Annotated in this window: 56 protein-coding genes and 2 pseudogenes (1 of these 58 running past the window's edge); 30 read left to right on the top strand and 28 right to left on the bottom strand. The window is 36.9% G+C overall.

Translation table 11 applies throughout. The features are described from left to right. From AN486_RS07940 to AN486_RS07930, 3 genes are all read right to left on the bottom strand, one after another. On the bottom strand, window positions 1–1,164 hold the 5' portion of the coding sequence (locus AN486_RS07940; RefSeq protein WP_290600045.1) for an O-acetylhomoserine aminocarboxypropyltransferase/cysteine synthase family protein. 141 nt of this gene lie to the left of the window's left edge; only the first 1,164 of its 1,305 coding nucleotides appear in the window; the start codon lies at window positions 1,162–1,164; its stop codon lies off the left edge, out of view. A gap of 143 nt (window positions 1,165–1,307) precedes the next feature. Continuing rightward, window positions 1,308–2,138 carry a dienelactone hydrolase family protein gene (locus AN486_RS07935; protein WP_290600047.1) on the bottom strand — a complete coding sequence of 277 codons (831 nt, stop codon included), beginning with the start codon at window positions 2,136–2,138 and terminating at the stop codon, window positions 1,308–1,310. A 121-nt stretch (window positions 2,139–2,259) separates the two neighbouring features. After that, a complete protein-coding gene (locus AN486_RS07930; protein WP_053540194.1) occupies window positions 2,260–3,348 on the bottom strand; it encodes a sulfonate ABC transporter substrate-binding protein in 1,089 nt (362 codons plus the stop codon). A 211-nt stretch (window positions 3,349–3,559) separates the two neighbouring features. On the opposite strand from AN486_RS07930, the gene AN486_RS07925 reads away from it, so the two are divergent. The 6 genes from AN486_RS07925 to AN486_RS07900 all read left to right on the top strand — a co-directional run bounded on the left by AN486_RS07925 (window position 3,560) and on the right by AN486_RS07900 (window position 11,022). After that, entirely contained in the window at window positions 3,560–4,309 is a 750-nt protein-coding gene (locus AN486_RS07925) for an SDR family NAD(P)-dependent oxidoreductase (protein WP_053541346.1), read from the top strand. A 28-nt stretch (window positions 4,310–4,337) separates the two neighbouring features. Beyond that, the gene (locus tag AN486_RS07920; protein ID WP_053540195.1) at window positions 4,338–5,645 is read left to right on the top strand and encodes an MFS transporter; all 1,308 of its coding nucleotides are present in this window, start codon (window positions 4,338–4,340) and stop codon (window positions 5,643–5,645) included. Between the two features lie 357 nt (window positions 5,646–6,002). Next, complete coding sequence (locus AN486_RS07915; protein WP_053540196.1) at window positions 6,003–7,046, top strand: aliphatic sulfonate ABC transporter substrate-binding protein; 1,044 nt, start codon at window positions 6,003–6,005, stop codon at window positions 7,044–7,046. A 42-nt stretch (window positions 7,047–7,088) separates the two neighbouring features. Continuing rightward, window positions 7,089–7,226: a hypothetical protein gene (locus AN486_RS07910; protein ID WP_290600044.1), complete on the top strand. Its 138-nt coding sequence runs from the start codon at window positions 7,089–7,091 to the stop codon at window positions 7,224–7,226. A 121-nt stretch (window positions 7,227–7,347) separates the two neighbouring features. Then, a complete protein-coding gene (locus tag AN486_RS07905; RefSeq protein WP_290600043.1) occupies window positions 7,348–9,477 on the top strand; it encodes a PhnD/SsuA/transferrin family substrate-binding protein in 2,130 nt (709 codons plus the stop codon). Window positions 9,478–9,771: 294 nt separating this feature from the next. Next, complete coding sequence (locus AN486_RS07900) at window positions 9,772–11,022, top strand: tetratricopeptide repeat protein (RefSeq protein WP_290600042.1); 1,251 nt, start codon at window positions 9,772–9,774, stop codon at window positions 11,020–11,022. A gap of 58 nt (window positions 11,023–11,080) precedes the next feature. Here AN486_RS07900 and AN486_RS07895 read toward each other — a convergent pair whose 3' ends face one another. From AN486_RS07895 to AN486_RS07850, 10 genes are all read right to left on the bottom strand, one after another. Continuing rightward, the gene (locus AN486_RS07895; RefSeq protein WP_290600041.1) at window positions 11,081–11,857 is read right to left on the bottom strand and encodes a PhnD/SsuA/transferrin family substrate-binding protein; all 777 of its coding nucleotides are present in this window, start codon (window positions 11,855–11,857) and stop codon (window positions 11,081–11,083) included. Further along, a complete protein-coding gene (locus AN486_RS07890) occupies window positions 11,854–12,096 on the bottom strand; it encodes a hypothetical protein (protein WP_290600040.1) in 243 nt (80 codons plus the stop codon). The genes AN486_RS07895 and AN486_RS07890 overlap by 4 nt, the downstream gene beginning before the upstream one ends. A 106-nt stretch (window positions 12,097–12,202) precedes the next feature. Continuing rightward, complete coding sequence (locus AN486_RS07885) at window positions 12,203–13,159, bottom strand: D-2-hydroxyacid dehydrogenase (protein ID WP_290600038.1); 957 nt, start codon at window positions 13,157–13,159, stop codon at window positions 12,203–12,205. A gap of 29 nt (window positions 13,160–13,188) precedes the next feature. Beyond that, window positions 13,189–13,518: a ferredoxin family protein gene (locus AN486_RS07880; protein WP_053540203.1), complete on the bottom strand. Its 330-nt coding sequence runs from the start codon at window positions 13,516–13,518 to the stop codon at window positions 13,189–13,191. Window positions 13,519–13,660: 142 nt separating this feature from the next. Then, window positions 13,661–15,286, bottom strand: a complete 1,626-nt coding sequence (locus AN486_RS07875) for an FAD-binding protein (protein ID WP_290600035.1) — start codon at window positions 15,284–15,286, stop codon at window positions 13,661–13,663. A 124-nt stretch (window positions 15,287–15,410) separates the two neighbouring features. Further along, on the bottom strand, window positions 15,411–15,710 hold the full coding sequence (locus tag AN486_RS07870; RefSeq protein ID WP_290600033.1) for a sulfur transferase domain-containing protein: 300 nt from the start codon (window positions 15,708–15,710) through the stop codon (window positions 15,411–15,413). 27 nt (window positions 15,711–15,737) lie between these two features. Further along, on the bottom strand, window positions 15,738–16,949 hold the full coding sequence (locus AN486_RS07865; RefSeq protein WP_290600031.1) for a glutathione S-transferase family protein: 1,212 nt from the start codon (window positions 16,947–16,949) through the stop codon (window positions 15,738–15,740). Window positions 16,950–16,952: 3 nt separating this feature from the next. Next, window positions 16,953–17,609 carry a class I SAM-dependent methyltransferase family protein gene (locus AN486_RS07860; protein ID WP_290600028.1) on the bottom strand — a complete coding sequence of 219 codons (657 nt, stop codon included), beginning with the start codon at window positions 17,607–17,609 and terminating at the stop codon, window positions 16,953–16,955. 159 nt (window positions 17,610–17,768) lie between these two features. Next, the gene (locus AN486_RS07855) at window positions 17,769–18,755 is read right to left on the bottom strand and encodes a threo-3-hydroxy-L-aspartate ammonia-lyase (RefSeq protein WP_290600026.1); all 987 of its coding nucleotides are present in this window, start codon (window positions 18,753–18,755) and stop codon (window positions 17,769–17,771) included. A gap of 247 nt (window positions 18,756–19,002) precedes the next feature. Further along, on the bottom strand, window positions 19,003–20,043 hold the full coding sequence (locus tag AN486_RS07850) for an NADP(H)-dependent aldo-keto reductase (RefSeq protein WP_290600024.1): 1,041 nt from the start codon (window positions 20,041–20,043) through the stop codon (window positions 19,003–19,005). Between the two features lie 450 nt (window positions 20,044–20,493). Here AN486_RS07850 and AN486_RS07845 point away from each other — a divergent pair, with 450 nt between their 5' ends. The 8 genes from AN486_RS07845 to AN486_RS07810 all read left to right on the top strand — a co-directional run bounded on the left by AN486_RS07845 (window position 20,494) and on the right by AN486_RS07810 (window position 28,805). Then, window positions 20,494–21,912 (top strand): iron uptake porin, encoded by a 1,419-nt coding sequence (locus AN486_RS07845; protein ID WP_290600022.1) that lies wholly within the window; start codon window positions 20,494–20,496, stop codon window positions 21,910–21,912. 594 nt (window positions 21,913–22,506) lie between these two features. Next, a complete protein-coding gene (locus AN486_RS07840) occupies window positions 22,507–23,622 on the top strand; it encodes an aliphatic sulfonate ABC transporter substrate-binding protein (RefSeq protein ID WP_290600019.1) in 1,116 nt (371 codons plus the stop codon). Between the two features lie 110 nt (window positions 23,623–23,732). After that, complete coding sequence (locus tag AN486_RS07835) at window positions 23,733–24,596, top strand: TauD/TfdA family dioxygenase (RefSeq protein WP_290600017.1); 864 nt, start codon at window positions 23,733–23,735, stop codon at window positions 24,594–24,596. A gap of 60 nt (window positions 24,597–24,656) precedes the next feature. Then, entirely contained in the window at window positions 24,657–25,694 is a 1,038-nt protein-coding gene (locus AN486_RS07830; protein WP_290600015.1) for a sulfonate ABC transporter substrate-binding protein, read from the top strand. 76 nt (window positions 25,695–25,770) lie between these two features. Then, window positions 25,771–26,616 carry an aliphatic sulfonate ABC transporter permease SsuC gene (ssuC, locus tag AN486_RS07825; protein WP_290600013.1) on the top strand — a complete coding sequence of 282 codons (846 nt, stop codon included), beginning with the start codon at window positions 25,771–25,773 and terminating at the stop codon, window positions 26,614–26,616. Window positions 26,617–26,780: 164 nt separating this feature from the next. After that, entirely contained in the window at window positions 26,781–27,950 is a 1,170-nt protein-coding gene (ssuD, locus tag AN486_RS07820) for an FMNH2-dependent alkanesulfonate monooxygenase (RefSeq protein ID WP_290600011.1), read from the top strand. A 34-nt stretch (window positions 27,951–27,984) separates the two neighbouring features. Then, complete coding sequence (gene ssuE / locus AN486_RS07815; RefSeq protein WP_290600009.1) at window positions 27,985–28,551, top strand: NADPH-dependent FMN reductase; 567 nt, start codon at window positions 27,985–27,987, stop codon at window positions 28,549–28,551. 8 nt (window positions 28,552–28,559) lie between these two features. Then, window positions 28,560–28,805: a hypothetical protein gene (locus tag AN486_RS07810; protein ID WP_053540221.1), complete on the top strand. Its 246-nt coding sequence runs from the start codon at window positions 28,560–28,562 to the stop codon at window positions 28,803–28,805. 437 nt (window positions 28,806–29,242) lie between these two features. Here the strand turns inward: AN486_RS07810 and AN486_RS07805 are convergent, their stop codons facing one another. Then, entirely contained in the window at window positions 29,243–29,782 is a 540-nt protein-coding gene (locus AN486_RS07805; protein WP_053540222.1) for a DUF1634 domain-containing protein, read from the bottom strand. Between the two features lie 2 nt (window positions 29,783–29,784). After that, complete coding sequence (locus tag AN486_RS07800) at window positions 29,785–30,627, bottom strand: sulfite exporter TauE/SafE family protein (protein ID WP_290600007.1); 843 nt, start codon at window positions 30,625–30,627, stop codon at window positions 29,785–29,787. 45 nt (window positions 30,628–30,672) lie between these two features. Here AN486_RS07800 and AN486_RS07795 point away from each other — a divergent pair. Next, window positions 30,673–30,792: pseudogene (locus AN486_RS07795) on the top strand (IS4 family transposase); the annotation flags it as partial. Window positions 30,793–30,918: 126 nt separating this feature from the next. Here the strand turns inward: AN486_RS07795 and AN486_RS07790 are convergent. After that, window positions 30,919–31,527: pseudogene (locus AN486_RS07790) on the bottom strand (cadmium resistance transporter); the annotation flags it as partial. A 467-nt stretch (window positions 31,528–31,994) separates the two neighbouring features. Here AN486_RS07790 and AN486_RS07785 point away from each other — a divergent pair. Next, window positions 31,995–32,792, top strand: a complete 798-nt coding sequence (locus AN486_RS07785) for a sulfite exporter TauE/SafE family protein (protein ID WP_053540225.1) — start codon at window positions 31,995–31,997, stop codon at window positions 32,790–32,792. 23 nt (window positions 32,793–32,815) lie between these two features. Here the strand turns inward: AN486_RS07785 and AN486_RS07780 are convergent, their stop codons facing one another. Continuing rightward, the gene (locus AN486_RS07780; protein ID WP_053540226.1) at window positions 32,816–33,463 is read right to left on the bottom strand and encodes a cadmium resistance transporter; all 648 of its coding nucleotides are present in this window, start codon (window positions 33,461–33,463) and stop codon (window positions 32,816–32,818) included. A 218-nt stretch (window positions 33,464–33,681) separates the two neighbouring features. Between AN486_RS07780 and AN486_RS07775 the strand changes: the two genes are divergently transcribed. Next, window positions 33,682–34,389: a cadmium resistance transporter gene (locus tag AN486_RS07775; RefSeq protein WP_168634973.1), complete on the top strand. Its 708-nt coding sequence runs from the start codon at window positions 33,682–33,684 to the stop codon at window positions 34,387–34,389. 4 nt (window positions 34,390–34,393) lie between these two features. Here AN486_RS07775 and cysK read toward each other — a convergent pair whose 3' ends face one another. Both cysK and AN486_RS07765 read right to left on the bottom strand, forming a co-directional pair. Continuing rightward, window positions 34,394–35,356 carry a cysteine synthase A gene (gene cysK, locus AN486_RS07770; RefSeq protein WP_053540227.1) on the bottom strand — a complete coding sequence of 321 codons (963 nt, stop codon included), beginning with the start codon at window positions 35,354–35,356 and terminating at the stop codon, window positions 34,394–34,396. Between the two features lie 18 nt (window positions 35,357–35,374). Beyond that, window positions 35,375–35,857: an Rrf2 family transcriptional regulator gene (locus AN486_RS07765; protein WP_168634974.1), complete on the bottom strand. Its 483-nt coding sequence runs from the start codon at window positions 35,855–35,857 to the stop codon at window positions 35,375–35,377. Window positions 35,858–36,089: 232 nt separating this feature from the next. On the opposite strand from AN486_RS07765, the gene AN486_RS07760 reads away from it, so the two are divergent. Beyond that, window positions 36,090–36,677, top strand: a complete 588-nt coding sequence (locus AN486_RS07760) for a Crp/Fnr family transcriptional regulator (protein WP_053540229.1) — start codon at window positions 36,090–36,092, stop codon at window positions 36,675–36,677. Between the two features lie 47 nt (window positions 36,678–36,724). Here AN486_RS07760 and AN486_RS07755 read toward each other — a convergent pair whose 3' ends face one another. The 3 genes from AN486_RS07755 to AN486_RS07745 are packed head-to-tail and all read right to left on the bottom strand — an operon-like array spanning window position 36,725 to window position 37,873. Then, complete coding sequence (locus AN486_RS07755) at window positions 36,725–37,015, bottom strand: DNA cytosine methyltransferase (protein WP_168634976.1); 291 nt, start codon at window positions 37,013–37,015, stop codon at window positions 36,725–36,727. Next, entirely contained in the window at window positions 37,015–37,668 is a 654-nt protein-coding gene (locus AN486_RS07750; protein WP_205748391.1) for an HNH endonuclease signature motif containing protein, read from the bottom strand. Before AN486_RS07750 ends, AN486_RS07755 begins: the two co-directional genes overlap by 1 nt. Next, entirely contained in the window at window positions 37,652–37,873 is a 222-nt protein-coding gene (locus tag AN486_RS07745; RefSeq protein WP_290600000.1) for a hypothetical protein, read from the bottom strand. Before AN486_RS07745 ends, AN486_RS07750 begins: the two co-directional genes overlap by 17 nt. A 55-nt stretch (window positions 37,874–37,928) precedes the next feature. Between AN486_RS07745 and AN486_RS07740 the strand changes: the two genes are divergently transcribed. The 9 genes from AN486_RS07740 to AN486_RS07700 all read left to right on the top strand — a co-directional run bounded on the left by AN486_RS07740 (window position 37,929) and on the right by AN486_RS07700 (window position 44,655). Further along, entirely contained in the window at window positions 37,929–38,126 is a 198-nt protein-coding gene (locus tag AN486_RS07740; protein ID WP_290599998.1) for a hypothetical protein, read from the top strand. 61 nt (window positions 38,127–38,187) lie between these two features. Beyond that, window positions 38,188–38,559 carry a hypothetical protein gene (locus AN486_RS07735; protein WP_290599996.1) on the top strand — a complete coding sequence of 124 codons (372 nt, stop codon included), beginning with the start codon at window positions 38,188–38,190 and terminating at the stop codon, window positions 38,557–38,559. A 173-nt stretch (window positions 38,560–38,732) separates the two neighbouring features. Further along, entirely contained in the window at window positions 38,733–38,954 is a 222-nt protein-coding gene (locus AN486_RS07730) for a hypothetical protein (protein WP_053540233.1), read from the top strand. Between the two features lie 62 nt (window positions 38,955–39,016). Further along, window positions 39,017–39,403: a DUF4326 domain-containing protein gene (locus AN486_RS07725; RefSeq protein WP_053540234.1), complete on the top strand. Its 387-nt coding sequence runs from the start codon at window positions 39,017–39,019 to the stop codon at window positions 39,401–39,403. A gap of 166 nt (window positions 39,404–39,569) precedes the next feature. Further along, window positions 39,570–39,977 carry a hypothetical protein gene (locus AN486_RS07720; protein WP_053540235.1) on the top strand — a complete coding sequence of 136 codons (408 nt, stop codon included), beginning with the start codon at window positions 39,570–39,572 and terminating at the stop codon, window positions 39,975–39,977. 82 nt (window positions 39,978–40,059) lie between these two features. Further along, window positions 40,060–40,353, top strand: coding sequence for a hypothetical protein (locus tag AN486_RS07715; protein ID WP_015080860.1), 294 nt, complete (start codon window positions 40,060–40,062; stop codon window positions 40,351–40,353). Between the two features lie 771 nt (window positions 40,354–41,124). Beyond that, window positions 41,125–42,624 carry a hypothetical protein gene (locus AN486_RS07710; RefSeq protein ID WP_290599992.1) on the top strand — a complete coding sequence of 500 codons (1,500 nt, stop codon included), beginning with the start codon at window positions 41,125–41,127 and terminating at the stop codon, window positions 42,622–42,624. A 182-nt stretch (window positions 42,625–42,806) separates the two neighbouring features. Beyond that, window positions 42,807–43,868 (top strand): hypothetical protein, encoded by a 1,062-nt coding sequence (locus AN486_RS07705; RefSeq protein ID WP_053540236.1) that lies wholly within the window; start codon window positions 42,807–42,809, stop codon window positions 43,866–43,868. 238 nt (window positions 43,869–44,106) lie between these two features. Beyond that, window positions 44,107–44,655, top strand: a complete 549-nt coding sequence (locus AN486_RS07700) for a DUF5131 family protein (protein ID WP_053540237.1) — start codon at window positions 44,107–44,109, stop codon at window positions 44,653–44,655. Window positions 44,656–44,750: 95 nt separating this feature from the next. Here the strand turns inward: AN486_RS07700 and AN486_RS07695 are convergent, their stop codons facing one another. From AN486_RS07695 to nifB, 6 genes are all read right to left on the bottom strand, one after another. After that, window positions 44,751–44,975, bottom strand: a complete 225-nt coding sequence (locus AN486_RS07695; protein WP_053540238.1) for a hypothetical protein — start codon at window positions 44,973–44,975, stop codon at window positions 44,751–44,753. Between the two features lie 70 nt (window positions 44,976–45,045). Then, window positions 45,046–45,228, bottom strand: coding sequence for an AAA family ATPase (locus AN486_RS07690; protein WP_053540239.1), 183 nt, complete (start codon window positions 45,226–45,228; stop codon window positions 45,046–45,048). Window positions 45,229–45,437: 209 nt separating this feature from the next. Continuing rightward, window positions 45,438–46,337: a Fe-S cluster assembly protein NifU gene (gene nifU, locus AN486_RS07685; RefSeq protein ID WP_168694822.1), complete on the bottom strand. Its 900-nt coding sequence runs from the start codon at window positions 46,335–46,337 to the stop codon at window positions 45,438–45,440. A 108-nt stretch (window positions 46,338–46,445) separates the two neighbouring features. Further along, entirely contained in the window at window positions 46,446–47,651 is a 1,206-nt protein-coding gene (gene nifS / locus AN486_RS07680) for a cysteine desulfurase NifS (RefSeq protein ID WP_039201671.1), read from the bottom strand. A 164-nt stretch (window positions 47,652–47,815) separates the two neighbouring features. Beyond that, window positions 47,816–48,160, bottom strand: a complete 345-nt coding sequence (locus AN486_RS07675; protein ID WP_053540241.1) for a DUF362 domain-containing protein — start codon at window positions 48,158–48,160, stop codon at window positions 47,816–47,818. A 101-nt stretch (window positions 48,161–48,261) separates the two neighbouring features. Further along, the gene (gene nifB, locus AN486_RS07670) at window positions 48,262–49,701 is read right to left on the bottom strand and encodes a nitrogenase cofactor biosynthesis protein NifB (RefSeq protein ID WP_290599983.1); all 1,440 of its coding nucleotides are present in this window, start codon (window positions 49,699–49,701) and stop codon (window positions 48,262–48,264) included. A gap of 1,393 nt (window positions 49,702–51,094) precedes the next feature. Between nifB and AN486_RS07665 the strand changes: the two genes are divergently transcribed. From AN486_RS07665 to AN486_RS07655, 3 genes are all read left to right on the top strand, one after another. Then, a complete protein-coding gene (locus AN486_RS07665) occupies window positions 51,095–53,311 on the top strand; it encodes a CHASE2 domain-containing serine/threonine-protein kinase (protein ID WP_290599982.1) in 2,217 nt (738 codons plus the stop codon). A gap of 492 nt (window positions 53,312–53,803) precedes the next feature. Beyond that, entirely contained in the window at window positions 53,804–55,708 is a 1,905-nt protein-coding gene (locus tag AN486_RS07660) for a ShlB/FhaC/HecB family hemolysin secretion/activation protein (RefSeq protein WP_290599981.1), read from the top strand. Further along, window positions 55,705–57,671 (top strand): filamentous hemagglutinin N-terminal domain-containing protein (locus AN486_RS07655; RefSeq protein ID WP_290599980.1); only part of this gene is annotated, 1,967 nt, incomplete at its 3' end. The genes AN486_RS07660 and AN486_RS07655, both read left to right, overlap by 4 nt.

Below are 57,671 nucleotides of genomic sequence, written 5' to 3'. Positions count from 1 at the left end.
AGAAGCAGGATGAATAACAAGGGTTTTTGCATCACCGACATTTGCCAAATGACTAGCTAATTTCACATTACTAATGAAAGCTTTACCTGCTTCTAATCCACCTTTGATACCAAAATTAAGAACTCCTCCAAAGCCATGTCGAAGATATTTCTTTGCTCGTTGATGATATGGATGATTGGGAAGTCCTGGATAATTAACCCATGCTACTTGCTCTTGTTGTTCTAACCATTTGGCTAATTCTAAAGCATTGTTGATATGACGTTCTACACGCAGGGAAAGAGTTTCTAATCCTTGCAGTAATAGAAAAGCGTTAAATGGACTCAATGCTGCTCCTAAATCTCGTAATCCTTCGACTCTGGCACGAATAATAAAAGCAATGTTACCAAATTGACTACCTTTCCCAAATACTTCTTGAAAATTCAATCCATGATAACCAGGGGAAGGTTCAGTAAAGAGGGGAAATTTGCCGTTACCCCAATCAAATTTACCAGAATCAACTATGACACCACCAATAGATGTACCATGCCCACCTATCCACTTAGTAGCAGATTCTACGATAATATCTGCACCATGTTCAATTGGTCGTGCTACATATCCACCTGCACCGAAGGTATTATCTACAATTAAAGGAATACCATTTTCATGGGCAATGTCAGCTAAAACAGCAAAATCGGGGATGTTAAATTGGGGATTACCAATGGTTTCAACGTACAGGGCTTTGGTGTTTTCATCAATCGCTTGACGGAAATTTTCTGGATCATCTCCTTCCACAAATTTGACATTAATTCCCAATCGTGGAAGAGTAACTTTGAACTGGTTATAAGTTCCCCCATAGAGGAAACTGGTAGAAACAATATTATCTCCTGCTTGAGCGATCGTACTTATTGCCAAAAATTGTGCCGCTTGACCGCTTGCAGTGGCTAAAGCTGCTACACCCCCTTCTAATGCTGCAATTCTTTTTTCAAATACATCCGTTGTCGGATTCATAATCCGGGTATAAATGTTACCAAATTCCTGGAGAGCAAATAACCGCGCTCCATGTTCAGCATCATCAAAAACGTAGGAAGTAGTTTGATAAATTGGTACAGCGCGGGCATTAGTACCAGGTGCGGGTTCTTGTCCAGCATGGACTTGTAGGGTTTCAAAACGATAATTTTCTGACATAGTTAGTATTTAAATAGGTTGACTATCAAAACATGAAATTCGGACTTACGCAAAACCTCTCAAACTCTTATTTCTCTGCGTCCTCTGCGCCTCTGCGGTTCGTTTATCCGTAATTTCTGCGTAAGTTCTAGAAATATTGAAACTCACACTCCATACTGTTTAAACCATACCTGGAGTCTTTGCCAACCATCCTGGGCTTCTTTTTCGCGGTAAGAGGGGCGATAATCGGCAAAAAAGGCGTGAGGTGCATCAGGATAAACAATTATCTCTGATTTACTGCTGCTAGATTTGAGTTTTTCTCGTATTTGTTCTACTGTGTCCACAGGAATACCTGTATCTTGACCTCCATAGAGTCCCAGCACGGGGACTTTTAACTCAGAAGCAATATCAACAGGGTGTTTAGGCTGTAGTTCGGTTACATTGCCTACCAATCTTCCATACCAAGCCACACCTGCTTTTACGTTGGGATTATGTGCTGCATATAACCAAGTGATTCGACCACCCCAGCAAAAACCCGTAATTGCTAATTTATCAGCGTTACCCTTGGCTGATTTTACAGCCCAAGTAACAATATCATCTAAATCTGATAAGACTTGAGCATCGGGAATTTTGGACACAATTGCGCGAATTTCGTCAATATTGCTTAATTTTGACACATCACCTTGACGGATAAATAGTTCAGGGGCGATCGCTAAATACCCTAATTTAGCAAAGCGTCTAACAACATCCTGTATATGTTCATGAACACCAAATATTTCTTGAATTACTAAAACAATGGGGAAATTTTCACCTTTTTCTGGTTGCGCTCTATATGCCGGAATTTCCCCACCCTCAACGGGAATTTTCACCCCTCCCGCAATTAATCCTTTTGTATCTGTGGTAATTACTTTAGCAAAAACAGGTTGTACGGCTAAAGCAAAACCAGTTGTTAAGGCAGCAGTGGCAATAAATTCACGCCGTGTTATTTCTTTGATCATTTTTAATTACCTTGATTTATTTTTTTCTCACGCAGAGGCGCTCCAGACACAGAGAGAGTAAAGGCAGATTTTTAGAAATAATTGATAATTAGTAATTTTTCTATTACCAATTACCAAATTATTTATTAGCTTGCCAAACTATTTCCTTAACCTTGACTTCTTTAGGAATCAATTTGATCTTATAGAAAGCATCAGCAATTTCTTGTTGTTTCGTAATTATTTCATCTGTTAGGGGTAATACACCATACTCACGCCGCTTTTCGGCTATTTCTAAAACAGCAGCATCTATACCTAATATAGGTGATAGTAACTTAGCAACTTCAGGTGGATTATTTTTTGTCCAGTCGCTTACTTTCTTAACTTCATCAATAACCGTTTTCAGAGTATCTAAATTGCTATCAGCAAAAGATTTAGCAGCCAGATAATAACCACGATTAGGTGCTAATCCAGTCGCATCTGTTAAAGTGCGGACACTTATTGCTTTCTCGGCTGCTGCTAAGTAGGGGTCCCAAATAGCCCAAGCATCCACCTTTTTACTTTCAAAAGCAGCGCGAGCATCGGCTGGTTTAAGACCCATAGGTTCGATATCTTTATATTGTAATCCTGCTTTTTCCAATGCTTTTACTACTAAATAATTAGTATTAGAGCCTTTAGCAAAAGCAACTTTTTTACCTTTGAGATCAGCCACACTTTTAATAGGTGAATCTTGAGGAACAATAATCGCTTCAGCTTTGGTACTCAATGGATCATAAGCAACATAAACAAACGGTGTACCTCCTGATTGGGCAAATACAGGGGGCGCTTCTCCTGTGTAACCAAAGTCAATACTTCCCGCATTTAAAGCTTCTAACATGGGTGGACCGGCGGGAAATTCAGTCCAAGTGACAGAAGCACCAGAGGCTTTTAAAGCTTTTTCTAATTCCCCTTTGGCTTTTAATGCGTAGAGGACAGTTGCAGCTTTTTGATAGCCAATACGAACCACTGTACTGTTAGAAGTTGGACTTGAAATAGCGGTTTTAGTTGTTTGCGCTGTCTGAGTTGTCCCAGTATTCTCGCTTGTGTTAGGAGAACAAGCCGAAATAACAAAAGTCAAACTTAGTCCAACTGCAAATAGTAAGGAAAGAGTGTGGATGTTCTGCTTTTGATATTTTTTTAGGAAGGTGATTCCAGCTTCCAATAGTCGGAATGGAGAAAATTTAGTCAACATTACTCTGGTGTTAAGGTCAATAGAATATTTGGACTCAAGTTAATTTATCACAAAACTACAGTATATCAATCAGTTTACCGTATTTTTTTCTTAGAGTATCACATAGAGGTTATTTTTGTTGCTTTTTCTAGTGATCTGTGAGATGCTTGATTTTAAATCAACAGTATTTGTATCAAGATACCGTATTTTAACTAATCAAGGGATGTTCGCTATGGCAAGTAAATTAGAAGGAAAAGTCGCCATTGTTACCGGGGCTTCTTCGGGAATTGGGGAAGCTACAGCTATTTCACTCGCAGCAGAAGGAGCAAAAGTAATAATTGCAGCTAGAAGGGGAGAGCGTTTAGAAGCAGTAGCAAAACATATTACTGAAAATGGTGGACAAGTATTACCTGTTGTTGCAGATATTACCGATGAAGTACAAGTTAAAAATTTGATCCAAAAAGCTCATGCAGAATTTGGGCGCGTCGATATTTTGGTAAATAATGCAGGTATATCATTTCCAGGTAGGATTGAAAATGCAGATCCGTCAAACTGGCGGAAAATGATTGATATTAATGTTTTGGCGTTAATGTACGCAACTCACACAGTTTTACCTATTTTTAAAGCGCAAAAATCAGGACATATCGTTAATATTTCATCCGTCGCTGGACGCATTGCCCGTGCAGGAATGGCAGCTTACAATGTAACTAAATGGGGTGTAAATGCCTTTTCGGAAGCATTAAGACAGGAAGTATATCAAGACAATATCCGCGTTACTATCATCGAGCCTGGTTTAGTAGAAACAGAAATTGATCAGCATATTACCGATGTAGTAGCAAAGCAGGAAATTGCAGCCAGACGGAAAGCAATTACACCATTACAAAGTGAAGATATCGCAGCAGCAATAGTTTATGCTGTTACCCAACCACAGCACGTAAATGTAAATGAAATCTTAATTCGTCCAACTCAGCAAGATCGGTAATGACTATACCTGAAAATAGGTAATATTAATGTTAGAAGAAAATAGCACATCATTAAAGAAAAGCAACAAAATATTTGCTTTTTTGAAAATTTCACCTGCAATTAAATCACCCAATTTATCTGGTTTTCTCATTGGAGAAAGCGTGTCTTTTTTCGGCTCTTGGATGACACAAATTGCTTTAGTATGGATGGTTTATCAATTGACAAATTCAGCCATGTTAGTTGGTATAGCTGGCTTTAGCAATCAAGCTATGGGTTTGGTGATTACGCCATTGGTAGGAGTATTACTAGATAGATGGAATTTAAAGTATGTTTTATTAACTACTCAGATAGTATCTATTCTTTTATCTTCATTACTAACTTTTTTAACTATTAGTAATCAGATAAATTTTACAGATATTATTATCATTGGTATTCTTCAAGGCATAGTCAAAGCTTTTGATTTACCAGCACGTCAAGTAACTATTCCTAGATTAGTAGAAAATAGAAGTGATACTTATAGTGCAATGGCTGTGCATTCATTTTTAATTAATACAGCTAAATTTGTCAGTCCGATGATTGGGGGTTTGATAATTGCTAGAAATGGAGCAGGTTTATGTTTTTTAGTAGATGCTATTAGCTATTTGCCTTTTATAGTAGCTATCTTAACTATGCGGATAAAACCAAATATCAATAATTTATCTACATCAAAATCTCCAAAAATTTGGCATAACTTGAAAGAAGGATTTATTTTTGTCTATAATTTCGTGCCTATTAAATCTATTTTAATATTGCAAATTATAATTTGCTTTATGGCAATGACTTATGTAAATCTTCTACCGATATTTGCCAAAGAAGTGCTAAAAGGCAATGCAGAAACAATGGGTTTTCTGATGACTTCTACAGCTTTGGGTTCTATATTTTCGGGGATTTATCTCATGCAGCGTAAGAAAGTAATAGGACTAGAAAAGGTTATGGCAATTTCTACTTTAGTCTTGGGAGTATCATTAATATTATTTTCTCTCTCAACACAGCTAGAAATTTGTTTGGTATTAATCTTTATTGTGGGATTAACTAACACCTTAACTCTAGCTTCAATTAGTAATTTTCTGCAACTAATTCTTGTGGAAGAAGATAAAAGAGGACGAGTAACCAGTATATTTATGACTACTTTTTTGGGAATACTACCTTTTGGTAATTTATTTTTTGGAGGATTAGCAAATTATATTGGCGTTGCTAATGCCTTATTATTTGGTGGTGTTTGTTGTATTTTGGGAGCTTGTTTTTTTACTAGACAAATCTCAGAGATTAGAACAGTGGTAAACCCCATATATCAAGAAATGGGATTAATTTCTTAGTCAGCATAGAACTTACAGATGATGTTATCGAAGCCGTGATTATTATGTGTGTATGGGTAATTTATGAATTATCCCTACTTTGGTGATTTTTTGAGTACAGCCTATTTCATTCAAATTCAGATCCCCGACTTCTCTAAGAAGTCGGGGATCTTGTTGTTCATAAAATTTAGGATTGCTATATTACCTAAATACTTCAAATAAATCTTGAAAAAAATAATAAATGTATTGGAAAATACTTGATTTTCAGATTTTTTGTGTAAAGATAATATTTAAATACGTAATTTCGATAAGAATACGAGAGTTTTTGCTTTAACAGAATAAAAATTATCAATTTTGTAAACTCCAAATATTTCAGCCATGAAAATACCATTTTTGCCACAACAGCGCATAGTTTTAAACCGATTTATTCAATATTCACTACTGGGATTATTTACTCTATCTACACCCTTGACAGGTAGTTTATTACAAACAAGCCAAGCCCAGACAAAATCTGGATTTAGTTCTAAAGTTATCAACTTAGCTTATCAAACCTCTGGGGATATTGTCAAAGTTAAAAAAGTTGTTGAGCCACGTTTTAAAGAATTAGGTGTAACGGTGAATTGGGTTGGACCATTTCCAGCAGGTCCACAACTAATAGAAGCCATGAATGCAGGTAAGATTGATATCGGTACAGTGGGAGAAACACCCCCAATATTTTCCCAAGCTGCTGGTATCACAGAAATCATTTATATTGCTGGGCGTGTACCCAGTAGAGGACTAGGGCAAGGTATTATCGTCAGAGCCAATTCTCCGATTAATAAATTAGCGGATATTAAGGGTAAAAAAGTTGCATTTCAACGGGGATCTAATGCCCACTATTTATTAGCTAAAGCTTTAAAAGAAGTGGGTTTAAAGATTAGTGATGTTCAAGTTGTGGGACTAACTCCATCTGAAGCCCGCGATGCTTTTATTCAAAATAAAGTTGAAGTTTGGGTAGGTGGTGATCCCTTTTTAGCTCTTGTCGAAAAAACCATCCCTATTCGTAATCTCAGAAATGCTTCAGGGATTAATACTCTCGGCGGATTTTATCTGGGTAGACGGGAGTTTATTACCAAAAATCCTGAATTGGCAAGAGTGTTTTTAGAAGAAGCAGATAAGGTGGGAGAATGGGCTGATAAGAACCCTAAAGAAGTTGCCAAAGCTTTTGCACCTGAACTGAAATTAGATGAATCAGTGTTAGAAACTGTGGCCCGTCGACGGACATATCGGTTAAGAAAACTGACACCTGGCATTATTGCTGAACAACAGCGAGTAGCTGATTTTTATTTTGACGAAAAAGTTATTCCCCGCAAGATAAATGTCAAGGAAGCAACTCTTTCACCTCAATTAACTGAAGCTATTACACCTAAACGGCTGAAATAATTTTTCAGTTACTGGATAGCCATTGGTTGTGGTTTGTGGCAAATGGGATTATTGGGAGGATTATTGACTTTAATTACCCTCAGTGGTGTAAAGCGGCTTGATCGATTTCTGAGGTTTTTAATTGGTCAAAATAGTCAAGAACTTGCTTCACAGCTAAATGATATTACTGATGATGATTAATAGTAAATAAGTCACAAAATACTTGTCTAATTAATAATTAATAACTAGTCATTCTATCAGTACGACAGTAAAAATTATGCCCGGAGGCTCAATTCCATCTTTATACAATTAATACTAAGCTATGAAACTCCTGATGAAAATTGGTGTTTTAGCACATCGAGATATCCAGAACACGCTACAAACTTGGCAAAAAACAGCAGATTATCTGACCACAGAACTTTCTGAATATGACTTTACTATTGTTCCTCTAAATTTCACCCAGATTGGTGCTGCTATTGAACAGAATGCAGTGGAATTTGTAATTGCTAGTCCGGGAATATATGTGGAATTTGAAGCCCTTTATGGAGTAAATCGGCTGGCAACTTTAAAGCAGTTGCGGATGGGACGAGCTTATACCATGTTTGGTGGAGTAATTTTCTGTAATGCTCATTGTGACAATATTCAGAGTTTGACGGATTTGCGGGGTAAAAACTTTGTTGCTGTTGCGGAAAATTCTTTTGGAGGTTGGAGATCAGCATGGAGAGAAATTGTAGAAGCAGGGATAAATCCTTACCGGGATTTTCAAAGTTTGCAATTTACCAATAGTCATGATGCAGTGATATATGCTATTGGGGAAGGTAAGGCAGATGCAGGAACTATTTCTACAAATGTATTGGAACAGATGGCTTTAGAGGGAAAAGTTGATTTGAAAAACTTCAAAATCATTAATCAGCAAACGCAGTATGGAGAAAAATTTCCCTTTGCTTTGAGTACCCAGTTATATCCTGAATGGCCTTTTGCTGTTACCCAAGAAACTCCGAGTCAATTAGCAGAACAAGTAGCGATCGCATTACTAAAATTACCAAAAGATCATCCCGCAGCGAAAGCAGCAAAATCGGAAGGTTGGACAATTCCTCTCAATTATCAATCATTTCATGAATGCTTTCAAGTTTTACAAGTTCATCCTTATAAAGATTTTGGCAAGACAACTTCTAGTTTTGAATTAGCAGTTAAAGGATCAAACGATGGATTATGGGATTGGAATTTGGAAACAAATGAAGTCTTCTTTTCTAACCGCTGGAAAGAAATGTTAGGGTACGCTGAAGCTGAGATTCCGAATCTTTTTCAAGAGTGGAAACAGCGGTTACATCCAGATGATAGCGATCGCGTTTTAACAACTTTTCGGCAATACTTTGAAGGGCAACTTTCCACTTATGAACAAGAATATCGCTTACAACATCGCAATGGTAACTATCTTTGGGTACTTTGCCGAGGAATACTGTTACGAGATGTTTGGAATAAACCATACCGCATGGCAGGTTCTCACACAGATATTACCCGACGCAAACAAGCTGAGGAAGAATTACGAGAATCTGAATTACAACTAAAAACCCAAACTCAGAATTTACGACAAGCATTGAAAGAATTGCAACAAACGCAAATGCAATTGATTCACAGTGAAAAAATGTCCAGTTTAGGACAATTGGTAGCGGGAATTGCTCATGAAATCAATAATCCAGCAAATTTTATTTATGGCAACCTCAACTATTTAGAAGAATATGTTCAAGGATTATTAAATATAGTTCAAACTTTCCAGCAATGTTATCCACAACCTCTAAATGCAGTTCAGATAGCAATGGAAAAATTTGAACTTGGATTTGTTAGTAACGATCTACCTCGACTACTCAATTCTATGCGGGTGGGTAGCGAAAGAATTAGAGATATTGTCCATTCTCTACGAAATTTCTCGCGCTTGGATGAAGCAGAAATCAAAGCAGTCAACATTCATGAAGGAATTGAAAATACATTATTAATTTTGCAGCATCGTTTGCAACGTAATTCTCACAAACCTACTATTATTCTTAATAAAGAATATGGAAATTTACCGATTGTGGATTGTTCTCCAGGACAACTTAACCAGGTATTTATGAATATTTTGAGTAATGCCATAGATGCTTTAGAGAAAACTATTACCCATCAGCCAAATAATTTTATTCCTACCATTACTATTCGGACTAATGTGATAGATAATCGTTGGGTTTTGATCTACATTGCAGATAACGGATTAGGTATGAGTGAAGAAACGAAGCTACGAGTATTTGATCCCTTCTTTACAACTAAACCAGTTGGTCAAGGAACAGGACTAGGATTATCAATTAGCTATCAAATAGTAGTAGAACGACACAGTGGCAAACTTGATTTTTTCTCAGAGCCTGGAAAGGGAACAGAGTTTCAGATTAAGCTTCCTCTGTGTCGGGAGTTGGTGAGTTGAATGGACTTAATAATGTAGTGACTGCATTAATAACACTCAATTCAAATGACTTAACTATTATACAGTAATTTTGTATTTATTTAGATTGAACCCAATCAACAGCATTCATTCATCGAGGTAGTTCTCGGAAATAAAGCTTTGCAAAAATGTATATTTATCCAGTAACTCTATCAACTTACCGTAGTTTTTACTTGCGGTTTGGGAGAGGCTGTGGCATAATCTAGTCAATAACCCCGGTATTCCGACCAAGTTGCCGTAGTTTAAGAATTTAAATCTTGCTGTAAGGAATTCATCATGCTTAAAGATGGACAAGGGCTGTTAGTGACAACAGGTTCAGCCGAAGCGATCGCTGCTATTAACCGTTTTATTGATCAATCCCTTGCTTATGGTAAAGATGCAAAAACAGCGATTTTAGAAGCAGTTGAGGCTGATCCAAATTGTGCTTTAGCTAATGCTTATGCAGCCGCTTATCATCTGAGTCAAGAAAGTACAAAAGATTGGCAACAGGCACAACCATATTTGCAAGTCGCACACAGAAATTTAGGCAAAATTACTGCCAGAGAACAGTTATACGTAGAAGCAATTTTAGCTTGGGCAAATCAAGAGATTGATGTAGGAATAGCCCTTCATGAAGAGATTACCAATCAATTTCCCACTGATTTAATTTCCGTGCAGCAGGGGCAATATCACTATTTTTATACAGGTAATAAAGAAAAATTACTAGAAATTGCCCAAAAAGTTTTACCTAACAATCCCCAAAAAGATTATCTATATGGGATGGTGGCCTTTGGCTTAGAACAATGTCACCAATTACCAGCAGCAGAAAAAATGGCACTTGAGGCAATCGCCTTAAATAGATATGATCCTTGGGCGCATCATGCTATTGGTCATGTAATGGAAACTCAGGGAAGAACCCAGGAGGGAATAATTTGGATGGAGAATTTTGCATATACCTGGGACAACTGTAACTCTATGCTTTATACTCACAACTGGTGGCATATAGCACTGTATTATTGGCAATTAGAAAACTACGAAAAGGTTCTGAAAATCTACGATGAGCATATTTGGCAACGTGCTAACAAACAATCTCCCAAAGACCAAGTAGGGGCAATTTCCATGTTATTACGGCTAGAATTACGTGGGGTAGATGTAGGCAACCGTTGGCAAGATATCAGTCCTTATCTTTACAGTCGCATTGATGAACACGCATTACCATTCCAGGATTTGCATTATGTCTATGCCCTTGCCAAAGCTGGACACAATAACTGGGTAAAAGAAATGCTTCAAAGTATGGAACATCACGCCTTGAGTATTAATCCCTTTCTTCGCAGGAGTTGGGTAAAGATAGCAATTCCCGCAGCTAAGGGCATGGTAGCTCATGCTCAAGGTGATTTCCAGACAACTGTTAACGAACTCAAACTTGTATTATCGCGGTTGCATGAGATTGGGGGAAGTCATGCACAGCGAGTATTATTTGCAGAAATTTATCAAGATGCTCTCTTGTGCGAACAAAAGCAGCATCGAATTTATCCTATTAGTGCTTAGAATTTTGTGGGATGGGCATACTACGGCAAGCTCAGTACAAGTCTTGCCCATCCCTATATTATTGGCACTGATTAAGTACCCGATAATTCTCTAACTTCACTGCATCAAAACGCTTAACACTAAATTGTTTCATAATTTCTTGCAACTGAGCATCTGGTTGGAATAGAGCCAATTGCATTTGCTGAATCAAAGAGATACCTAAACGCCGCGCTGTTACCAATGGTGGCATCGGAGAAGGTCCAATTATTTGCACCACACGTAAATGGTGTGATAATTCAGGAAAATCCCGTAATTCTTGTTCTAATACAACACTATCAATGGCTGCACAATCAGCCAGTCCTTCAACTACCCAACGAATAGAACGCTGATGAGAACCTGATTCTAGAGATTTTCCCCAGAAATTGGGTGGATATTTTTCTTGACTCAACCACCGCCAAAGTAAATGATAACCACTATTAGAACCAGAGTCGTTATAGCAAAAAGTTTTCCCTGATAAATCAGCAAACTTCTGAATATTGCTATCAGTCTTAACAATCACATCTGCATAGTATACAGGACAATCACCATATCGAGATGATTGCATCACAGGCGCAACTAATGTCTGTAATTGATTTGGTGCTATTTGACTATAACGAATTAGTGGTAATCCACAAATAAAAGCCAAGTCTATTTGGTCTTTAAATAATAGAGTGTCTTTTAAGGGGTCGTATTTACTTTGATGTAGTGCAATTTCTACTTGTAAAACACGACCTAAATAAGCTGTAATCTCCTGATATAGTCCAAAATAATTAGGAGCTAAATAAGATACAGCCTGTAATTTTGTAATCTTAGTCATTCTTTTTTTGAAACCCTGCTATTTTGGAAAATTTTAATTAGCTTTTGCCTAGAATAATGAATATATAAAAAACTGAGACTAGCAAAAGCAAGCAGCATGATTTTGAAAACTATTATATAAGGATGAATATACCACCATGTCCCCTTAAATAAGGATACTCCTAGTTCTGATACCTTCCCTAAAACATGAGGATATGCTTTTTGATGGATCTGAATATTAATGTCTTGGGCTAATGTCATGATAAATTCTCTTGTCAATAAAAAACTAAAGCACAGCAACTCGATAGGCTTACCGTAGATTATATCAAAAAAAATCTGGTTTTCCTATTTTGACGAATAAAAATCCCTAATAACCAGCAGTTTTATCTACTACATTGCGTAAAGTTTGTCCTTGACGATAGCGGTTGAAATTATCAAGAAATAGGGCAAGTGTTCTCTCCTTAACTCTAGGAGTATTTCCAGAACAATGGGGTGTAATAAACACATTTGGCAATGTCCACAAGGGACTTTCTGCTGGTAATGGTTCAGTAAATACTGTATCTAAAGCCGCACCAGTAATCCAGCCTTCCTGTAAAGCTGTAGTCAGTGCTGATTCATCAACTATTGCCCCTCGTGCAATATTAATTAAATAGGAATCAGGGCGGAATAAACGCAGGATTTCCACATCAATCATTCCCTTTGTTTCTGGAGTTAAAGGTGTAGCTATTACCACAAATTCTGCTTCTGGCAGTAGTTGTTTCCATTCATTTGCACCCACTACTTTATCAAAGTTTGGTAATGATTTTGGATGACGAGAACTGCCAAAAATACGCATTCCAAATGCTTTAGCACGAACAGCAATTTCTTGACCAATTCCACCTGCACCGATAATTAATAAAGTTTTCTCGAATAATTCTTGAATTGGTAAACCTCTTTGCCAGTTATGCTCATTTTGTAGTTTATATAAACTTGGTAATCGCTTAGAATAAGCCAATAAATAAGCAATCACAAATTCAGCAATGGGAATACCATGTACTCCAGAACCTCCAGAACCATTAGTTAAAATTAAATTTCGTTCCAAATATTTTGGTGTCAAAATATGATTTACACCTGCATTTGGGGCATGATGCCAACGCAGCAAAGGCGCAGCATCTAATACTCGATGTAAAGTAGTAGGTTTGAGATAAAAGTAACTAAAGTAAACTTCGGCATCTGTGGCATCACCATCTATATTACCTTCACCATCCACACGCACTACAACAGTACCTTCAGGTAAATGTGGCTCAATTTCATCGGCAGTTTCTACTGGTAAAATCAGTTTCATAATTGATAACTTCGATTATTTTTGATGTTCTATTTCATCTTCTGCAATAATTGATATGTTGAATCTTCTTTAGCTGTAGTTGTGAGAGATTTTCCCCAACCAATATTTTTGCGATAACTTCCTAAAAGTTGAGCTTCTGCTAATGATTGTTCGTTAATTCCTGTTAATGGTTCTACATCGGGTGCAACATAAAGCGCATCTACCGGACAGTATAATTCACACATAAAACAGGTTTGACAATCGCTTTGTCTGGCAATTCTTGGAGGTGCATTTGGTACTTTATCGAATACGTTTGTCGGGCAAACTTTAACACAGATATTACATTCAATGCACCGGGATTCACTAACTAATTCAATCATAATAAAAATCCAAAATTAATATTGATGTAGGTTGGGTAGAACGAAGTGAAACCCAACACAAGTTATGATCATGTTGAGGAGAATGAAACATAGCAAAAGTTTTGATCATGTTGGGTAACATGAGCGTCAACCCAACCTACAATTAAACAGTTACAAGTTCTTTTGCTTTTGTATCCTGTATAGGTGTAGCTTTCACCCAAACTTGATCCAAACCACCACTAATTAAATGATGTTGTTGATTAGTATCCTGTTCTGGATAATCTAAATGTTTGTGCATACCTCTTGTTTCTCTGCGTTCCAAGGCACTGCTATACATCCATCTAGCTGTGGCTACCATTCCCGCAGCTTCTCTTGTGCGGAGAATATTACTATTATCTGCAACTTGGCTATTGCGAATTTCATCCCAGAGAGAATGTAATCTGTGCAATGATTCTGTTAAAGTTTGTTCATTACGGAAATAGTTACGATTGTATGGAAAAACTTCCGCTTGAGTAGCTTTAATGATATCTTCACTCTGAATTTGTTTTTCACTACCAGAGATAAATCCTACGCCACCTACGGATTGAACTGGACGTTGGTTTCCTTCCACACCTAAATTATGGGAATATGTAGCCGCAGATTGTCCTGCCCAATACCCTGAAGATAGCGCCCAAGCGGCATTATGACTACCGCCACCAGTAAAACCACCACAGATTAATTCTCTTGTGGCTGCATCTCCAGCAGCATAAAGTCCACGTACAGAAGTAGCACAAGTATAATCAGTAATTCTAATGCCACCTGTACCTCGAACTGTTCCCTCTAACCGCAGAGTCACAGGGAAACGTTGAGTAAAGGGATTAATACCTGCACGATCAAAGGGTAGGAAGAAATTGGGTTGGGATAAACGCATTGTTACCTGCATTTCTTCTGAGGCTTTGTCTATGATGCAATAAACTGGTTGAGTTATCAAAGTTTCGGCAATGACAGAACGCCCTTTTTGTGAACCAGCACCGGGGATGGGTGTACCATCTTCGTAGGTGAAAGTTGCCCAATTATAGAATAAGGTTTTGGTGACAGAAGAAAAAGCAGGTGCGATGCCATAGGCATTGGAAAACTCCATTCCCGACATATCTGCACCCGCTTCGGCTGCCATGAGATATCCATCACCTGTTAGCACATTGCAACCCAAGGCTTTACTCAAGAAAGCACAGCCTCCGGTAGCAATGATCACTGAATGCGATCGCACAACCCACTTTTCGCCAGTCTGACGGTTAACCCCCGTCGCCCCAGCTACAGCCCCTTCTGCATCTACCAACAACTGCAAAGCCGGACTGTGATCTAAAATTTTCACTCCTGCCCGTTTTATTTGCGATCGCATCAAACGCATATATTCTGGTCCTTGCAGACTGCGCCGATAGGGTTTACCCTCTTCATCTGTAGGGAAAGGATAACCCCAATCAGCCAATTGGTTTACGTTCGCATAAGTTTGATCTAGTACCCGTTGCATCCAATCACGGCTAGATAAAAATCCTCCTAATGCTTCCCTAGAAGCCATTGCAGCTTCTCGACTATCGGGTTCTGGTGCAACATACCATACACCGTTACCGGCAGCCGCAGCACAACCACTTGTACCGCAATAGCCTTTGTCCACCAAAACCACTTTTGCACCACCATTAGCAGCACTCCAAGCTGACCAAGTTCCAGCAGGTCCACCACCAATTACTAATACATCAGCTAATAAGGTTTGATCAATATCGCTATCTTGGGAAAATAATTGTTTCTGAGTCATGGAAATTCCTCTTTTTTGTAATATTAATTGACGGAAGGAAACCCAACAAAATTCTGAAAATTTTCGGTTGCTGTCGCTTAACCCAACCTACGCAATAACTTAAACTCCTGGTGTACTTCCACCATCAACTTGAATTTCTACACCAGTAATAGAAGCAGCTAATTGGTTTGGGTAAATGATCAATTTCTAGAATTGCTTCTGCTGTTAATTCTTGATTTGGTGCTTGAGAATTTAAAGGAATGTTTGTATATTCCAATCCTACAATTTGTGCTTCTTGCTTTTCATCATGGAAAAAACCATTTTCATCAGGATCACGTAAATTCAAAACTGATTTAAAACCCTCAATTGCTAATTTTCTTAATTCCTCAGCAGAAATTTGTCCAGCGATACTCAAATCATCATTAACCTTTTTAAAATCAGTCATTTTGATTCCTCTTTGGATGAAATGAAATCAATAAATAGATGCTAAAACCTTATCTGCTGCGGCTCGCAATGCAGTTGCAGCACCAGCACTCATATCTCGTGGCGCACAAATCCTATTTCTCACATAAGCCAGTGTAATAGCCCCTGTAGCCGCGATAATTGGATCTATACTTTCTTTTCCACCTGTTCTTCCTCCTAGTAATAGTTCGTTATTACCATTAAGGAGATAATCAGCTAATAGTCTGAGGTGAAAATCAACAATTTCTTTGATTATTGAGATATCACCTAAAGATTGAACTCCTGAATTTTTGAGAATATCGCCAATAGCAGTTTCTCGATTATCACTTAATCTTTCTGCTGCTTCAGCCCGATATTCAGTAAATTCAGCATCAAATAAATCTAAAGGTAAGGGATTACCAATAGGTTCTACACCAAATCTACGGCGTAAAAGTAAATTATTAGTAATATTGTCTGATTTAACTCTGTTGTAAGCAGGACGTTTTTTAAGTGCTGCAAACCAAACATTGATGAGAGGAAAACGAGGATTTCCTTTGATGTGATATCCTCTATATACTGGTAAATTAGCCGCCAATCTATCTAAATGGGGACTATACATAATATCTACCAAACTAAATGTTGATAAAAAATAGGGTTTTGGGTATCTCCCTAAAGTTTTCTCAATTTCATCTAATTTAGCTTCAAATTCTGCTTCTAAATTTGATAATTCTTTAGCATCTTCTGGAGGTTGTCTCAAGAATTTATAGGCAATATCCCGAAAACCATTAGTTTCTGCATCTTCAACCCATTGTCTAGCAAGAGCATTTTCTTCGGGATTTTCAGGTAACAATGTTTCTCCAAAGTGTTCTTCCAATTCTAAAAGAATATCTTTTGATTCATAAACGAATTTGCCCTCAATATTTGCTGCGGGAACAAGAGTTGTTGGCACTAAATCTGTGTACCATTTCGGTTTATTACTCAGATCAATAAATTCTGTTTCAAAGGGAATTTGTTTTTCTTCTAACGCAAACCAAACTCGTTCACAGAAAGGACACCAAGAGTTACTATCTCTATATAATAATACTGGTGGTTTTATATTAGTCGGAAGTTTATGATAACTGCTAGGAATAGGAGCAGTAGAAGGTGCTTGTCCTGGTCTTTTGACTCGACGGGCGGGGGTATTTTGTCGAGCGCTTTCTAATAATTGATCCCAATTAGATATGGTAGTGCTTGTAATGGACATTTGTTACCTCGCTTTATTTGGAACGCCAGAGAATACAAATAGTTGTTCTTCTTTGGGTGTAGGTAAATTTTCACCTAAATAACGATGAATCCCTACTCCCATATCTCCTGTGGCTGTGAGTTTAAAGTTAACTTCTTCAAATCCAAAATCACGGAAGTATTTACGCACGGTTTCTGAATAAGCAATACCGTTAGAATGTCCACGAGTCCAGAGAACAAAAGCACCTTTTTTACTCAAAAAGCTCAAGTTTCCTAATAAACGATTGAGTTCATTTTCATCAGCTAAATTCCCAAAAATCCCACAGACAATCACAATATCTGCTGGTACTGCTCCTAAATAATTAGCAGCAGCAGTTGCATCACCGTTGATAAACTCAATTTGTTTTGTTAGACCCAATGATTCTATAGTTGCGCGGCCACGTTCAACTAACTCAGGATTGATTTCTACTAATCTTGCATATACATCTTTAGCGCGAGGATGATTTGCTAATGTTCCTAATAAATCTCGTCCATCACCAGCGCAAGCACTAACTACACGAATAGCCCCTGTTGGGGAGTTATCCAAACTATAGGAAATATATTCCTGCACGATTTCTAGGCGTTGCTGCAATTTTGCTTCGCTATTGTAAAGATCGTGCCATTCTAACCAATCTTTTGGCATAAAAGAAAATTTCCGATTGCTAAAAATTCAGATTCTCAACAGTGTCTTTGATCACTATAACATAAAATACGGTAAGTCTATCAAAAAACCGTAGATTAAATATAAACACAGACTACCATATCAATTTGGGGAAAATCAAGTAGTTAGATAATTATTTATCTAGTAATGCAAAAGATGATTAAGTTGTTTCAATTGACTAACTTGCAATAAGTCTACATTTCCACCACTGATAATTACGCCAATTCTCGCGCCCGGTGCTTTAACTACACCTTCTAATAATGCTGTTGCGGCTATGACTCCGGTGGGTTCAACAACGATTTTTAAGCGTTCCCAAATCAAGAACATGGTGCGAATTATGCCTGCATCCGATACTGTCACCATATCATCTACGTATCGCAAGACTAGGGGAAAGGTGATTTTACCCAAACTGGGAGTTCGGACACCATCAGCAATGGTATGGGGATTGTGGACAGTTTGCAAGGTTTTGGTATAAAAGGAACGAGTAGCATCATCGGCTAATTCCGGTTCTACACCGATTATTTTACAATTAGGTAAAACTGCTTTTGTCGCAACTGCACAACCAGAAATTAATCCACCACCACCACAACATACTAATAAGTAGTCTAGTTGTCCAACTTCCTGAATTAGTTCTAATGCAGTTGTACCTTGTCCAGCAATTATATGAGGATGATCATAGGGGGGAATTAAAGTTAATTCGCGTTCTGCTGCGAGATTTTTGGTTAATTCTTCCCGGTTAGTTGTCTCACGGTTATACAAAATGACTTCAGCACCATAACCGCGAGTTGCAGTTTGTTTGACTATCGGTGCATCATCAGGCATAACTACAATTGTGGGAATGTTAAGTAATTTGCCAGCAAGAGCGATCGCTTGTCCATGATTTCCTGAAGAATAGGTAATCACCCCTTTTATTTTCTGCTTTACTGATAATTGGACTAAGGCATTATAAGCACCACGAAACTTAAATGCTCCTGTCCGTTGAAAGTTTTCGCATTTAAAAAATACTTGGCTTTTAGTCAGTTTATTGAAAGTATTAGAAGTAATTACTGGTGTTTGATGAGCAATACCCAAAAGTCGTTGTTGCGCTGCTTGTATATCAGTAAAATTAACAGAGTTAGATAATAACATTTTTTTTCATAAAGTAACTCTCACTATCATTAATAAGTAAGTGGGCGTTAAAAAATATAATACAAACCTAACCCCCCACCCCCCTTCCCTACCAGGGAAGGGGGAGTCAAAGTCTCTCCAGTATCAAGATTTATTCCTTTTCCCTCTCCTTGTAGGAGAGGGTTAGGGAGAGGTTTTATATTTAATTGTGTCAAGCTACTTATTAAGTGAGGTGAGAATCCCGCTTTGTATTTTTTACAAAATCTGGTTAAGGTGCTGGATTAGGATAACGAGTATGAATTGCATCCAATTCCGCGAAAATCTCTTGATCTAAAACCACATTGACACTATCTATATTTTCCTGCAATTGTGCCAAAGTTGTTGCGCCAATAATTGTGCTTTTCACAAACCAACGACTTTTGACAAATGCGATCGCTAATTGAGCTGGTGACAGATTATACTTTTTAGCAACCTCCACATAAGCCTTCACCGCTTCTTGGACATTGGGTTTTAAATACCGTTGTCCAAAACCTGAAAATAGAGTTATTCTCGTATTTTCTAATTGTTGGTTTTCGATATACTTACCAGTCAAAAACCCAAAACCCAGCGGACTATAGGCCAGCAAACCCACACCTGTATAACGAGAAACTTCAGCTAAACCTGATTCAAAATTACGATTTAATAAATTGTAAGCATTTTGAGTTGTCACAACTTTAGGTAATCCCAAATCATTAGCAATGCGAACAAACTCGCTCACCCCCCAAGGCGTTTCATTACTTAAACCCAAATAGCGAATCTTCCCAGCTTTAATCACATCAGCAAAAGCCTGTAACTGTTCCGCAATAGGCACAGATTCCCTTTCTGATTCTGGATTATAACTTGTTTGTCCAAATGTCGGAACATAACGATCAGGCCAATGAATTTGATACAAATCTACATAATCAGTTTGTAATCTCTGCAAACTATCATTTACTGCCTGTGTAATATTATCACGGTCAACTTTATTATTTCCACCCCTCAACCAAGAAAAAGGACGACCCGGACCAGCAATCTTAGTAGCTACAATTAATTTATCTCGTTGTTGTTTCTTCAACCATTCACCAATATAAGCCTCAGTTTTCCCTTGGGTTTCACCACGAGGAGGGACGGGATACATTTCTGCCGCATCTAAGAAATTTATCCCTTGGGTAACAGCATAGTCAAGTTGCTCATGTGCATCCTCAATAGTATTTTGATGCCCATAGGTCATAGTTCCCAAGCAAATTTCTGAAACATTGAGGTCGCTTGCACCAAGTTGATTGTATTTCATAATGTTTAAATGATTCTCCTGATTCCATTTTGCTACAAAAACTAAAAATATCACTATTTCATCAAACTACACTAAATCTACTGATTTAACGGAGTTAACACCTGAAAAAGCATACTATCATACAAATTTTAGATATACAACCCTTTGTAGCAATTAATTTAAAATTATAAAAAATGTATCCACCAATACTCAAATTCTAGATTTTTTGTGAAATAATGGTATATATTAAAGACTAACTACAGTAACTTGACCAAATTACCGGATTATCTAAATATAGGGTAATTTAGTTACTACTATAGGCTTTTGTGTCATTACGAATACAAAACCAGTCTCGATAGACCTATTACCGAAAATTTCTATCTGAGAAGTTCCTTTATCTTTCTTATGGTAAATCCGAAATTATTGATGATTTCGGACTGCCTTAAATTTTGTGTGTGTGAGGTTATCAAAATGAAAAAAACTGCTTGTAATTTATTGCTAACTTTCCCAATGTCTGTATTCCTATTAGTCTTAGCAGCTAGTACAAAAACTTCTGCTAGTGAAATAAGAGGAGAAAATGAAACAACAAACAAAGAGACTTTATCACCAGTCAACATCAATACTCCTGACTTTAACAAAATTACTCAAATAATTGCCCAAAAAGAACCTTCCTCTTTATCAGATGAATCACAAGTTACATCTGTATCCCAGCTTTCAGATGTCCAACCCTCTGACTGGGCTTATGAGGCCTTAAAATCTCTTATAGAACGTTATAACTGCTTAGTAGGTTCTGATACTAAATATCGTGGTAATCGAGCCTTGACTCGCTATGAATTTGCCGCAGGGTTAAATGCTTGTTTAGATCAAGTCAACAAACTTATTGCTGCATCTACATCTGATTTGGCTCTAAAAACAGATTTGGAAAGCATACAACGACTAACTGAAGAATTTAATACCGAACTTACTGTATTACGCGGAAGATTACAGACAATAGAAGCACGAACCACAGAATTAGAAGGTAATCAATTTTCAACAACAACTAAGCTACAAGGTGAAGTGCAGTTTGTAGCTGGTGGAGTTTTAGCCGGGAATAACGTCGTTACCAAACAACCCGCACCCCGCACCATTACATTTTCAGAGCGGGTTCGCTTAATATTAAGTAGTAGTTTTACTGGTAAAGATCAACTACGATTAACACTTTCCGGTGGAAATATTAACTCATTAGGTGGAGTACCCAATCCTAAAGGAACTGGAACAGGACTTAGCACAAATAATCCCACTGGCGGAATTTTTGGAACTTTTGACAGTAGAACTGCCGATAATGCCAGTCCTAGTTTTGGCGCAAATCAGATTTCTGTTGGTGGTATCCGTTATCGGTTTCCAGTTGGTAAAAAGACCCAATTTAACATTTTTGCCCAATCTGATGGAGCAAACGAGATTGGTTTAAGTGGTCCAACAAACCCATTTGAAGGGTCAGCTTCTAACGGGATTTCTCGATTTTCCCGGCGAAATATGGTCTATAACTATGGAGATACAGGCCCTGGAATTGCCATACTTCACGACCTAAGTAAACAGTGGCAATTAGGTGCATCATACAGTGCGCCTAATGGTGATAATCCCGCACCTAATAATGGCTTATTTACAGGTAGATATGTAGCCTTTGGACAGGTAACATACTTTAGCCCCAAAAAGAATTTCCGGCTAGGTTTAAGTTATGCTAACACCTATAGTCCAGCGGGTGTTTTAGGTCAAGGGGGAACAAACTTTGGTCCTGCGGCTGGAAGTAACCTAGCAAACAGCACTATTTCAACTAACCCAGCCAACGCAGCTAGGGGCATTGTTGATAAAGGCACAGTAGGAAATCTGGCTCTTGCGTCTCTTTTATGGTGATTGAGGATTGATGATAACAAAACCCTTACGGGACAAGGGTTATAAACAATTATTTCCATATTTTCAATGAAATGCCTACACAATAGGGCTTTCAATGATTTTGAACCAGGGTTTCCATAAAAATAACCGAAGAACCTATTGAGTTCTGTATCTGCCTAAATGTCATTACTAGAAACTGTTTGGAGCAAAAATTATGACTATCGCCATAGAAAGTCTGCAAAAAGCCAAATTTGTACAGATAGGCGTTCAAGTAGTCAGCCCGTGCTGTTGTCTAGGTTATCCTTAGATTTAGATCAACACCGGAGTTCATACCCAGAAATTTTACAGATGCTTCTGAGATTATTTAGAGTTAGTAGGTGATATTGGTGAAAATAGAGAAAGCCAACTTTTCTCAACTTCTCTTTTCTAATCTTAGGGTTTAAACAATCTTGGTATTTGACTTATAACTGATATTCTCTACATTGCTTACCAAGCATTACTGTCAGTTATTTTTAGGTTTCCTCATGCCGTGTTGAGGTAGATTATTTTTTCTACCTCACTTTCTTAAATGTTTAACAAAACTAGAAAATGTTCACAAAAAAGGGGAATTCAATCATGCTGAATTGGGAAACTAAATTGAAATCATGGAAAAACAAACGGATCACTCGTCGTTCTGCTTTATCCGCTTTTAGCTCTAGTTTAGTCCTATCTGCTGCGTTATTCACTTGGAATACACCTCAAAATAGCGCTCAACAGCAAGCAATTTCATATACTGGCAGTACAACTAACACAAATAGTAAACTAATTGCCAGTAATGACAAAAAAGTAGTCCGAATTGTTCGTTCTAAACAACTTACAGCCTTAGCAGTTTTAGAGAAAAAAGGCACTTTAGAAAAACGATTAGGAGCTTTAGGCTATAAAGTTGAATGGCCTGAATTTGCTGCTGGACCACAACAGTTAGAAGCTTTAAATGCAAATGGACTCGATATTGCGTCTACAGCCGAATCACCTCCAGTTTTCTCTCAAGCAGCCGGAGTTCCTCTCGTATATTTAGCAGCTAACTCCTCTGATGGTAGAGCAGTTTCACTGCTAGTTCCTCCCAATTCACCTGTTAAAAGGTTCAAGGATTTGAAAGGCAAAAAAGTTGCTTTCCAAAAAGCATCTATTGGACATTACCTTACAGTTAGAGCAGCGGAAAAAGAAGGTTTAAAACTTGCTGACGTAACTTCAGTTTTTTTAGCACCTCCAGATGCTAACGCCGCCTTTAGCCAAGGTAAAGTAGATGCTTGGTTTATTTGGGAGCCATTTGTCACCAGAAATGTACAAAATAAAGTGGGTCGCGTTTTATTAGATGGTGGTAATGGTTTAAGAGATACTAATAACTTTTATTCTACCAATCGTAAATTCTATCAAGAAAATCCTCAAGTAATTAAAATCTTTCTGGAAGAATTACAAAAAGCACAGGTTTGGTCTAAAAAGAATCCTAAAGAAATTGCTCAGTTACTAACTAGTGCAACTCAACTTGATGCAGCAACTTTAGAAAAAATGCACGACAAATATGATTTTGCATTAGTACCAATCAACGAAAAAGTCATCAAAAAACAACAAGATGTTGCAGATAAATGGTATAGCTTGGGGCTTATACCTAAGAAAGTAAATGTTAGAGATGGGTTTTTAACTCCTCAACAATATGCTGCAATTACTCCCAAGGAAGTGCTTGCTAAAAAGTAGCATTTTATGGTTTTATTCCTTTTTAATTTTTGAAAAGAAAGTAAAGAGGAATAAAACTTAAATTGATTCTTGACAAAACTATAGAATTTGAATGAATTTTACTTTTAACTATGCCGACACTTACTTTAACTAATTTCCAAATTACTCCTCTAGATGCACCATTAGGAGCAGTTATAACTGGCTTTGATGCTAGTAAATCTGTTGCACCTGAGGCAATTTTACAATTAAAACAAGCACTTAGAGATTATCATATTCTCATCTTCAAAAATCAACATCTTAATGATGAGCAGTTTTTGAACTTTAGTTTTAATTTTGGTTCATTATTTGTCCCACCAGAGGATGTTCCAGTTCTCGCTTCTCAACCAGGAGTAACACCAGTTATAATTCCCGTTTCTAATGTTGATGGTGGTTACACAGGTACAGGTGAATTAGCATTTCATTCTGATCATAAATGGACACCCTATCCTTCTAGTGGTTCTCTACTTTATGCCTTAGAAGTACCATCAGAAGGTGGAGATACTTCTTGGTTAAATCTCAATTTGGCTTATGAAACTTTGGATGAATCAAGCAAACAACGAATTGCCGATTTGCGGTTGATTACTTATAATCCATTTTTAAATAAGCCAGGAGAACCTCGCCGAAAATATCGTGAGGATAAGAATATTCCTCTGATTAGTCCTGTCTTTTCCCACCCATTGGTGAGAACACATCCAGAGAGTGGTAAGAAGATTTTGTATTTAGATTACACCACAGAAGTTGAAGTTGTTGGTTTACAACCCCAAGAAGGTAAGGAATTAATTGAACTGTTGAGAAATCATCTGCATCAACCTAAATTTTATTATCAACATCAATGGTCTGTAGGCGATATTGTCTACTGGGATAATCAATCTACATTACATTATCGCCAAGCTTTTGATCCTCATCAACGTCGAGTTTTAAAACGGATTAGTTTAGCGGGTAGTCGCCCATTTTAGTTTTTGTAGTCAAACAGTAATAAAACAATTTGAATTGAAATTTAGTGAGGAGATAAAATTATGAACTTTAACTTACCACGACGCACAGTTTTACAGAAATTTATTCAATATTCAGCATTAGCTTTGGTTTTTCTTTCTGTTCCAATTGCTAGTAATATAGTCGAAGCCCAAAATACAACTAATAAAGCAGGAATTAAAACAAAAGTAGTCCGACTTGCTTATCAAACTTCTGGTGATATTGTGAAAATCAAAGGAGTGGTAGATAAGCGTCTTGAGCCTTTAGGTATCAAGGTAGAATGGTCTCCGTTTCCTGCTGGACCACAACTAATGGAAGCCATGAATGCAAACAAAGTTGATATTGGTTCTGTGGGAGAAACTCCACCGATTTTTGTTCAAGCTGCTGGCGCTCAATTAGCTTATATTGCTGGACGTAAACCTAGTAGTGGAGAAGGTAGTGCTATTGTTGTTCAAAAAGATTCTCCTATTAAGACAGTTAAGGATCTTAAAGGTAAGAAAGTTGTTTTTCAAAAAGGATCAGCATCACATTATTTACTCCTGAGAGCATTAGCTGAAGCTGGTTTGAAATATAGCGATATCCAAGCAGTTAGTTTAACTCCAGCAGAAGCCCGTGATGCTTTTATTCAAAAGAAAATTGATGCTTGGGTTGCTTGGGACCCATTTGTTGCATTCGTCCAAAAAAATGCTAATGCTCGTGTTTTAAGAAATGCTTCCAGAATTGCCACTCAAGGCGGATTTTATATGGCTAGACGGAGTTTTGCTGTGGAAAATCCAGAAGTTGTGCGGATAGTTTTAGAGGAGGTAGATAAATTAGGAGAATGGGCAGAATCTAATCCTGATGAAGTTGTAAAAATTCTTGCACCTGAACTAAAACTTGATCCTGCACTTTTAGCTGTGGTAGTTCGTAGACGTACATTCCGTTTACGTCCAATCAACTCATCTCTTGTTGCTGAACAACAACGCATTGCCGATTTGTTTTATAAAGAAGGAGTTATTCCTAAACAAATCGCCATTAAAGATTCAGTTCTCAGTTTTCAACAATATGCAACTATTACACCCCAAAGAATTAGTAAGAAATAACCTGTAGTTATTCTGATTCTTAGCACGGCGGCTCAACGTCGCCATAATTATTTTCCTCATCACTTAATAAATTATTATGAAAGTTTCTTCTCCTGCTACTGATTTTTACTCAAAGTATGGAACTAAAAAAAATAAGTTCCAGTTTAAGTTTATCAAAAATCGTTATTTTCAATCATTTATACCTTGGCTTGTGCCAATTACAATAATTGTAGTGTGGCAGTTTTTGTCTTCTATTGGTGTTATTCCCAGCAGAATATTACCCGCACCTTTAGCAGTTATTACTGCTGCTATTAAATTAACTCAAAGCGGTGAACTTCCCAAAAATATTGGTATTAGCTCTCTAAGAGCAGTATCTGGATTTTTACTTGGAGGAAGTATTGGATTTAGTTTAGGTTTACTTAATGGTATTTCTCCTATTGCAGAAAAGTTACTAGATACATCTATGCAAATGCTGCGGAATATTCCTAACTTAGCATTAATTCCATTGGTGATTTTATGGTTTGGAATTGGTGATGAGGCGAGATTATTCCTAGTATCTTTGGGTGTAATGTTTCCTATTTATTTAAACACTTTTCATGGGATTCGTAGTGTTGATCACGGATTGATTGAAATGGGTAAGATTTACGGTTTAAATACTTGGGGTTTATTCTGGCGAATTATTCTCCCAGGGGCAATGTCTTCAATTTTAGTTGGTGTGCGGTTTTCTTTAGGGATTATGTGGTTAACACTGATTGTCGCAGAAACAATTGCTGCTGACTCCGGCATTGGCTATATGGCAACAAATGCTAGAGAATTCATGCAAACTGATGTTGTAGTTTTAAGTATTGTAATCTATGCCTTGTTCGGTAAACTGGCTGATATAATTGCTAAAGCTTTGGAAAACTACTGGTTGCAATGGAATCCCAGTTATTTGAAGGGTTAATCTACTAATACCCGATAGGATTAAAGTTGATTTTGGTAAAAGTATTGTTTTCTTAGTCCATTTATGTAATACTCTTAGTCATTACCCAAATAGTACGGTTTACCGATAGAGTTAGCGTAGTTATTGATTGAGTTTTTGATTACAAAGTTTTACACTTAAATATCATGCAAGTTCTTTGGTTTATTCCCACACATGGTGATGGACGCTATCTAGGAACTGCTATAGGTGGTCGTTCAGTGAATTTTGATTATTGGCGACAAATTGCCCAAGCGGTTGATCAATTAGGGTTTACAGGGGCTTTATTACCCACTGGTCGTTCTTGTGAAGATGCCTGGATTTTGGCTTCAACTTTGGTAACATACACTAAAAAAATGCGGTTTTTAGTAGCAATCCGTCCGGGGTTGATGTCACCAGGAGTAGCGGCAAGAATGGCAGCAACTTTTGATAGAATTTCTGGTGGACGACTATTAATTAATGTCGTGACTGGTGGTGATCCTGTTGAATTAGCTGGTGATGGTTTGCATCTTAGTCATGATGATCGCTATCAATTAACTGATGAATTTTTAACAGTTTGGCGAGAAATTGCTGGCGGTGAAATTTCTAATTTTGAAGGTGACTATCTCAATATTAAAGAAGGGAAAATCCTATTTCCTAATGTTCAAAAACCTCATCCCCCTTTGTGGTTTGGTGGTTCTTCTCCCATTGCTCAAGTAATTGCTGCCAAGCACGTTGATGTTTATTTAACTTGGGGTGAACCACCTCAACAAGTAGCAGAAAAAATTGCCTCCATGAGACGTTTAGCTCAAGCACAAGGGAGAACATTAAGCTTTGGGATTCGTCTTCATGTCATTGTCAGAGAAACTGAAAGTCAAGCTTGGGATGCTGCTAATGATTTGATTCGTTATGTAGATGAAGATGCGATCGCTAAAACCCAACAAGCTTATTCTCGCATGGATTCTGAAGGACAAAAACGCATGAAGGAATTACATAATGGCAGTCGAGAAGCATTAGAAATTAGCCCTAATTTATGGGCAGGAATTGGTTTAGTTCGGGGTGGTGCGGGAACTGCATTAGTAGGTGATCCTGATACTGTTGCTAGAAGAATGCAGGAATATGCAGACGTAGGAATTGATACTTTTATCTTTTCTGGTTATCCCCATTTAGAGGAAGCTTATCGAGTAGCAGAATTGCTTTTCCCTCGTTTACCTTTGGATAATTTACCAACAGTAGAACCACAATTATTAAGTCCTTTTGGTGAAATTGTTGCTAACCGAGAATTTCCCCAACAGCTTAAAGAACAACTTAGAGAAACAACAGTAGCAACTGTAGATTAGTTAAAAATTAATTAAATCAAGAGGTTTTTGTCAAATGGCTTATATTTTAGCGATCGCGGGTAGTCCTTCTCATCCTTCTAGAACCTACGGAATTTTGGAATATGCAACTCAAATTCTTTCTGAACAAGGCTTAGAAACAAATATTATTTCTGTGCGAGATTTACCTGCTGAGGATTTAGTTTATGGACGTTATAACAGTCCAGCTTTAGAAAAACCAAAAGCATTATTAGAACAAGCAAGTGGTGTAATTATTGCCACCCCAATTTATAAAGCTGCTTATACAGGGTTACTCAAATCTTTTTTAGATTTATTACCTCAAAAAGCTTTGAATGGTAAGGTTTTATTACCGTTAGCTACTGGTGGTACAATCGCTCATTTATTATCAATAGAATATGCTTTGAAACCAGTTTTAGGTGAATTAGGTGCAAGGCATATTTTAAGTACAGTTTACGCAGTAGATAAGCAAATTCAAATTCAAGCTGATGGTAGTTTGCAATTGGATGAAGAAATTGATCAACGTCTCAAAGAAGTTTTAACCGAATTTATCCAAGCTGTTAATAAATCCCAACCTGATATCAAGGAATTAGCATATAGTAACTAAAGGTATTTATGAATCAATACTCTGATTTGCTATCGGAACTCTCTGATTTTCTTTATCCTCGTAGTCCTTATTATGGAGATTTGAAGTCAGAACATTTAGAATTTAATGCCCAACTTCAAGATTTTTCACAACGAGTGAACTATATTTCTGGTCTACAAACTGGTGGTAAACTTTCCTCAGAAGAGGCTTATAAACAAATACGTATTCTCTGGAAACAGTTAAAAATGTCCAAGAAAAAAATATTAATTTGCTAAAAAAAGGAGATCCCCGACTTCTATCATTGGTTAATAATTTAATTGACATCATCAAATAAGAAGTCGGGGATCTTACCCCAACTAATAAACCCAAAAAAATTACCATCGTTTGCATATTTCATCATCAAAATTGTCGTAGAATTGCAAGCGAGCAGTTCCCACAACTAAATTATTTACATTCTCTCCAGGGGAAATAACCTGGACTCAAAATTGATAAATACCTGAGTTCGTGGGATTATAAAATGGTTTTAAACCGATGGTAATTGTTTAATTAGCAGTAACTAGTTGGTTGAAAATAGCAATAATAGTTTGCGGTTGATGTGGATTTTTGGCTAGGGTAATACCTAGCCTTTTTTTGTCCATTTGTTTCTCCAAAACCAATACTGTTTTTTTTGATCAAATTCAATATTTTCTACACCGTCTATTTGTGAAAAATATTAGTAATATGCGCCAACCAGGCTATAAGTTAAACTAGCAAGCACTAATGACGTAATAATTACATAGACAAAATTTCGCTGTAAAAGAAAAGTGCAGAAAGAAATGATCACGCGCAAAATAGGAATAGCAATGAGTATCAACAATCCTAATTGAATAATTCCCCGGCGGCTACCTGCCAAAACAGCATTTACTACACCTGTTGGGGAATGAAATTCAGATGGTGTACCTCGAAATATTTGATATTCAGCAGGCTCATAACCATGATGAATTAAATACAATATACCTCCGAATAATACTATAGAACTAGCGATTAAAACTCCATATTTAAGGAGGTTACTAAGTAAAAATTCTAATTGTTTTTCATTGGCTGATTTTGTGAATTTTTGATGATTAACATTTTCATCATAATGATTGAGATGCTGTTCTTCTAGCTGTTGAATATCACAATCTTGCTCCTCTAATTCAAAAGTGAAAGCTCCAACTTTTCTTTCTATCTGTGTTGTGCAAGTCCAGCGAAAACCAGAATTTAACTTATACATAATTACAGCCCTCCTATTAGACTGTTATAGACCATTTTTAACGCCATTACTACCAATACAAAGCTGAAGATAATTCTGAGAATTTGAGTTTTAGCACCAATTAAAATTCTCGCTCCTAAAAAAGCACCTGGTAACACTCCCAACATCACCGGCATAGATAAACCTGGATCTATGTATCCCTGGGTTAAATAAACACCTGCTGAGGCTGCGGCTGTGACACCAATCATAAAATTGCTGGTGGTCGTAGAAACTTTAAAAGGGAGACGCATGGCTTGGTCCATGGCCAATACCTTGAATGCCCCCGAACCAATTCCTAATAAACCAGAAAGCACTCCTGCTACTAACATAATACTGAACCCAGCAGGTAAGGCATGAACTTGATAAGGAATTACACCATCAGGAGTGGGGTAAGTCCCATTAAGTTGGAGATATTCTGCTAAGGGGTCTGGTGGAGCAATTTCTGTTTGTTCTGGTCTGGGGCGTTGAGACAGATATGCTGAATAAATTAGCACAATTGCCAAAATCAAGGAAAGTATTTTTACGGTTACATGAGTGGTAATTAAAGCCCCAATCAGAGCGCCAATGGTGGTGGCTACCTCCAGAAACATCCCCAAGCGCAGATTAGCGTAGCCTTTTTTAATATATGTAGAAGCTGAACCTAATGATGTCGCAATCACTGATACTAATGATGCCCCAACCGCATAGCGAATATCAACACCAAAGACGGAAGTTAATAACGGAACTATGACGACTCCACCACCTAACCCAGTTAATGCTCCGACTAAGCCGGCACTAAATGATCCAGAAGTGTTGAATGTTAGGAAAAGATTAAAAAAAAGTACCATAATTTGATACAATCTAAAAAAATCTAGATAAAGAATTATCAAATTATGCGCTTAAAGAATTTCCCAGAAGTGGTCAAAACAATATTGAAACCATTGCCCAAAAAAGATTATCCAGTTCTGGACACATTTTCATTTGTATCAGTGTGGTTACAGTATGTCATGGATTAAATGATCCCAACCAAACCAGTAAAGAAAATGCTAATATGCTCAATTTGAATTCCCCTTTTGTTTAATCTATATTTATGATGCCTAGATAATTTTTGTCAGCAGGATGTAAACAGAGAACTTCGTTTATCTATACAGAAGATTGAGGAGACTAAAACTATGACTATCGAGGAAGATAAAAGTACCTAATCCGATTAAGATAAAGGGCATAAAACGATTTCCATATTTAGTAAAGATATCAGCGATGCCTTCGGCGGGCGTAGCCAACGCTTGATTGCGAGTTAACTTATGTGCTACATAACACAACATCCCCACTAATGAAAAGAAAACACCCAAAATTACTAGTAGACTTTGCCAATTACTGCTGGCGAATATCGGCACATAAATACTAATATTATCCGTTCCATTGGCAAATGTAACAGCCGCAACACTATAAGTTTGCAAATTAAAAAATCTCGCTATTGGCGATTCCTGAGAAACTTTTGTTTCTGTCTCTGCATCCTCTAATTCATCTGTTTCTTGATTCATTAAACTCTTGATACCAATGATAATTGGAACTAAGCCAAATAAACCAATCCAGGGACGGGGTAAAATTAATCCGCCAAAAAAACCAGGCAAACTAGTTAAAATTAAGGCTGTAAAACCTAGATATTGACCAATAATAATATGCCAGCGGCGAAACTTAGCATCCACCTGAGAGAAAAACAAAGTCAGGATGACTAAATCATCAATATTTGTGGCACTAAAAGATGACTTTCGCTATTAGCAAGGAACTTGAGTTCCTTGCGGGATGAAGATTTTGCGTAACAGCTTAACACCAATGAGCTTTTGCTTTACCTCTACCTATGGAATCAAATGATTAAGCCCCAGACAAGAGAAATAATTGGCTGCGGAGTGGTAAAAATCAGAAGATCTTCACTAAAAGAACTTTATAGATACTGGTACTAGACATTTTATTATTTATGAGTTTATAATACAGTAAGTTGATAGAGATGCTGTAGTTTTATGAAAAATTGCCAAAACTAGGGTATCTTTCAACACTTAGGCTAAAAAATTACCCTTCAGGAGTAATAAAAGTCTATTTACAAGATTTATAAAAAGTCATTCTGAACAAACTTAGACAGCGATTTTTTGTATTCATAAAATTGAGTCTATTCAAGCTTATCTTCTTCATTTCTCAACAACCTTACACTCATACCAGTATGGACTATTTATTACTACCAGCTTTCAGCTTTTTTATTGGCATCATTGTGGGTTTAACAGGAATAGGTGGTGCATCTTTGATCACTCCTATGTTGATTTTTGTGTTTCAAGTACCACCTTCTGTTGCTATTAGTTCTGATGTGGTTGCAGCCACATTAATGAAAGTAGTCGGTGGAGTAAAACACTGGCAACAAAAAACCCTTGATCTAGAAATAGTTAAATGGCTGTCAATGGGTAGCGTTTCTGGTTCGCTGTTGGGAGTAAGAGTTTTACATCAACTCAGACAAAGTGGAGAACATAATCTAGATAGCCTCTTACTGCGGTTACTAGGAGTCATGATTTTGATAGTTACATTTACAGCATTAATCCAAATGTTGTTGATGACATTTTTTCCCAAAATCAACTTACCCGAATTGCCAAAATTAAATTTAAAAACCAATCAAGGACGTTTTCTAACTTTACTCATTGGCGCAATTTTAGGCTTTTCTGTGGGAATGACAAGTGTTTCATCAGGCTCTATGTTTGCCTTAGCTATCATAGCTTTTTTCCGATTAGATGCCCGAAAATTGGTGGGTACAGATATTACTCAAGCCGCCATTTTACTAATATTTACATCCCTGGGACATCTAACTTTAGGAACTGTTGATTGGAGTTTAGTAATCCCTATTTGGATAGGTTCTGTTCCCGGAGTTCTTATTGGTGCTAAACTTTGTGAGATTACCCCTCAACGTCCACTAAGATTTATTATCTATAGCATTTTAATGATGGTAAGTTGGAAATTAGTTTCACAGGCATGATTATCTATACCTCCATCAGCTTTTTAATTTACCTGTCCAAATAATAGGTTAAATGTCCCTCGTTCATACATAATAAATAGCCCCAAACCAATTAATACAAAAGGGACAATAGCCTGTCCATAGCGACTTAAAATACAACTAATGTTAGCTTGACGGTTTAATAAATAAGCGATAGCACACCAAACCCCTACCATACCAAAAAATACCGCTAAAATTATTCCTAACCCAACAATATCTTGACCTGCAAATAGGGGTATGTAAATACTAATATTATCACCCCCATTAGCAACTGTCACAGCTGCAACTTTATAAGTATTTGGATGTAAAATACTTGATAAAAAAGAAGATTGAGGGCTATTCTGTTCAATATTCACCGTCTGCACTTCTGTACTTTCTGCTTCACGATTTACTAATTGCTTAATCCCAATTGCAATTGGTAATATTCCTAATAATCCAATCCATTCTCGCTGGATGACTAAGCCACCAAAAAAACCTGGTAAGCTGAGGATAATAATAGCTGTAAAGCCAAGATATTGACCGATAAAAATATGTCTACGCCGAAAATTTCGATCTATTTGCGAAAAAAATAAGAGCAGAATCATGATATCGTCAATATTAGTGGCAGCAAAGGCAATTATGCCTTCTGTAAAAGCAGTAGCAAACTTGTTCATGGTAAAATTCAAAAATATACTATTTATTAAGATAGCAATATTTGGATCACTAAATTTAATCTCATAAGTTTCAGGTTCAATTAAAAAAATGTAGGTTGGGTTAAGCGACAGCGCAATCCAACAAAATACCAGGAATATTAGAGATATCGGAAATGTTGGGTTTCCTTCCGTCAACCCAACCTACATGATTTAAGTAATCACTATTGAAATTATCTAAAATGAATAATTTATTGACAGCAATTATTACCGGGGTAGTTGCTTTCATAGCAACTAATATTGATGATATTTTGATTCTGTTGGTATTTTTTTCGCAAGTAAATAAAAATTTTCGCCCTTGGCAAATTGTTGTTGGTCAATATTTAGGTTTTACTATTCTCGTCATCTTCAGTTTACCTGGATTATTTGGTGGACTGATTCTGCCTCAATCATGGATTGGTTTACTAGGCTTAATTCCTATTGCTATTGGTATCAGTAGTTTAGTGAATAAAGAAACTGAACAATTAGCTGATATGACAGAGGAGATAACATCATCTTTTTTAAATCCACAAATTTACACTGTGGCAGCGATAACGGTGGCTAATGGTAGTGATAATATTAGCATTTATATACCGTTATTTTCTAGCATTCAATTAGAGGGGTTTTTAATAATTATCAGTTTATTTTTTCTCCTGTTAGGCATTTGGTGTTATGCAGCATATCAGTTAACCCATCAGCATAAAATAGCTGATTTTTTGACCAAGTATGGTAATTATCTTGTGCCATTTGTGCTGATGGGTTTAGGAGTAGTCATTATATGGAAAAGTAAAGCGTTAAGTCCGTTAAAACTCCTTGGTAGTTGTATTTGTTTATTGTTTTTGGTGAAGAGAAATGATATTAACCAAGATAAAGGAGAAGAGGAAATAATTGTTTCTATCACCAATGATTAAATTTTCAAAGTTTAGTTAACCATTCATTCTCATTGGTATCTTGAAATAATACGGTACTCAAATAGCGTTCACCAAAGCTAGGCTGCACCATAACTATCAATTTATTGGCATTTTCTGGGCGTTTAGCTAGTTGCAATGCCGCATATAAAGCCGCACCAGCAGAAATTCCTGATAACAGTCCTTCTTCTTTCGCTAACCGCCGACTGTAGATAATCGCTTGATCATCTGAGACTTGAATGACTTCATCTATCAGTTCTGAACGATAAACAGCGGGAATAAATCCGGGGCCAATACCTTGAATTTTGTGTGGACCTGGTTTTCCGCCTGCTAATACTGGACTATTAACTGGTTCAACTGCAACTGCTTGAAAGCTGGGTTTGCGTTGTTTAATTACTTCGGAAACACCCGTAATTGTTCCCCCAGTTCCTACTCCTGACACAAGGATGTCAACTTCTCCATCTGTATCATGCCAAATTTCTTCAGCGGTGGTGCGAGCGTGAATTTGGGGGTTAGCAGGATTGCTGAATTGTTGCAACATATAAGCATTGGGGGTGATAGCAACTATTTCTGTCGCTTTAGCGATCGCTCCCCGCATTCCCTCTACCCCCGGTGTTAACTCTAATTGCGCCCCATAAGCTCTTAGCATGAGTCTTCTTTCCTGACTCATAGTATCTGGCATCGTCAAAATCAAACGGTAGCCTTTAGCGGCTGCAACCATAGCTAAAGCAATGCCTGTATTCCCAGAAGTTGGCTCAACTAAAGTTGTTTTACCAGGAATAATTAAGCCTTGTTCCTCTGCTGCTTGAATCATGCTCACGCCAATTCTGTCTTTCACAGAAGCCGCAGGATTCATACTTTCTAGTTTGACAACAATCTGCGCCAATGCTCCTAAACTTTGAGGAATTTTGTTTAACTGTACTAAGGGTGTTTTGCCCACTAACTCGGTGATATTTTTGGCTATTCGCATTGCTATACCTCTTGATAACTAAATGTAATACATGGGATTATTTTGGGCGCGAGTCTCTCTTTCTTGACACAAATCTTGGAGTGTATAGCTACGCAAAACCTCAATTGCAGCCGCATTAGCTTTTTCCCAGATTTCCAGAACCAAAGTTTTTTCTATCGTCGGAGTCTCAGAGCTTTCTTTGTCTTTCCGTTCACCTTCTACCAAGGTGACAATTTCTAGCAAAGTAATTTGCCAAGGCTCACGCATTAACAAGAAACCGCCTTTTGAGCCACGTTGACTGTGGACTAAACCCGCACGCCGCACTTGAGTGAGAATCTGTTCCAGATAGCGTTCTGGTATGGGTTGCTTGGCGGCAATCTCACTCATAGTCAAAGGAACTTTTTTATCGTGATGGCTGGCTAGTTCTAACAGTGCTAGGAGTGCGTATTCCACTTTTGCAGAAAGATCCAGAAGAGCGTAGTTTTGACTATTCAAATCTGTATTCAAAATACTACTGTACATTGATAGATTTATCGGCTATTAACCGCAATTATTTTACTTTTGGGTGTTAGATGTGATAGTACCACACTTACAATAAATAAAATACCATAACTCTATCGGATTTAAGGTGATTGTATGCAAGATTCTCAAAATTGCTGAATATTTTCGGGAAAATATCTTAATACAATATTTTTTAAATCAAGAATAATGTATACTACGGTTACTACATCGGAAATTAGTAATATATACGCTGATGTCATTATACACAGGTTTAATTCAATCATCTACTAACAATACTCCAAAGATTTTCACCAGGCGATCGCTATTGCCCGTTAAAAAAAATGCTGTGTGGCAAATAGAAAGCGGTTTTGTGATGACATACACTTATCTAGAAGACGGTACAACAGTAGCTTTGGGATTATGGGGTCCGGGAGATGTGGTTGGTGAAGTTCTCTCGAAAATAAAACTCTATCGGATGGAATGTTTAACCACAGTAGAAGCCACTGTTTTACCTGTGGATGATTGGCATCAACTCACAGAAACTTTGCTGTATCACATTCAACAAGCGGAAGAATTAATGGTGATTCGCAGCCATAAAAAAGTAGAGACTATGCTGATTCAACTATTAGGATGGTTATCCAAAAAATTTGGCTCAGAAGTAGAACAAGGGCGTTTAATTGATATGCGTCTAACTCATGAAGATTTAGCAGCACTGATCAGTTCTACTCGTGTAACTATCACTCGTCTGCTGGGACAATTGGAACAGGAGGGATTGATTGATAGACTTCCCCTGCATCGAATTATCGTGAGACAAGAGGATATTTGGTATTACGAAATTTAATTTGGAAAATACCAAAAAATAACTCTGCGAAGGAGGTAATCGCCCATTCATAGACTTGCTAAAAATTTTACTCTCATCAAAGCATTTGATGTATTTGTACAAGGAAATCCCCCAACAACAATTAAAGGAAAACCGAGTTTCTTAGGTGTTGGAGGATGATAAGTTAAAATGTCATTCCATATAGGAACATTCAAGAAATGGGATTGCAACACTTTTTGAGCAATAGGATTTATTTCTACAAATTGAAGGGTTTGATATTGTTCACCAAAAACCCATTTAGCAGCAAGTTCAAATGCCCCAATTCCAGAAAATAAACTAATTGCTTTAAAAGTTTGCATTAATCAACGTACTCCCATTTACTATTGTCAGCATTACAGCCTTTATTGATTGATTGGCGAATAGTCGCGCCTGAAATCCCAATTTTCTGAGATGCGATTTTCACGGATTCATAAACTTCTCCGGTATCGAGCCTTCTAACAGGTTTAGGTTGATGATGATGTTTTGTGTGTTCCTCGCAAGTCATTATTTGAAGATTTTCTATCCTATTATCTAATTTATCATGGTTAATATGATGAACGTCAAAACCGCAAGGAATTTTATCGTTGTGGTACTCCCAAATATCTCTATGTAAAAGTGATCTCGGTTGAGTTGTTTTAATATAATAACCATGAGTTTTTAGTGTGTATTTTTCACCATTAAACATAACAGATGGAAGTCTTTTTTGAGTTCTAAGTTTATACCCATGAGATTTTAGAAGATTATGAACAGAAGTTCTTGTTGAATTGCATTTTTCAGCTACTTCTTGTAAACTAAGCCCTTGTTGATACAACTCCCAATAATCTGCTGCAACGTCTGGTTTTGCATTAAAATGTTGAGGATTTTTGCAAGGATCATAAAGTTCTCTGGGCTTTCCTGGTTTTCTTGCCATATTTAAAAAACTAAAATCTTCAAAACCCAAGGGCGGTAGCACCAAATCATATGAAATAGACATCTATATTTTGCGGTGGTGTGTAAGTTTTAATATCAGAGTGAATAGGAATCAGTGGATAGTGTGAACGCAATACTTGTTGAGCAGAAGGAAGAATTTCTACAAATTGGTAAGTTGTAAAAATCTGATAACCATAAATTTGTTGAACAATTTCAGCAGCCAATTCCCACGCACCAATTCCAGCGAAGTAATCAATACAGGTAATCATAACAAAATTATTTCTGTGCTACCGCCTTTAGAGTTTGCTGTTGTTGTTTAAAGCCATGAAATTAGTTAAAGCAGTTGAACCACCAATGGACAGTAATATGTTGAAGATGCTTGAAAATGATGTCGCAGAAATCTTGGAGAAAATCAGAAACTTATCCGCAAAATATCCTAGTGATTCTCTTGAACAGTCTGCAATTTCTATCCAGCTAGAATTAGAAAGTTTTGTATATACCGCTAAAAAGCGAGCCAAATAAATTGCAAGTAAATAGTTGAATTTATACTATTCCCGAAAGTAACAACTAGGAATATTTTATCATGAACAGAATCATTTTTGCAGGAATTGAAGGTGAAATAAAAAGTGTTTCACCTCATGGGAATTATACGAATTATACAGTAGTTAAGTTGAGCGATCGCATTACAATTGTAGGAACTTTCAGTAATCGCTTTCACTGGCAGGAATCGCCTGATTCTAATTCTGGATTCAAGAGCTTTATCACCTATATCGGGTTAAAATCTTATTCAGAATATCAACACTTTGCTGAATGGGTTGCATTGAATAATGGGTATTTTGAAGGTGACGACGGAACTCCCAGAGAAGCCAAGCGTGTTAAACATTCTAGCTTTCCATTGGAGATAAAAGTTAGAGGTTTAATAGCTGAGTCAGTTTTTGAATTAGTGCAGATGTAATAACAAAACAAGTTGGTGTTATTGATTTTTTAGTAACACCAACTAAAAACATGATTTTTCTTTGCTACCGCTTTTAGTTTGTGATTTGTTTAGAAGTGAGAAACAATGAGTTTGTAATTTTTTACCAAACAACGAAATTCTGAATAATTTAGTTTAGACAAGAGGTGAATCAAATGTATATTGAAGCATCAGAAGCTTGGTATTTTGCTGAAGAATTGTCAAATAAAATCATTAATGGTGTTTGGAGTGATGTTGTTAAAAAGCTCAAACAATTAAACCCCATGCAGTTAATTTATGTATTTGATTTGATAGTTAAGAATAAAATGCTTAATCAATCAAATATCGACAGTCTTGTGAGAGTAATTTCTAATCATCTAAATGATAAAGATGAATAGATAATGTAACACTACTGCTAGTTAATTCTGGCAGTGATTGAATTAATAAAATAAAATGAATTATGATTAAAGTAATCAATGGTAAACGCGATGGTTTTATTGGTCAAGATAAAATTTATATTGGTAGAGCTAATAAGTTTTATGGTTTACAAGAAAGTCCTTTACATAATCCATTTAAACTTAGCAGCGAGAAAGAAAGATTTGAAAGTTGTAAAATGTTCGATAAATATTTGTACGACAAAGTTAAACTTTGGATGAATGAGGGAATACTTGATGAAACAACAATCGCTCTCAGAGACATAATTTTTAAAGTTCTTGAGGGTGTAAATATAATCTTTACTTGTTGGTGTAGTCCTTTACAATGTCATGGTGATGGAATTATTAGGTGTGTGAATTGGATAATTCAGCAAGATTGGTTTAAACAGGCGTATAGCGAGTATTATAAGTGATTTTATTTTGGTAGCATTTGCAAATTATTGTGAGTGCTACTAGGAATTTTATTGAATATTTATTTCAGCATTTTATTGAATATGGACGCTACCGCGAAGAGATTTTGGGAGTCAATTGATTCCTTTTCTTTTTTCTTTCATTTTATTTTCTTTTAGGAGTTTCATCATGGCTATTAAATTTGTCACAAAATCTCAACAAGAAGTTCAAGTTATTGAAAAGCAACGTTTAACTTTATTGGATGCTATTCGAGTTATGAGTTGGGAACAGCATAAGCTTGATAATCCTAATTATAAACGTGGCTTAGAAGGTTATAATACAGAATTTGGTGATGAATGGAAAATAGATCCAATTCACGATAAATCTTTAGATGAATTGATTGAATTTATCCAAGAGTTAGGTTTTACCGTTGATGAATTATTAAGTGTCAGATCAGAACATTATTCTGAGAAGAAACTAATTCAAGAACGAGTAGCAGCTAAGAAAGCTAGAGAGTTTGGTTATGAGACTAGTCAAACGAATGGCTTTAAAGAAAGTGAAGATGGAGATGATGAATATGGGTATCCTCCATACTAAATATTTGATTGATTGATTTGATAGCTTCTAATCTCTATATGAGGTTAGAAGCTTTTTTGTTAATTACAACTGGAGAAAAATAATGGTCAAGTTCGTAAGAAAATTTAAACAACAGCCGATTGATAGAAAACCTGGTGAAACACCTGTTCAAGCAGCATTCAGAAAATTAGCAGAAAATACTAAATATTTCAATGAAGTGATCAAACCACATTTAGAACAATTAGTATCATGTTATCCCGATAAATACATATTTTTGTATTATCACGATAAATGTATGATTTTTGATGGTAATTATTACGTTAAAAACAGAGAATTTAGAAGCATTTCTGACAATGAAATCTATGACAAAATTGGTCAGATTTTAGCAACAATATAGATTCTGATTTTTAATAGCTCTGATTCCTATAGGAATTAAGGCTTTTTTTTAATGAATTACTAAATTCTTTACGATATTGCAGCTACCGCTAAGAGAATTTAGTTTATTTTTTTAGGACATCTTTATGCTACATCTACAACAATATCTTTCCGAATCTCAACAACAAGAAATTTTACAACATTGTAGAGAAATTGGTAAGAAATCGCCTCTTTTCAGGTTTTGGGCTGGGAGAAATCCCGGCTCTTTTTTTTAGTTAGAGAAAATCAAGATTTGTTTTTTGATTCTGAAATAGCAAAACAGGAAACAGAGAAAACTACGGATTTAAGTTTTTGAATAGGTCTTTATATTTTTGAGGCATAGGCAAGTGTTATATATTACGTTAAGCATAACATTTATATCGCAATTCCGCAAAAAATCAACCAGCGATCGCCCAAAAATCACGACTCACAGGAATAGAGATTGGCCTCAGTAAACCTTTAGCAGATATGTAATTGAGCCGTCTTCAACCATTAATCGATCCACAAATTGTAACACATCGTTTACATCCATTGAAACTATACAAGATAAGTATTTGAGGCATTATAGCCGACTTTTATCCCATTTTTTCTGATATTTTCCGTTTTTTATTGAGTTCTTGTGACAAAATTCCCGTATAAATCCGTTTTCCTGGGGGTTGTTAAACCTACGAAGGCTGTGTTATGCTCATTTGTAACTCAGCGAAATAACTGTAGCTATATATGAATCGCTGACAATTCTAACAGGGTTATCGTTATGGATAGTGACGCGTTTTCATCAAAGTTTGGTGAATTAGGAAAATCTGTTATATTGCTTTTTCTTCAGGGTTTTAGTCTTGTCACAACAGTAGAGGGTGCTAAGATTATCGCCGAAGATCTTCCTGTTATTCCTATAGTAAATATTCCTACATATTTACTTTTGGGTATGGGTATTCAGTTAATGATATTTTGGCTACTTGTATTTGGTAAAAAAGGAGGCATAAAATCACCAACTATTTTATGGATGCTAATTATAATTCTTACTTTTTGTAGTATTTATACTAGTTTCTTTTCTCTTTATAAAGGACTTAGCGGCAAAGACTTGAATGCAACAACTATTGCCATAGAACAGAGTGATCGGATCACAACAGAAATTTTTAATTCATCTAAATATACTGAAGAATCAAAAGACTATCCATCTAGACAACAGGAATTTGATAAAGAAGATACGACATGGAATAGAACTTGTATTACAGGCATTAATATCCCAGAATGCCAGAATGTTAAAGAAAAATTAAATGCAGCAAATAAAAATTTAAAGCCATTATTAAGAGTAAAACGCTTGGAAGAATATACTAAAAAAATTAAAGAATATCAAGAAAATATCAAAACCTATGATAAAAATAAAAACTATAGTGAGAAGGAAAAACGTGATTTTAAAAGTCTGCAAGCATTAGCAATTCGTAAAGACAATAAGTCAATAATTTCTGATTTTCACGATGTAATTAGTGAAGGTGTAAAACGACAACAGCAAAGCTCAGAAGGTTATATCTTATTTCCCTTGGAAAAGCTATTAAGTGGCGACAAATTTGCAATTACGGCCTTTTTAATTGCTTTTCTTGTCGATGGTATAGCAATTTTGTTTGGAATGGATTCTGATGAAAATAATGGCAATAAGTTTAAAGATCTTCTTGTTATGATTTCTAGAAATATTAGGAATGAGGCGCATAGTTTTTTACCAAGGCAGATTTCTTTTTTCTCACATATTATAACCAATATAATTAGCTCATTATCAGGCGCTATTCAGAAATTAATTTCTGTTATTTTTATTGGAATTAGCAAGATTTTTTATCCATTTTCGCCGACAAGAAACATAAATACATTACAAATTGAAGGGACAAAACAAGACTTTATCTATTTGCTTCTTGATAGTATGGATGAAACAAAGATTGAAGGATATCGCCTTATTGACAGAAAACAAATTGCCTTATATTCTTCGGAAAATGATTCTTTCAAGCGTGGTTATCAAACACTAATAGAAAGAATGATTATTTTAAAATGGATTGAAATGACAAACGAAAATGATTATAAAATAATAGAGTATGTAAAGTTCCATAATTGGCATGTCAATGAAATGAATAAAACGACTGATTATGAAATACACAGTGTTCCTTACCCAGACAAATTTTACACTATAGTAAGTATTCCAAAACAAAAAGGCTTTTTTGCCAAAACTTTTGCCAAAATTGTTGATCACTTTTCTAAGAGGATGTTTTAAACTTCTAATGTTGTATCAAAATTTCCCTAGATCCCCTTAAAAAGGAGATTTAGGAGGGTTTAAAATTTTTGATACTCAACTAACCACTTTTCAAACAACCTCTAACAATGAATAATGTTTATTTCGTGGTTTAATAAACTAAATACATCATCAATGTAAATCTAACAAGCAATTTATTTATTATGCAAGAAAGAGAATTTTTAAACTTAGGAGAAATGTTGGGTATGGGTTTTGATTCTTTGCAAGAAAAACTCTGCCCAAATTCTGCAATAGATACAAGTAAGAATGAAGAACAATCGCAGAAGATGCAAGCGCAAGATATGTTTGATTTTAAATATATAAAAGATCAAAAAATGCTTGCAGAACAGTTTAATATTTCTGGTTCCGTTTCTGGAAAAGGAAGTTTCGGTCCATTGTCAATAGCCGCTAGCATGAGGGGAGAGCATTTTAGTGTAAATCAGGTAGAAGAAGAAAATCTTTATATTTTATTGAAATATCAGTTATTCAATACTGCATACAGATTAATAAACCCCAGATTGTCAGTTGAAGCTAATAATATTTTAAATAGCTCCTCTGATTCTGGAGAGTTTAGAAAAAAATTTGGAGATGAATTTATTATTGGGTTTAAAACAGGTGCAGAATATACGGCATTAATACAAATTTTTGACGTTAAAAAACGAGATCAAGTTAATACTTATGGAGAAATCAATGCGGCAGTCAATAAGATTATGTTTGAAGCTGAATTAAGTGTATCTTCTAAGACAGAAAAACTAGAAGTATTAAAGAAGTTTTCTAGCCAAGTTAGTGTTTTTAGAAAGCCAAGCAATAGTGAAAAATTAGTAATGAGTCTTGATACCTTAATCGAAGATTTTATGGATTTTAAAAAACGTATTAGAAATGAACCCTGCCCTCAATATATTACCATTTTCTCTGATTATGATAAATTAGTTGACATCAACAAAAGTATTCTTACACCAAAATTAAAACAATTAAAATCAAAATTGAACAACCTAAGAGAGCATAAGATGCGCCAAGAAGTACACTTATTAAACCTTGAAAATCTTCAAAAATTCGACAAAAACATAGAGGTGTTAAAAATTCAAGGAGAAGGACAACATTTATTAGACAGAGTTAGTGAATTACGTAGTTATATTAATGCTGTTAATGAATTTATTGATGAGTGTCTTTATTTGCCTAATGCTATTAACAGCGAACAATATGATAAATTTTTAAAATTTAAATAAAAGCACCATTGACGATACTGTAAGGTGTGTTACTTAACGCACCTTTTTACTTTTAATTATGATTAATTTGTAATATTTATGCGTTACGCTAACATATCCTACTGTTGCTGATTTACATATTCTATCCGTCTAAAAATTAACCTTTTAAAGGTACTTTTCAGTCAACATCACCCCTAACAAAATCCGACGGGCTTAAAATTGGTAATATTCCCCGATAAGGATAAAGAATCAACAAATCTTGATCACCTGTAATTGGCGTTGCAGATTCTTAGAGGAAACGGAACTCAAGTTACCATTTGATCATCTGTGGTTGGGGTATTCAGTTTGCACACAGAAAGACGCTGAAGACGTTTATTATCTACTGAAAACCCCTGCGAAGATTCGGTTTCTCAGTTGTGAACCGGTTCTGGAAGACATTGATTTATCAGAATGGTTAAGCGAGTTCATTGGTGCGGGTATCTGTGATGGTTGCGGAAAGGAAAAAAGTCAACTATACGGTGTTGATGCTTATCCTGTATGTGGTGCGGCAATTTGTGATCAATGCGCTCCCAGACTATATTGGGTCATATTAGGGGGAGAGTCAGGGGCAAATGCTAGAACTACTCATCTTGAACATTTACGTTCGCTGCTGAATCAATGCCAAAAAGCCAACATTCCTCCATTTATCAAACAACTTGGTGCTAAACCGATATTGAATAACCAACCCTATAAAATCAGCGATAAAAAAGGTGGAATTTTATCTGAATTTCCAGAAGATTTACAAATTAGGGAGTTTCCAAATGTCTAATCAAGATAATCAAAGGTTGAATAACTGCAAAAGTTGCAACTCAAAGAATACAAATAAAATATGGCGGCTGAGTAGCATAAATAATCAAATTGCTATCAATCAGCATCGTCTCTCCCGAATAAATTGCGATCTTGACGTTGTTCACGCTGCCAAACAACTGGATCAGCAATTTCTGCAAAAGGATTTAACGCCACCGCCTGCGCCAATGCTTGCGCCAAACCTTCGCGCCTTACTTGGTTTGAAGTGATAGGCGTTTTCTCTCGTGCTTTTTGTTCTAGAGCGGCGGCATGGTGTTGAATTTGTTGCAAAATAGGGTTCATAGCTGTCGTTTCTCTAGTACCGACGATATCTATATTACAGGATTACAGGAGTTCGCGGTAAGCGTAAATCTCAGTGGCTGTGAGAGGTGTCCAAATTGTTAAAACGAGTAGAGTCAGCTTTAGGATCGCAACCTACGATCATAATGCGTTGACCCATTTCAGCCATAGCGGCTAAAGTATTTTGAGAAGTGGTAGATTTACCGATACCGCCCTTGCCGTAGAAAGCTATCTGTCTAATTTTTTCTTCAGTCATTGTTCGTGTTTCCTAGAATTAGTTGATTGGTGGTTTTGTTGGTTCTCACGGCCAAGTTCTACGGCGGTGAGCGTTTGTAGAACGTCGCTATCTATGGAGGCGATCGCTCTACAGAAAATTTGGTGGTGTTCATGGTGTTTATTGGGTTGTAGGATTTTTGTTTGTTGTCAGTTATTTTTTGTTAATGACCACTGACTAATGACTAATTTCTAAACTGCTTCGACAATAATTTCTTTACTGATGCGATCGCGTAATCTCGCTTCAATCGCAATCTTTAAAGTGGCTGTGCTGCTAGAACATGAACCGCAAGCACCTTTAAGAATGACTTTAATCTTATCGCCTTCGACATCATAAAGTTCTACATCTCCCCCATCGGCGATTAAAACGGGTCGGACTTCTTCATCTAATACTTTTTGAATCAGAGCAATTTTTTGAACTGTAGTTAGTGGTCTTTGTGGCTCTGAACTGAGAATTTCTGTTTTAGCGTTTGCCCTGTAGTTGTAGAGATTTTTGTTGGCGGCTTCCTGCTTTACTTCTCTTATTATATCATCAATCTTCGTTAAACAAGAACCGCATCCGCCACCAGCTTTTACATAATTTGTTACTTGCTCTGCACTGAAGAGATTGTTTTGTGCAACTGCTTTCTTTATCTTAGCATCAGTTATTCCGAAACAGCTACAGATGAGGACACCTTCTTCATCGTCATGTGCCTCTAGAGGAATACCACGATAATTATAAATGGCAGCTTCTAAAGCTTCCTGACCCATAACAGAACAGTGCATTTTTGCTTCAGGTAAACCACCTAAATAATCAGCGATTTCCTTATTTGTTACTCCTAAAGCTTCATCTAAAGTCAAACCTTTGACCATTTCAGTTAAAGCACTCGAAGATGCGATCGCACTAGTACAACCAAAAGTTTGAAACCGAGCATCGAGAATTTTATCTGTTGCTTCTTCAACTTTCAAATGTAATCTTAAAGCATCACCACAAGCAATACTTCCTACTTCACCGGTTGCCACCTTCACACCAGCTTCGCCAGTTTCTTCAATTGCACCCTGGTTTTTAGGATCGTAAAATAACTCTAATACTTTATCAGTGTAGTCCCACATAGTTAATTTTAGATTTTGGATTTTAGATTTTGGATTGGTGATTTGTCATTAGTTAGTAGTAAATGAAAACTGACCACTGACTAATGACTAACTACTAATGACTAATGACTAATGACTACTGACCATTGACTGTTGTTGTAACCAATCAGCATTATCATTTTTGAAGGGAGATAAAGCTCGAAGACGGTCAACAATTTCTGGCATTACGGCAATTACTTGATCAATTTCAGCTTCAGTTGTGTAGCGAGAAAGACTGAAGCGAATCGAACCATGTAAAGTAGTGTAAGGTAAACCCATAGCTCGTAAAACATGAGAAGGTTCTAGAGAGCCAGAAGTACAAGCAGAGCCAGAGGAAGCGCAAATACCGTACTTATTTAAAGAAAGCAAAATTGCTTCACCTTCAATATATTTGAACCCGATATTCGTAGTATTTGGTAATCTATTTTTGGCATCACCATTTACTTCACAATCAGGAATTTTAGCTAGAAGAGACTGTTCCAAATAATCACGCAACTTTGTTAATCTCTGAGTTACTTCTTCTAAATGTAACAGTTCTAATTCCGCAGCTTTTCCTAAAGCAATAATTCCCGGAACGTTCTCTGTACCGCCTCTGCGTCCTCGTTCTTGGTGTCCACCAACTAATAGAGGACGGAAACGAACCCCACGTCTCACATACAAAGCACCAATACCTTTAGGAGCATGAATTTTGTGACCAGATATAGTTAACATATCTATGGTGCTGGTCTTCATATTCAAGGATATTTTACCTACCGCTTGCACTGCATCAACGTGGAAGAGAGCGCCGTATTCCTTAACCATAGCACCAATTTCTTCAATTGGAAAGATAGTGCCGGTTTCATTATTGGCATACATTACTGTCACCAAAGCAGTATTACCAGTTAGAGAAGCTTCTAACTCACTCAAATCTATTTGTCCCTTAGCATTTACTGACAAATAAGTAACTTGATAACCTTTAGATTCTAATTGTTTGCAGACATTTAAAACTGCCGGATGTTCTACTTGGGAAGTGATGATGTGACGTTTTTCAGGTTGAGCTAATAACGCCGCATGAATAGCAGCATTATCACCCTCAGTTCCGCAACTGGTAAAAACAATTTCTGATTCATCTGCTCCCAGTAAAGCAGCTACTTGTTCTCTAGCTGTTTTTACAGCCTTCCCAAGTTGTCCACCAAAAGTGTGCATACTAGAAGGATTAGCATAATAGTCCGTCAAATAAGGCATCATCGCCTCAACAACTTGAGGATCTATTTTAGTGGTGGCATTATTATCAAGATAGATACAATTATTTTGCATGATTTTCCATATAAAAGTATAAAGTAGGGGCGAAGCATTCGGGCGATAAATTATCGGTTTTGTCCAAGACTATTTTCCCAATGCTTCGCCCTTACAGGAGTCAGAAATTCAGAAGAAAGATCAATATAAATATTCCCTATTTCCTCTTAACTGTTACCTGTCACCTATATAACTATTTGTCCTTGATGCTTTTGCAATTGTTGGGCAATCTTTTGGGAATAAGATTTATACCAATTCTCCCAATAGTCTTGCTTATTGGTTAACTTTGCTCTCACACGGTTGTAAGTAGCAAACCAACTTTCCCAATAATCACTAGGTTGTTTAATGCAACCATCAACAGTAGGACAACTGGCTTTACATTGAGGTACGGTGTGAATACTACCAGCGCAATTTGTGCAAAGTTCCGAGTCAATCCAGTAATTACCGTCAACTTCTTGAATTGCACCGGTAGGACAAACAGATAAACACAACTTGCAGGAAATACACTGGCTAGTAATTTCGTAAGCCATGATTATTTACCTTTGTGGGAATTGGTGAAGAGGTAATAGGTGATTGGTAATTGGTGATTGGTGATTGGAACATATTACCCATTCCTATTACCCATTACCTATTACCCGTTAGCCTTAACATATTGCTCGTAAAATTCTAAAGCAACCTTTTCAATTACGTCATAGGCTTCAACAGTTTTTATTCCTGCTGCTTCTAGTTTTTCCTTGGGACAATTGCCTATTTTCGATACCAAGACTGCTTTACAATCTGCGATCGCCTTCATTATATTATCTGCGGTAGCTTCTTCGCTGTAACCACCTTGACAATATTGATCAATCTTGCGGTGACTAACAAAACGGACTTCATTTCCATCAACTTCATACACTTGAAATTCCTTCGCGTGTCCGAAGTGTTGGTTAACTAATCCACCACCTTTTGTTGCTACTGCAACTAAGATTTTAGGACTATTAGCAGATTTTTTGCCAGTTGATGCTTTATCTTTGGCAGCCTTAATTTCTTCTCTAAATTTCTCAATCCCTTCGTGAACTTCTTGACGGGTTTCAAAGTTATATTCTGGAGCCATTTCCATGAACTTATCTTTAGTAAATTCTTGGCTACGGTCTTCTCCTAATAATCCTACCGCATCGGCTCGACACTGGCGACAGTGGCGCATCATTTTCATGTTACCAGAGCAATTGTCTTGGACTTCCTTCAGTTCTTTTCCTGTTGGTCCACGTTGACCAGTTAAACCAAAATGAGTCCCATGTTCTGGTGCAGAAATTAGCGGCATAATGTTATGTAAGAATGCGCCTCTTTCACGAATAGCCTTATTAACTTCTACCAAATGTTTATCATTAATTCCCGGAATCATCACAGAATTAACTTTGCATAAGATATCAGCTTCTTTGAGAGCTTGCAATCCTTCCAATTGTTTTTCTAGAAGAATTTTTGCGCCTTCAACCCCTCTGTAACGTTTGCGTTTATAGTGAACCCAAGAATAGATTTCTGCACCTATTTCGGGGTCAATAGTGTTAAGAGTGATAGTAACGTGATCTATATTTAATTGTTTAATGCGATCAATATGTTCTGTTAGCATCAAACCGTTAGTAGATAAGCACAATTTAATATCTGGTGCTTTATCGGCAATTAATTCAAAAGTCCGAAAAGTTTTTTCTGGATTAGCTAAAGGATCACCAGGACCAGCAACTCCCAACACAGTCATTTGAGGAATTTTTCCGGCAATTACTAACACTTTATGGGCAGCTTCTTCCGGTGTGAGTAATTCACTCACTACTCCAGGACGACTTTCGTTAGCGCAATCATACTTGCGGTTACAATAGTTACATTGAATATTGCAAGCTGGAGCAACGGCAACGTGCATCCGTGCATAGTGATGATGAGCCTCTTCACTATAGCATGGGTGTTTAGAAATGCGTTCTATGAGTTTTTCATCCATTTCTGGAGTTGTGGTGCTGTCGCAACCGCAAGCAGCAGATGTAGCAGGGGCGATAATGGCATTCTGAAAGTCGGAGGTGAGAATATCTGTAGCAGGTAGTGTCATTGAATTTCGCTGTTGGAGGTGGACTTGAGAGCCACTGTGGGAGATGCTGTCAATACTGCCAATATCTAAATGATTTTAGACATGGTGCTAATCTCATCCCTCCACTCACTTTTGACTGCTAACTTGGTTTTGTTAAGGAGCGTTAAGTGATTGGCGATAAATGATTTATAGCAGCCCTTTTTTTTGCCCTCCTTGGTTTACACCAGGATAGAACTTATTGGATTTATTATGTTTGTACTCAAATCCTTAAATCCTTGCATTGCAACGATACAAAAATTAAAAAAGATTTTTTCGGGTAGGGGTACGAGTATTTATAGTTAGGGGTACGAGTATTTATAGTTAGGGGTTCAGGATTTCTTTGTACTCATCTCAAACTCAATATCTGTAAGGGTTTTGGCTATATTTTTAGCGAATTTTCTTGATATTCGACTGTACTCAACTTTCCTGGAAATTCTCCTAGAAACTCTTGTTATTCAGAGATTTGAGGTTAAAAAACTGGAGTAAAATCAACCCGATTACTCCAAATACGTGCGAAATTCAATTCTGTATACAACCTATCATTTTTTTTTAGAGTAAAAATGCAATTTATATTTTTTTAAGTTTTCGATTATTAATGATATTTTTATAGCTGTATTGCTTGCTATACAATAAATACAGCCTAATTACACCATCTATATTAATGCAGATAATTTGCAAAAGATTTAATTTTTTGATCATTATTAGGACTTATACTCAAAACGGCTAGTACCGCAAGGCGGAAGTCAAAAGTCAAAAGTCAAAAGTCAAAATGAAGACAGTATAGGCTTTTGGAGGATTTAGAATGGTTGGTTTATTTACGCCGTTTTGTACTAGAAGCTGGACTTTTTTATCATACAAAGAACAAGGTTCAAAGCCTCTCCAGTATTAAATATTATTCCTTTTCCCTCTCCTCTTAGGAGAGGGTTAGGGAGAGGTGCAAAGGAGAGGTTTGGAGAGGGGTTTTAGGGAACACCAAAAAATAAATTACCCAATTTTGTGGGATGGGCATCCTGCCCGTCCTTGATGATTAGCGGGCTTTTCGCCCCGCACCACAAGAAATTTTTGGGTATTTTTTTAATTGGAAGTCCCTTAGAAGGTATTTGAAGAGTTTTGAGTTGGTTACACAAAACCATCTTCAATATATTATACTCTATAGTAATGCCAGATCGGTTATACAGTAGACATCTCCAAAAAAGAATGTAGAGACGTTCCATGGAACGTCTCTACAAGAGTTCTAGGATACGCACATTTAATTTCTGGAGATGTCTAATATAAGCGTTGTAGAAATGTAGCCATTATGCAACGCCTTAACTTTTCCAGATTTCCGCTCAAATATATTCAAGCTAGTTAAGTATCGTTTCTAAGTTGAAAAAGTATGGAAAGGACTATTTTAAATGACTCCAATATCATCAATAAACTGATGAGAATGTTGTCAAACTTCCTAAAATTCCGAAACCAACCAGTGATTATTTGTGGTGCGGTTACAGTCTTAGTTATAGGACTTCAGAAACTGCAAGTATTAGAGACCATAGAATTGAAAATCTATGATCAGATGGTACAACTACTTCCTGATCAAGGTCCAGATCAGCGACTATTAATCATCAGTATAACGGAAGAAGACCTGCAAAAATGGAATTGGCCTTTATCCAGTGAAACTTTAGATCGGTTGTTCGATAAACTAGAACAATATCAACCCAGAGCCATTGGTTTAGACATTTTCCGTGACTTACCAGTACAACCCGGTCACGAAAAACTACTACAACGCCTACAGCAAAGTGATATAATCGTCCCAGTCTGTAAACACGCTGACAGTAACAGTGCTGGTATTGCCTCACCTCAAGGTGTAGAACCATCACAGGTAGGATTTAGTGACCTAGTGGAAGATACTGATGGTTTTATTCGCCGTAATTTGATTTCAGTCAATGTGGACAAGTCTGATAAATGCCAAACTCCCTATTCCTTAAGCTGGCAATTAGCCACAAAATATCTAGCAGTTGGCGGTATTCAACCCGAATTAACAACTAAACAAGAACTAAAACTACGGGATGTTGTTTTTAAACCCCTAGAAACTCACTCTGGTGGTTATGAAAATGCAGATGCCCAAGGATACCAAATTCTTCTCAATTATCGTTCTCACCGTCAGATTGCCCCACAAGTTACTCTTACGGACATACTTACGGGTAAAATTCAACCCAACTTAGTTAAAGACAGGATTGTTTTGGTAGGTTCTAAAGCACCGAGTTTAAAAGATGTTTTTAATACCCCATTTAATTCTGGAAAAGCGGACGATTCTGGGAGAATGACAGGGGTAGAAATTCATGCACAAATTACTAGTGAGATTCTCAGCGCCGTTTTAAACAACCAGCCTTTATTTTGGTTTTTACCTCTTTGGGGTGAATTCCTCTGGATAGGAACATGGTCTGTCATTGGTGGATTTTTAGCCTGCCGCATTCGTCATCCATTAGGCTTAGGTATAGGGCAAACTATATCCTTGCTGGTTCTATTTGCTGGTAATTTTATTATTTTTACTCAAGCGGGATGGTTGCCAGTGATTGCTCCAGCACTGAGTTTAATTTTGACAACTAATGCCGTAATTGCCTACAGTAATTATGCAAGTAAGCAAGAAGAACAAAAAATCAGGGGAATATTAGAGGAACAAGCAAAGGCGATTGAAGAGTTGCGATCGCATCAGACCAATGGCGATGATAATAATATCAATTATGTTACGGGACAACCATTAAACAACAATGCCCTCCTCAAAGGACGTTATCAAATTACTGAGAGATTGGGTGGTGGTGGATTTGGTAAAACTTATTTAGCGGCAGATACTCAACGGCCCAGAAATCCTCTCTGTGTTGTCAAACAAATGAGTCCGGCCAAACGAGATCCAGAATACTTGAAAATAGCTACTCGTCTATTCAATAATGAAGCATCTATTCTGGAAACCTTGGGAAAACACCAACAAATACCCCAATTATTAGCATTCTTTGAACAAAATCAGGAATTTTATTTAATTCAGGAATATATTGAGGGTCATACTTTGACTAAGGAGTTAACTCCTGGGATATGTTGCTCCTATGATCAGGTAATCAATATCCTCAAAGAGGTTTTACAGGTACTCGTTTTTGTCCATAGTTATGGTGTCATTCACCGAGACATTAAACCCGATAACTTAATCAGGCGAAAAGAAGATCATAAGATTGTTTTGATTGATTTTGGTGGTGTTAAACAAATCCAACCTCAACAGCAGACTCCAGATAATTTAACTATCGGGTTTGGTACTTCCGGTTATGCACCCGGTGAACAATTGAATGGAATGCCAAGATTAAACAGTGATATTTATGCTTTGGGAATTATCGCTATCCAAGCCTTAACAGGGATAACTCCCAAAGATTTTCGGAGACATGGGAATACGGGTTTAATTGTCATTGCTAACACATCTCCCACAGGTGAGGTGACTTTGCAAAATTGGCAACGAATAGCAACTATCAATGACAATGACGAATTGGTTAGAGTCTTAAATAAGATGGTAAGTATTGATTTTACCAAAAGATATGAGTCAGTTAAGGAGATCCTGGAAGATCTTAATTAAGTCAGAGGAGAGAGCGGTATATTAAATTACCCCACCCTAACCCTCCCCTTGTAAAGGGGAGGGGACTTGATTTTCCGGTTTCCCCCCAATACATCGGGGGGACTAAGGGGGGTAATTTAACTTGTGTGTACACCGTAGGTAAAGGGGAGGGGACTCAATACTGTTCGGTTAAGACTAAAAAACAAAAATACGTAGGTTGGGTTAAGGAACGAAACCCAACATTTTCAATGATTTGTTGGTTTTATACAATAGGTTGTTTACGTGGAAATTTTCGTTAACCGAACAGTATAGGAACTGGATTTTTGTTTTCACTCTTCACAAGGGACTAAGGGGGGTAAATCCTTTCACAAAAGCGAACTAAAGAAAAGTAGCCACATAAGGCTAATTCTCAAAGATATTTAATAAATTTTAACCATATTTTAAATTAATACTTGTGAAATTAATTACGATTCATCGTATACTGAGGGTGTTGAAAAACTTGGGAGTTATTCCATGTTGCCGCCAGCATCCAGTGTGAGAGTTAGTTATCAGCAACAGCATTATTGCCAAGATGATATTACCAGCATCTCGGCCAGGTTTTCCTTACTATCAGGGATTTTCGCCCATGGAAACCCTCAAAACCTAAAAATTTACCCACCTAATCATAGTTTCCCGATTGTATTATCTGCCACTCAAACAGCTTGGGTAGGTATGGCTTGTTTTGGGATCTTTTCCTTGGGGTTGATGAATGCAGGGGTTGTTCAAGCACAATCAATCATTAGTCAAATCCCCACCAGACCCACATTAACGACACCTGAACCCCCTCTACCCACTCCCCAACCCACAGAAGAACCGAAACTGGAAACCCCACCCTCTCCAGTCACTCCCTCTCCTTTGGAAAATATTCCGGGGACTGTGAATATCAAGGGATTTGAATTTGTTGGTAATACAGCCTTTACCCAGGAAAAATTAAGATCAGCAGTCAATGATTTAATTGATCAAGAAATTACATTTCCTGATTTAATATCAGTAGAATCTCGCATAAATAGCCTGTACCGGAATCAGGGTTATATCAACTCTGCGGCGGTGATTGAGCCTCAAAATATTTCCGCTCAAGGGGGAATAGTTAAGGTGACAATTATTGAAGGAGGCATCGAAAATATTGTTATTAAAGGGACTCGACGCTTAAAACCTGATTATATTCGTTCCCGGTTGGGTTTAAGCACAAAAGCTCCCCTCAATCAAGAGCGCATTCTTCAGGCTTTACAACTGCTGAAAACTGACCCACAAATTCAGGATATTTCTGCACAAATATCACAGGGAGTGCGACCGAATTTAAGTGTGTTAGAAGTTACGGTCAAAGAAGCAGATACCTTTCATATTGATATTTTCACCAATAACGGCCGCGCTCCCAGTGTCGGTAGTTGGCGACGGGGAACGACAATTACCGACAATAATCTGTCTGGTTGGGGTGATAGTTTTAGTCTTAGTTACTCTAACACCGATGGTAGCAACGCCTTAGATGTCAGCTATGGTTTACCACTAAATCCCCGCAATGGGACAATTAAAGTCTCTGGAGGAGTCACCAGAACTAGTGTCACAGAACCACCCTTTGATCAACTAGATATTACTGGTAACTCCAGTTACTACGAAGTAGGTTTTAATCAACCATTATGGCAAACTCCTAGTCAAGAATTGGGTTTAGGTCTAGCCTTTTCCCGACAAATCAGTAAAACTAAACTTGGTCCAGACGGTTTTCCTTTGTCTATTGGTGCAAATGACAACGGTGAAACTCGCATTTCTAAAATTGCCTTTTCTCAAAATTGGGTGACACGCAACTCAAAATCTGTACTAGGTCTTTATTCTCAATTTAATTTTGGACTAGGGATATTGGATGCTACTACCAATAATAACGGTATTCCCGATAGTCGTTTTTTCGCATGGCGTGGACAGGGACAATACGTACGTTCTTTAAATCGCCAAAATGATATGTTACTGACAGTGCGTTCTAACTTACAGTTGAGCAAAGAGAGTCTTGTACCTCTAGAACAGTTTGGTATAGGGGGATTATCCAGCGTCCGGGGTTATCGTCAGGATGCTTTATTAAAGGATAATGGCTTCTTACTATCTACAGAATTTCAGTTTCCTATTATACGTAGAGTCAATCAGCAAGGTGGATTATCTCTTATTCCCTTTGTAGATTTTGGCACGGGATGGAGTAGTGGTAACACTAAGAATATAAATCCTGGTAATACCAACAAAGATGGCTCTTTGGTCGGTGCTGGTCTGGGTTTACAGTGGAAATCAGATCAACTCAAGGCTCGTATTGATTGGGGACATACTCTAATTGATCTGAATTCTCAGGATAAAACATCATCAGAAAACCGTTTATACTTCTCTGTGGAGTCAAGATTATGAAGCTTAACCTATCTGGAACAACCCTAATTCAACAATTAATATTACAGATTGTCACTGGCTTAATTGTCGCTGCTAATCCTGGGATAGTTAAGGCGCAACTGACACCAGATAATACCGTTGGTTCTACTACCAGAAGTGATACTGTTAATGGACTTACCAGTGATATCATCGAGGGAGGAGCAACCCGTGGTACTAATTTATTTCACAGTTTCACTAATTTTAATGTAGATGCTGGTAGGGGAGTTTATTTTAGTAACCCTGCTGATATTAACAACATTTTAACCAGGGTTACTGGTAGCAGTCGGTCAAATATTTTCGGAACTTTAGGGGTGTTAGGTAATGCTAACCTGTTTTTAATTAATCCCAATGGTATTAGTTTTGGTCCAAATGCTCAGTTAGATGTCAAAGGTTCTTTTGTCGCCTCCACTGCGGATAGAATTATTTTTGATAATTATCAATTTACTACCACTAATCCCACAGCGCCACCGTTGTTAACTGTGAATATTCCTGTAGGGTTAGGTTTCCGCAATAATCCTGGGGATATCACCGTAAAAGATTCTAATCTTTCTGGTTCTGGTTTGGGTGTTCCTCAAGACAAAATCCTGTGGTTAAATGCCGGTTCTGGGAAAGTGATTTTTGATAATGGAGGGATTCTCTCAAGGGGAAGTCAGGTAATATTAAAAGGAGGGGATGTCAGTTTAACCAATAATGCTTTTATAGATGTCAGCGCTAGTGGTGGTGGTAGCATCACTATTAATTCTGACGATTTGACAATGGAAAATAGTAGGTTAATTGCAGGAATAGACGCTTTATCCGGTTCAGCAAATGCTCAAGCGGGGGATATTGAGATTAATAATTCTGGATTATTTACTCTACATAACTCGTCTGTATCAAACAATGTAGGTTTCCTTGGTACGGGTTATGCTGGTCAAATTAATATAAAAGCCGATGAGATCAATATTTCTGGAGGTGCTTTGATTGAGAGTACCGTACTAAGTGGCGGTACGGGTTATGCTGGGGATATCCGTATTGAGACTTCTAACTTAATTGTTGATGGTGGTTTCATTTCTACTGATGCTTATAACGATAATAGCAATACATTTGGTATAGCCGGAAATATTAACATCTATTCCTCCAATGATGTCACAGTGAAAAATGGAGGATGGATATCTAGTGATGTATTTAGCGACTCTGGACAAAATGATGGTGGTTTGATCTTTATCCAGACTAATACTTTAAACCTGGAAAATGGTGGTGTGATTTCTACTAGTACCTATGGTCAGGGTTATGCTGGGGATATTAAGATAAACGCCACAGATAGTATCAATATTTCTGGATATGCTAAGGATGAAAATAACAAACCTATTTTTTACTCTTCTTCTCCCTTAATAGATGATCAAGGTAACGCATACCAGGAAAACAAACTTGCTTCTTCTAGGATTGAGAGTGAGGTAAAAACGTTTGCTAGTAGGGGTAATGGTGGTTTTATTGATATAAACACCTCTAATTTAAACCTGAAAGATGGTGGTGTGATTTCTACTAGTACCTATGGTCAGGGTTATGCTGGGGATATTAAGATAAACGCCACAGATAGTATCAATATTTCTGGATATGCTAAGGATGAAAATAACAAACCTATTTTTTACTCTTCTTCTCCCTTAATAGATGGTCAAGGTAACGCATACCAGGAAAACAAACTTGCTTCTTCTAGGATTGAGAGTGAGGTAAAAACGTTTGCTAGTAGGGGTAATGGTGGTTTTATTGATATAAACACCTCTAATTTAAACCTGAAAGATGGTGGTGTGATTTCTACTAGTACCTATGGTCAGGGTTCTGCTGGGTTTATTCAGATAAACGAGACAGATAGTATCAATATTTCTGGATATGCTAAGGGTGAAAATAACGAACCTATTTTTGACAGTAACGTAATTTACGACAATCAAGGTAACGCATACCAGGAAAA

The sequence above is a fragment of the Anabaena sp. AL93 genome (assembly GCF_001672085.1).
Taxonomy (GTDB): Bacteria; Cyanobacteriota; Cyanobacteriia; order Cyanobacteriales; family Nostocaceae; genus Dolichospermum; species Dolichospermum heterosporum.
The sequence above is the reverse complement of the archived record's forward strand: the minus strand, read 5'-3'. Positions and strand labels throughout refer to the sequence as shown.

Excerpts from the sequence above, each read along its gene's own strand:
- AN486_RS07930 (WP_053540194.1), bottom strand. The coding sequence starts at position 3,348 with ATGTTGACTAAATTTTCTCCATTCCGACTATTGGAAGCTGGAATCACC.
- AN486_RS07925 (WP_053541346.1), top strand. The coding sequence starts at position 3,560 with ATGGCAAGTAAATTAGAAGGAAAAGTCGCCATTGTTACCGGGGCTTCT.
- AN486_RS07920 (WP_053540195.1), top strand. The coding sequence starts at position 4,338 with ATGTTAGAAGAAAATAGCACATCATTAAAGAAAAGCAACAAAATATTT.
- AN486_RS07915 (WP_053540196.1), top strand. The coding sequence starts at position 6,003 with ATGAAAATACCATTTTTGCCACAACAGCGCATAGTTTTAAACCGATTT.
- AN486_RS07910 (WP_290600044.1), top strand. The coding sequence starts at position 7,089 with ATGGGATTATTGGGAGGATTATTGACTTTAATTACCCTCAGTGGTGTA.
- AN486_RS07905 (WP_290600043.1), top strand. The coding sequence starts at position 7,348 with ATGAAACTCCTGATGAAAATTGGTGTTTTAGCACATCGAGATATCCAG.
- AN486_RS07900 (WP_290600042.1), top strand. The coding sequence starts at position 9,772 with ATGCTTAAAGATGGACAAGGGCTGTTAGTGACAACAGGTTCAGCCGAA.
- AN486_RS07895 (WP_290600041.1), bottom strand. The coding sequence starts at position 11,857 with ATGACTAAGATTACAAAATTACAGGCTGTATCTTATTTAGCTCCTAAT.
- AN486_RS07890 (WP_290600040.1), bottom strand. The coding sequence starts at position 12,096 with ATGACATTAGCCCAAGACATTAATATTCAGATCCATCAAAAAGCATAT.
- AN486_RS07885 (WP_290600038.1), bottom strand. The coding sequence starts at position 13,159 with ATGAAACTGATTTTACCAGTAGAAACTGCCGATGAAATTGAGCCACAT.
- AN486_RS07880 (WP_053540203.1), bottom strand. The coding sequence starts at position 13,518 with ATGATTGAATTAGTTAGTGAATCCCGGTGCATTGAATGTAATATCTGT.
- AN486_RS07875 (WP_290600035.1), bottom strand. The coding sequence starts at position 15,286 with ATGACTCAGAAACAATTATTTTCCCAAGATAGCGATATTGATCAAACC.
- AN486_RS07870 (WP_290600033.1), bottom strand. The coding sequence starts at position 15,710 with ATGACTGATTTTAAAAAGGTTAATGATGATTTGAGTATCGCTGGACAA.
- AN486_RS07865 (WP_290600031.1), bottom strand. The coding sequence starts at position 16,949 with ATGTCCATTACAAGCACTACCATATCTAATTGGGATCAATTATTAGAA.
- AN486_RS07860 (WP_290600028.1), bottom strand. The coding sequence starts at position 17,609 with ATGCCAAAAGATTGGTTAGAATGGCACGATCTTTACAATAGCGAAGCA.
- AN486_RS07855 (WP_290600026.1), bottom strand. The coding sequence starts at position 18,755 with ATGTTATTATCTAACTCTGTTAATTTTACTGATATACAAGCAGCGCAA.
- AN486_RS07850 (WP_290600024.1), bottom strand. The coding sequence starts at position 20,043 with ATGAAATACAATCAACTTGGTGCAAGCGACCTCAATGTTTCAGAAATT.
- AN486_RS07845 (WP_290600022.1), top strand. The coding sequence starts at position 20,494 with ATGAAAAAAACTGCTTGTAATTTATTGCTAACTTTCCCAATGTCTGTA.
- AN486_RS07840 (WP_290600019.1), top strand. The coding sequence starts at position 22,507 with ATGCTGAATTGGGAAACTAAATTGAAATCATGGAAAAACAAACGGATC.
- AN486_RS07835 (WP_290600017.1), top strand. The coding sequence starts at position 23,733 with ATGCCGACACTTACTTTAACTAATTTCCAAATTACTCCTCTAGATGCA.
- AN486_RS07830 (WP_290600015.1), top strand. The coding sequence starts at position 24,657 with ATGAACTTTAACTTACCACGACGCACAGTTTTACAGAAATTTATTCAA.
- ssuC (WP_290600013.1), top strand. The coding sequence starts at position 25,771 with ATGAAAGTTTCTTCTCCTGCTACTGATTTTTACTCAAAGTATGGAACT.
- ssuD (WP_290600011.1), top strand. The coding sequence starts at position 26,781 with ATGCAAGTTCTTTGGTTTATTCCCACACATGGTGATGGACGCTATCTA.
- ssuE (WP_290600009.1), top strand. The coding sequence starts at position 27,985 with ATGGCTTATATTTTAGCGATCGCGGGTAGTCCTTCTCATCCTTCTAGA.
- AN486_RS07810 (WP_053540221.1), top strand. The coding sequence starts at position 28,560 with ATGAATCAATACTCTGATTTGCTATCGGAACTCTCTGATTTTCTTTAT.
- AN486_RS07805 (WP_053540222.1), bottom strand. The coding sequence starts at position 29,782 with ATGTATAAGTTAAATTCTGGTTTTCGCTGGACTTGCACAACACAGATA.
- AN486_RS07800 (WP_290600007.1), bottom strand. The coding sequence starts at position 30,627 with ATGGTACTTTTTTTTAATCTTTTCCTAACATTCAACACTTCTGGATCA.
- AN486_RS07785 (WP_053540225.1), top strand. The coding sequence starts at position 31,995 with ATGGACTATTTATTACTACCAGCTTTCAGCTTTTTTATTGGCATCATT.
- AN486_RS07780 (WP_053540226.1), bottom strand. The coding sequence starts at position 33,463 with ATGAACAAGTTTGCTACTGCTTTTACAGAAGGCATAATTGCCTTTGCT.
- AN486_RS07775 (WP_168634973.1), top strand. The coding sequence starts at position 33,682 with ATGAATAATTTATTGACAGCAATTATTACCGGGGTAGTTGCTTTCATA.
- cysK (WP_053540227.1), bottom strand. The coding sequence starts at position 35,356 with ATGCGAATAGCCAAAAATATCACCGAGTTAGTGGGCAAAACACCCTTA.
- AN486_RS07765 (WP_168634974.1), bottom strand. The coding sequence starts at position 35,857 with ATGTACAGTAGTATTTTGAATACAGATTTGAATAGTCAAAACTACGCT.
- AN486_RS07760 (WP_053540229.1), top strand. The coding sequence starts at position 36,090 with ATGTCATTATACACAGGTTTAATTCAATCATCTACTAACAATACTCCA.
- AN486_RS07755 (WP_168634976.1), bottom strand. The coding sequence starts at position 37,015 with ATGCAAACTTTTAAAGCAATTAGTTTATTTTCTGGAATTGGGGCATTT.
- AN486_RS07750 (WP_205748391.1), bottom strand. The coding sequence starts at position 37,668 with ATGTCTATTTCATATGATTTGGTGCTACCGCCCTTGGGTTTTGAAGAT.
- AN486_RS07745 (WP_290600000.1), bottom strand. The coding sequence starts at position 37,873 with ATGATTACCTGTATTGATTACTTCGCTGGAATTGGTGCGTGGGAATTG.
- AN486_RS07740 (WP_290599998.1), top strand. The coding sequence starts at position 37,929 with ATGAAATTAGTTAAAGCAGTTGAACCACCAATGGACAGTAATATGTTG.
- AN486_RS07735 (WP_290599996.1), top strand. The coding sequence starts at position 38,188 with ATGAACAGAATCATTTTTGCAGGAATTGAAGGTGAAATAAAAAGTGTT.
- AN486_RS07730 (WP_053540233.1), top strand. The coding sequence starts at position 38,733 with ATGTATATTGAAGCATCAGAAGCTTGGTATTTTGCTGAAGAATTGTCA.
- AN486_RS07725 (WP_053540234.1), top strand. The coding sequence starts at position 39,017 with ATGATTAAAGTAATCAATGGTAAACGCGATGGTTTTATTGGTCAAGAT.
- AN486_RS07720 (WP_053540235.1), top strand. The coding sequence starts at position 39,570 with ATGGCTATTAAATTTGTCACAAAATCTCAACAAGAAGTTCAAGTTATT.
- AN486_RS07715 (WP_015080860.1), top strand. The coding sequence starts at position 40,060 with ATGGTCAAGTTCGTAAGAAAATTTAAACAACAGCCGATTGATAGAAAA.
- AN486_RS07710 (WP_290599992.1), top strand. The coding sequence starts at position 41,125 with ATGGATAGTGACGCGTTTTCATCAAAGTTTGGTGAATTAGGAAAATCT.
- AN486_RS07705 (WP_053540236.1), top strand. The coding sequence starts at position 42,807 with ATGCAAGAAAGAGAATTTTTAAACTTAGGAGAAATGTTGGGTATGGGT.
- AN486_RS07695 (WP_053540238.1), bottom strand. The coding sequence starts at position 44,975 with ATGAACCCTATTTTGCAACAAATTCAACACCATGCCGCCGCTCTAGAA.
- AN486_RS07690 (WP_053540239.1), bottom strand. The coding sequence starts at position 45,228 with ATGACTGAAGAAAAAATTAGACAGATAGCTTTCTACGGCAAGGGCGGT.
- nifU (WP_168694822.1), bottom strand. The coding sequence starts at position 46,337 with ATGTGGGACTACACTGATAAAGTATTAGAGTTATTTTACGATCCTAAA.
- nifS (WP_039201671.1), bottom strand. The coding sequence starts at position 47,651 with ATGCAAAATAATTGTATCTATCTTGATAATAATGCCACCACTAAAATA.
- AN486_RS07675 (WP_053540241.1), bottom strand. The coding sequence starts at position 48,160 with ATGGCTTACGAAATTACTAGCCAGTGTATTTCCTGCAAGTTGTGTTTA.
- nifB (WP_290599983.1), bottom strand. The coding sequence starts at position 49,701 with ATGACACTACCTGCTACAGATATTCTCACCTCCGACTTTCAGAATGCC.
- AN486_RS07665 (WP_290599982.1), top strand. The coding sequence starts at position 51,095 with ATGGAAAGGACTATTTTAAATGACTCCAATATCATCAATAAACTGATG.
- AN486_RS07660 (WP_290599981.1), top strand. The coding sequence starts at position 53,804 with ATGTTGCCGCCAGCATCCAGTGTGAGAGTTAGTTATCAGCAACAGCAT.